Source organism: Tabrizicola sp. (assembly GCF_022842145.1).
GTDB lineage: Bacteria > Pseudomonadota > Alphaproteobacteria > Rhodobacterales > Rhodobacteraceae > Tabrizicola.
In genome coordinates this window covers 1-56,030 of record NZ_JALHQD010000009.1, presented here as the reverse complement: position 1 = coordinate 56,030, position 56,030 = coordinate 1, and the positions used below count along the sequence as shown (strand labels likewise).

Sequence of the window (56,030 nt, the reverse complement as noted above, 5' to 3'; positions counted from 1 at the left end):
CCGGCTGATCACTCGGCCGCGAGGTCGGATTTCGCCGGACCGACCGCAGGGGCATTGCCCGGTGTGGGTGCCTCGGCCGGGCCAAGGCGCGGAGTGGTCGGCACTGGCTGTTGCAAGAGAAGGCGCGACGCCTGCAGAGCTTCCATTGCACTCACCTCAACGGCCCGACGGAAGACGAGAACATTCTGGAAGGTGGTCTTGGTCCCGGTGAACCCGGACCGCTCTTCGCAGGGCAGCGAGTCGGCGCGGACATAGTCCCAGCCCTCGTCCCCGAGCTGATTCATCAGCGTGGTCAGCGCATAGGCAAAGCGGTCTTCGGTGGTCTTGACCCCCCGCGCCTTTTCGCCCCGCTTGGGGGCCGGAATGACTTTGAACTCGAAACGCTGCATCGGGTTGCTCCCAGGCACGAATTGCGGAAGTGATAGGAGATTCCGACGCATAGCGCAAATCACCAAGACTTTTGCCGGCAAAAGCGCGCCAGTTGAAAAACAGGTCGGGTCAAAATCCTTCGAAAGATCTTGCAGGACTTCTCGAAAAGTCTTGGCCCCCCGGAGTCAGAGTCCCAGTTTCGCCGCCACGAGCGCGTTGACCGTGGCAGGGTTGGCCTTGCCGCCCGAAGCCTTGATCACCTGGCCGGTAAACCAGCCCGCAAGCTTGGGGTTTGCCTTGGCTTTTTCCACCTGTTCCGGGTTCGCGGCGATGATCTCATCCACGGCCGCCTCGATGGCGCCGGTGTCGGTGACCTGCTTCATGCCCCGCGCCTCGGCAATCTGGGCCGGGTCGCCGCCTTCGGTATAGACGATCTCGAACAGGTCCTTGGCCATCTTGCCGCTGATCGTGCCAGCCGCAATCAGGTCGATGATCCCGCCCAGTTGCTCGGCCGAAACCGGACTTGCGGTGATGTCGTGGCCTTCCTTCTTCAGGCGGCCGAAAAGTTCATTGATGACCCAGTTCGCCGCCATCTTGCCGTCGCGGCCCTTGGCGACGTCGTCGAAGTAACGGCCACTATCAAGTTCGGCGGTCAGGACGTTGGCGTCATAGTCGGTCAGGCCGTAGTCGGCCATGAAGCGGGCCTTCTTGGCATCGGGAAGCTCGGGCATGCGGGCGTGGATGTCGTCGACCCAGGCCTGCTCGATTTCCAGCGGTAGAAGGTCGGGGTCGGGGAAGTAGCGGTAATCGTGGGCCTCTTCCTTGGACCGCATCGAGCGGGTCTCATTCTTGTCGGGATCGTAAAGCCGGGTTTCCTGCACGACCTTGCCGCCATCTTCCAGGATGGAGATCTGGCGGCGGGCCTCGTAGTCGATCGCCAGCTGGATGAAGCGCATTGAGTTCATGTTCTTGATCTCGCAGCGGGTGCCGAGATGCAAAAAGTCCTGCGTGGCCTGATACTTCTCGTACTGGCCCGGACGGCAGACCGAGACGTTCACGTCGGCGCGCAGGTTGCCGTTCTGCATGTTACCATCGCAGGTACCAAGATAGCGCAGGATCTGGCGGAGCTTGGTCACGTAGGCGGCCGCTTCCTCGGGTCCCCGGATGTCGGGGCGGGAGACGATCTCCATCAGCGCGACGCCGGTGCGGTTGAAGTCGACGAAGGACAGGGCCGGGTCCATGTCATGGATCGATTTCCCGGCATCCTGTTCCAGGTGGATGCGTTCGATCCGGACGAGGCGGGCGATGCCGGGAGCGAGTTCGACCAGCACTTCGCCCTCGCCCACGATGGGGTGGTAAAGCTGGGAAATCTGATAGCCCTGCGGCAGGTCCGGGTAAAAGTAGTTCTTCCGGTCGAAGGCGGAGGTCAGGTTGATCTGCGCCTTCAGCCCCAGCCCGGTGCGGACCGCCTGTTCGACGCAGAATTCGTTGATCACCGGCAGCATCCCCGGCATCGCGGCGTCGACGAAGGCGACGTTGGAGTTGGGTTCTGCGCCAAAGGTCGTCGAAGCGCCGGAGAAGAGCTTGGCATTCGAGGACACCTGGGCGTGGATCTCCATGCCGATGACCAGTTCCCAGTCATGCTTTGCCCCGGCAATCACCTTGGGTGTTGGCGCGGTATAGGTCAGGTCGAGCATGGAGTGCCTCCGAGTGGTCTTGAGGCGGTTTAGGCCGCAAGGACCGACAGGGCAAGGGGTCGGGTCGTCAGGTTCTGCGGACGAGAGTGCCGAGGCCGTCACCGCGCCGCACGATCCGCGCACCGCGTTTCAGGGCGGGCCCGAAGACTTCGGCCATCGCGAAAGCGAGGGCCTGGTTGCCGGTGTCCCAGCAGTCCAGCTGGATTTCGCGCAGACGGTTCCACAACACATCGGACAGCGCGGCGCGGGTCTTTGTCAGGTGCCAGGCGGCGGTGGGTCCTGCCTTGCGGAAGCCCATCGCCATGCCGGACAGAAGATGCGCCGCGACATTGGCCCGAACCTGGCAGCCCGTCGCGGACTGATAGTCGGCCAAAGCTTCGAAGAAGTACTCATGGTCAAGGGTCGGTGACAGGTCACCGAACGTCTCGATCGCGGCGATGTGGTAGATGGCGTAGGCGGACTTGCCGGTCAGGCCTTCGGTCAACCGGACCGCGCGGCGGGCCTCGCGTTCGAAAGCCGACAGCGAGCCGTACCAGCCCGGCAGCATGTTCACCGCATGCGCGGCGTGGACGGCTGCATCCTCGGGGTCAAGATCGACCCAGTCTTCGTACCATTCGCGGCAGACAGCGCCGCCATCCTCGATCCCCGGGACCAGAGCATAGCGGGTCGCGGCCAGAAGCGGCGACATCTCCTCGATGGGGTCGAAGAGGGTCACCAGGTCCTCAGCCGCCACAAAATGCGCCGCGGCCTCGGCCCAGGCGTCACGCGACAGCGAGGCCGCCGTCGGGTTGCGTTTGGCGTTGGCCAGATCGACATGGGCCTGTGCCAATACCTGTGCGGCACAGTAGTCCTCGGAATTGCGGTCGTAGACGTCTTCCAGCACCGCCAGTTCGGCCCGTGCGGCCACCCAGTCGCCATGCGAGATCGCGCTGGAAAGGCCCGCCCGCATCCCGTCGCTGATCAGGGGTGCCACGCGCCGCCCGCCCGAGGCCATCACCCGCTCCTGGTCGGTGTAGCGCAGGGCTTCCAGAAGGTCCGTCCATTCCCCCGCGGCGGCCATCGCGGCGTGATCGTCGCGGACGCATTGCCATTCGGTCTTTTCCGGTCCCGCGCGCATCACCGGCACATCGATCCGCGAAAGCACCTGATCGGCGGTCAATCCGTCCAGCATGTCCAGGGTCGAGCCAGCCTGAAGCCGCAAGAGGACGGCGTCTTCTTGCTGACTGCGGCCTGTGCGGGTTTTCACGTGCAACAACGACGGTGTAACTAGCATCGACTCGCCCCTCCGGGCTGGTTTCGCCCGTTCAAGGTTAAAAGTGACCAATGATCAGGGCGGAAAAATGGAAATGCAGTGATCTTCAGGTGACCTCGTAATGCTTCTGCGTGTGATTTTCGGTGTACTGGCAACTGCTTCGCTGGTCGGATGTGTCCAGACCAAACCCGATGAGGCGATGTCCTTCATCGCGCCTCCGATGCAGTGGGACCACCACCCCGAGGCCAATGAATGGACCGAATCAACGCTGACGGCGCTGTCAAGCAAGGATCAGGTTCTGTCCGAACGCGTGCCTGCCGACATCGAAACCTGGTGCCCCGGCTATGCCGAAGCCTCGGTCGAAGAGCGCCGCGCATTCTGGGCGGGCCTTCTGTCGGCCGTGGCCAAGTACGAAAGCACATGGAACGAACGCGCCTCGGGCGGCGGTGGGCGCTGGATCGGACTGATGCAGATCGACCCGCGTTCGGCAGCGAACTACGGCTGCGAGGCCACTTCGGTGAACGCGCTGAAGGACGGCGAGCAGAACCTGGAATGCGCGGTCGAGATCATGTCGACGCAAGTGGCCAAGGACGGGCTGGTGGCTGGTGGCGGCAACCGCGGCATCGGTCGCGACTGGGCACCCCTGCGGTCCAGCGAGAAGCGGTCGGCAATGGCCGAGTGGACCCGTCAGCAGCCCTATTGCAAGGCCTCGTAACGCCTGACTGATCCTTGAACGCCGGGCGATCCGGCGAGTCGATGCGCATCCTCACTGCTGGCCCCTTGGACATCAGCGGCGCGCAGCTTCCGTGCCGTGCTGCCAAGTCAGCCTGCCGACAGCATTCGCTCCACCATCTCACGAAGGTCGCCCGATAGATCGGGGACCGCCAGCATCCGTTCCAGTTCCTTCCTTGCGCGCTTGCGCCGCACCGCATCATAGCGGGGCCAGGTCTCGAACGCGGTGGAGACGCGGGCCGAGGTCTGCGGGTTCAGGGGATCAAGCTTCAATAGCCAGTCGGCAACGAACTGGTATCCTGAGCCCGAGCGGTGGTGGAAGGCGGCGTGGTTGGCAGCCAGCGCCCCGATGATCGTGCGGAAGCGGTTGGGGTTCTTCCAGTCGAAGCCGGGCGTCTGGATCAGTCGGGCAGCAACGGCGGCGGCGTCGCCGGGTTCGGCCGTGACGATCTGAAGCGCGTACCACTTGTCCATCACGTTCGGATCCCGGGCCCAGCGCGCGGCAAAGCTGGTCAGTTCCGGCTGGCCCTGATGGACATCAAGCAGGGCCGCCAGAGCACCGATCTCTTCGGTCATGCTGCGAGCGCGGGCAAAGGCCGAGGCGGCGAGCTTGCCACCGTCACGGCGCGTCAGAAGCTGGAGGGCTGCAATCTTCAAAGCCCGGCGGCCGGCCTGGGCGGCCGAGGGCGAGAAGGGCGCGTTGTCATCCAGCTCTTTGTAAAGCCTGGATACTCCGTCCCCAAGCCGGATCGACAGCGCCCCTGCCATCTCGCGCCGGGCGGCGTGGATCTTGGCGGGGTCCGGAATACGGCCCATCGCGTGGATGGTCTGGGCAATGTCATCTTCGCCCGGCAATCGCAGGCAAAGCGCGCGGAAGGCGGGATCAAGGGTGGCGTCGAAGGTGACGGCGGCAAGTGCATCCAGCCAGTCGGGCCGCACCGGCGTGCCTTTCAGCGCCATTTCGGCCATGACTTCCTTGGCCAGCGCCCGGCCTGCTTCCCACTTGTTGAACGGGTCGGTGTCGTGGGCCAGAAGAAAGGCGCGTTCCCCGGGCACAGGCTTGCGGTCCAGCACCACCGGTGCCGAGAACCCGCGGAGGATGGAGGGCACGGGCTTGGCCGCCAGCCCGTCAAAGCGGAAGGACTGCCTGGCGCGGGTCATCTCCAGCATGATCGTCGGCACGACTTCATCGCCATTGGGGTTCAGAAGGCCCACCTTGATCGGAATGACCTTGGGCTGCTTTTCCGGCTGGCCCGGCGTCGGCGGGTTTTTCTGGGTGAACGTCAGCGTATAGACGCCTTCGTCCCAGCCCTCCTCGACTTTCAGGCGGGGGGTGCCGGCTTCGGAATACCAGAGCTTGAACTGGGACAGGTCGCGGTCGGTCACATCCTCGAAGACCCTGAGCCAGTCCTCGATGGTGGCCGCATCCCCATCGTGGCGGTCGAAGTAAAGGTCGAGCGCGCGCTTGTAGGCGCCGTCGCCGACCAGCGACTTGAGCATCCCGATGACCTCGGCCCCCTTCTCGTAGACGGTGGCGGTGTAGAAGTTGTTGATCTCGATGAAGCTTTCGGGACGCACTGGGTGGGCCAGCGGACCGTCATCCTCGCGGAACTGGCGGCTGCGCAGGGTGACGACATCCTCGATCCGACGGACTGCCGCCGACCGCATGTCGCCGGAAAACTGGTGGTCGCGGAAGACGGTCAGGCCTTCCTTGAGGCACAGCTGGAACCAGTCGCGGCAGGTGATGCGGTTGCCGGTCCAGTTGTGGAAGTATTCATGGGCGATGATCGCCTCGATCCGATAATAGTCGTCGTCGGTGGCGGTTTCGGGCGAGGCGAGGACGTAGCGGGAGTTGAAGATGTTCAGCCCCTTGTTCTCCATCGCTCCCATGTTGAAGTCATCGACGGCGACGATGTTGAAGACGTCCAGATCGTACTCCCGGCCGTAAACCTGTTCATCCCAGCGCATCGAGCGGATCAGGCTGTCCATCGCATAGGCGCAGCGGTCCTCATCGCCCGGTCGGACCCAGATGTTCAGGTCGACCGGGCGACCCGAGGCCGTGGTGAACTTGGCGGAATGGGCACGCAGGTCGCCTGCCACGAGGGCGAAGAGGTAGGCGGGCTTCGGCCAGGGATCGTCCCACTCGGCCCAGCCTTTGCCCTGCCCGGTGGGATTGCCGTTGGACAAGAGGATCGGCAGGTCGGATTCGATCCGCACCTTGAAGCGGGACATGACGTCGGGGCGATCGGGGTAGTAGGTGATCTTGCGAAAGCCCTCGGCCTCGCACTGGGTGCAGTACATGCCCTTGGACATGTAAAGGCCTTCAAGGGCGGTGTTCGCCTCGGGTGCGATTTCGACTTCGGTTTCCAGCGTGAACGGGGCGTCGGGCAGGTCCTTGGCGGCGAGGGTCAGGGACTGGTCGTCCACCGTGGGCGTCACTGGTGCGCCGTTGACCGTGCAGGAGATCAGCGTCAGCCCCTCGCCATCCAGGCGCAGGTCATGGCGTCCGGGGCGCTGCGGGTTCGGGCGAAGCTGAAGCCGGGTCGACACACGCGTCGCCGAAGGAGCAAGCCGGAAGGTCAGGTCCACGCTTTCGAGCAGGTGGGTGAAGGGTTGGTAGTCGGAAAGATGGACGGTCTTCTGCTCGGTCATTGGGCGCTCCATTTGTTACAGAAGCTACGGGGAATGGCGCGCGGCGCAAGGGGGAGGCCGGTAACAGTCGTTTGCCGCTTTACGAATCCCCGCGGCTGACTACATCTATGTTCCATGAATGTTCTCGTCTGGCTCAAGCGCGACCTGCGCATCCACGACCATCCGGCGCTGACGCTGGCCGCAGAGCTGGGGTCGGTGCTGCCAGTCTATGTGGTCGAGCCTGACCTGTGGTTGCAGCCGGACGCCTCGGCCCGCCAGTGGGATCTGGTGGCGGAATCCCTGGTGGACCTGCGGGAAGCTTTGGGCGGCATCGGCGCGCCGCTGGTTGTGCGGGTGGGCGATGCGGTTCAGGTGCTGGCAGGTCTGTGCCAGCGGCACGGGATCACCCGCATCGTCAGCCATGAAGAGACCGGGAACCTCTGGACCTACGGCCGCGACCGGCGGGTTGCCGCTTGGGCCAAAGGCGCTGGGGTGGAGTGGGTGGAAGTCCCGCAGTCGGGCGTGGTGCGCCGCTTGCCGACGCGGGACATCTGGGCGGCCAGCCGGGACGGGTTCATGGCTCGGCCGGTGCTGCCCGTCCCTGCCCTTCGCGCGTTGGCGGGGGTGGAACCGGGGCTGATCCCGACGGCCCGCGCGTTGAAGCTGGCACCCGACCCCTGCCCGCACCGCCAGCTTGGCGGGCGCGCTCGCGGGCTGGAGTTGGTGGAGACCTTCCTCAGCCGCCGGGGCGAGCCTTACCGGGTGGCCATGTCCTCCCCCCTGTCGGCCGAGCGGGCCTGTTCGCGGCTGTCCCCGCATTTCGCTTTGGGGTCGCTCTCCATCCGCGAGGTGGTGCAGGCTACGGCGGCGCGGCAGGCGGAAAAGCCGGGTAGCAGGTGGGGCGGATCGCTGTCCAGCTTTCAGTCGCGGCTGGCCTGGCGGGACCACTTCATGCAAAAGCTGGAGGACCAGCCCTCCATCGAACTGCGTGACCTGCATCCCGTGGCGGTGACACGACCGCGCGAGACGGATGCGGCGCGTCTTGCGGCTTGGGAGAATGGCGAAACCGGGTTGCCGTTCTTGGATGCCTGCCTGCGCTATGTACGGGCGACGGGGTGGCTGAACTTCCGGATGCGGGCGATGGTGATTTCGGTCGCCTCCTATCACCTGTGGCTGGATTGGCGGGCGACCGGCGCGCATCTGGCGCGGATGTTCACCGATTACGAGCCCGGCATCCACTGGCCGCAGGTGCAGATGCAGTCTGGGACGACGGGGATCAACATCCCCCGGATCTACAACCCGGTGAAACAGGGGCTGGACCAGGACCCAACGGGCGCATTCACCCGGCGCTGGCTACCCGAACTGGCCGCGGTGCCGGACGCTTTCCTGCAGGAACCCTGGCTCTGGCCCGAGGCGCGGCGGCTGCTGGGTCACCGCTACCCAGAGCCGATTATCGACGTGGCCTCTGCCGCACGTGAGGCGCGGGACCTGATCTGGTCTGCCCGCAAGTCGGCAGGGTTTGCCGAAGTGGCCGGTCAGATCGTCCAGCGCCATGCCAGCCGATCCGGCAACCGCGAGGGGCGGCGACCGGTGAAGAAACCCCCGCAGGCCCAGCTGTCCCTGCCTTTCTGAACGCTTGACTCAAGGCGCGCCCCACTTACTGTACGGTCATTCAACAAGGGTGACCCGATGCCCCGCGACCCGCGCTATGACATCCTATTCGATGCCGTCCGCATCGGCCCCGTCACCGCCCCGAACCGCTTCTACCAGACCCCGCATGCCACCGGCTTTGGCTGGCAGCGCCCGCAATCCGGAGCGGCCTTGCGGGGCGTGAAGGCCGAGGGCGGTTGGGGGGTCGTTTGCACGGAATACTGCTCGATCCATCCAAGTTCGGATGACAGCCCCTATGCCTTCCTGACGCTTTGGGACGACGACGACATCGCACCGCTGGCCCTGACGGCGGATGCTATCCATGCGCATGGGTCATTGGCCGGGATCGAGCTTTGGCATGGCGGTGCCCATGCCTCGAACCGGATGACGCGGGTGCCGGGGATCGCGCCGGACGTGCAGCCCGCGCTTTACCACCTGCCCGCGACGGCGCGGGCGATGGACCTTTCGGACATCCGCGCCTTCCGGGGCTGGCAGCGGGATGCAGCCAAGCGGGCGAAGCGCGCGGGGTTCGACATCGTCTATGTCTATGCCGGACACGACTACCTGCCCTTCCAGTTCCTCTCGCGCCGCTCCAATCACCGGGGGGACGCCTATGGCGGGTCGCTGGAAAACCGGGTGCGCCTTCTGCGCGAGATGATCGAAGACACCAAGGACGCCGTCGGCGACACCTGCGCCGTGGCCGTTCGGCTTGCGGTGGACGAGTTGCACGGTCCGGAGGGGATCACCTCGGAAGGCGAGGGCCGGGAAGTCATTGAAATACTGGCAGAACTCCCCGACCTTTGGGATGTGAACGTGGCGGGGGCTTTGGGGAATGACTCGCGGTCGGCCCGGTTTTCGGCCGAGGGGTTTCAGGAGGAGAACGTCGCCTTCGTCAAAAGCCTGACGACCAAGCCGGTGGTGTCGGTGGGACGCTTCACCACGCCAGACCGGATGGTCAGCCAGATCCGGCGCGGGGTTCAGGATTTCATCGGCGCGGCACGGCCCTCCATCGCCGATCCATTTCTGCCTGCAAAGATCAGGGAGGGCCGAGAAGACGAGATCCGTGAGTGCATCGGCTGCAACATTTGCCGGGCGGCCAACAACGAAGGCGTTCCCTTGCGCTGCACGCAGAACCCGACGATGGGCGAGGAATGGCGGCGCGGCTGGCATCCGGAGCGGATCGCGGTGCATCCGAAGCGCGAGAAGGCGCTGGTGATCGGCGGCGGTCCGGCGGGACTCGAGGCTGCCTTGACGCTGGGACGGCGCGGGCTGGAGGTGACGCTGGCCGAGGCGTCGGATCAGTTCGGCGGGCGACTTCTGCGTGAAGCGACGCTGCCGGGGTTGCAGACCTGGATGCGGGTCCGGGACTGGCGGCTGCACATGATGGGAAAACTGCCGAACGTCGAGCTGTTCCCGGCGAGCCGGATGTCTGCGGCGGATGTGGCGGAGTTCGGGGCGGACCATGTGGTGCTGGCAACTGGCTCGCACTGGCGGCGCGATGGAGTTGGCGTTTACGCCATGCGACATGGCGCTTTTCCCAAGGCGCTGACGCCGGACGACGTGTTCGCGGGGGCGGCGGTCTTTGGTCCGGTCGTGATCTACGACGATGAACACTACGTCATGGCCGGCGCGCTGGCCGAAAAGCTGGCCGCCGCGGGGCATGAGGTCCACTACGTGACCACGGCTTCGGTCGCGTCTTCCTGGACGGTGATGACCAACGAGCAGGATTTCCTGCAGGCCCGGCTGATCGAGGCGGGGGTGCAGCTGCATCCGCTCAAGTCATTGAAAGGGCTGAATGGTGGGGAGATCACTCTGGCCTGCGTCTATACCGGCCGGGAAGAGCCCCTGCCCTGCGGGACGCTGATCCTCTGCACCGGGCGCGTGCCTGACGCTTCGCTCTACGACGCGTTGATTAGCCAGGGCATCACCGCCGCCCGTGTGGGTGATTGCCTGACGCCGTCCTCCATCGCCGATGCAGTCCATTCCGCCCACCGCCATGCGCGGCTCTTGGTCGAACCCGACCTGCCACCGCGCCGGGAACGTGCGCCGGAAAGGACCACCTGATGCGCCAGCGCCGTCCCGCCCGGACCCCGAACGCCATCCCGCAGCCCCCCTTCGGTCAGGTCCCGCGGGGCTATGAGCCGATCCGGGTCCTGTCCGACGACCAGGTAGAGGCGATCCACCAGGCGGCACTGACCTTGCTGGAAACGCAAGGCATGCGGGTGCTGAACGGGCGGGCGCTGGACCTGTTCCGCCAGTCCGGGGCGCGGGTCGAGGGAAACATGGTCTTTCCCGACGCCGGGTTGATCGAAGAGCGGCTGGCGACCGTGCCGCCCAGGTTTCGGATTGCAGCCCGGAACCGCGCCAAGGACCTGCGCTTCGGCGGCAACGACATGGTCTTCGCATCCGTTGGCGGACCGGCCTATGTGATGGACATCGACCGTGGGCGGCGCGACGGGACCTTGCAGGACATGCAGGATTTCCTGCGCCTGTGCCACAGCCTCAACATCGTCCAGCAGGAATCCGGCGGGCCGCTGGAGCCGATGGACCTGCCTGCCGCGACGCGCCACCTGGACCTTTACCTCAGCCAGATCACGCTTCTGGACAAAAGTTGGCAGCTGAACGCGCTGGGGCGCGAGCGGACGATGGACGGCATCAATATGGCGGCGCTGGCGATGGGCTGGTCGCTGGACGACCTCGCGCGGCAACCGATGATGATGGGCGTGATCAACACCAACTCGCCCCGGCAGCTGGACGACCCGATGAGCCAGGGACTGATCGCGCTGGCCGAACACGGGCAGGTGGCGATCGTGACACCCTTCACCTTGGCCGGCGCAATGGCACCCGTCAGTCTGGCGGGGGCGCTGGTGTTGCAGCACGCCGAGGCGATGTTTGGTGTTGTTCTGACCCAGATCGTCCGGCCAGGCGTGCCGGTGATGTATGGCGGGTTCACCTCGAACGTGGACATGAAGACCGGCGCGCCTGCCTTCGGCACGCCGGAATATGCCAAGGCCGCGCAGGCGTCGGGGCAACTTGCCCGCAGGATCGGGGTGCCCTTCCGGTCGTCGAACACCACCGCGGCCAATGCCTTGGATGCTCAGGCGGCCTACGAATCGATGATGTCGCTCTGGGGCTGCCTGATGGGCGGCGCGCATCTGGTGAACCACGGGGCGGGCTGGATGCACGGCGGCCTGACCGCAAGCTTCGAGAAGCTGATCCTCGACGCCGAGCTTCTGGGGATGATGCAGTCCTACTTCCGGCCCATCGCGGTCAACGACGAGGCGCTGTCACTGGAGGCCATCGCCGAGGCTGGCGTGGGCGGCCACTTCTTCGGCACCGCCCAGACGATGGCGCAGTACGAAACCGCCTTTCATGCGCCGATGCTATCGAACTGGGACAACTACCCGACCTGGCAGGCGCGGGGGTCAGAGGAGGCGCCGCAGCGGGCAAACCGGATCTGGAAGGACCTTTTGACCCATTACGAGGAACCCCCGCTGGACGAGGGCATTCGCGCGGCGCTGGAGGATTTCGTCGCCCGCCGCAAGGCCGAGGGCGGGGCCCCGACGAACTGATGGCGCGGTTCACCAGGCTTTCCAGCGGGGACCGCCGCGCTCAGCTGATGGATGTGGCTCTGGCCGGGCTGGCGAAGGGGGGCATCCAGGAATTCACCGTGGACAAGATCTGCGCCGCGGCCGGGGTGTCCCGCGGGTTGATCCTGCACCACTTCGGCTCGATGGCCGGGCTCTTGGCGGCGGTCTATGCCCGGCTTTACCGCGAGACGACGCCGGACCTATCCCCCCTTCCCGCCGAAACCCGGATCGACGTCCTGATCGACAGCAGCTTTGCCCCCAAGGCCTTCAACCGCGATACGCTGAATGCCTGGGTGGCGCTTTGGGGTCAGATTGCCAACACCCCTGCCCTGCGCGACGAGCACCGGCGGCAGTACGAGGCCTATCTGGCGCAGGTCACCGAGGCGATAGCCGCAGTTGCACAAGCAAGGGGGCGGACCGTTGATGCCCGCCACCTTGCCAGGTCCCTGATCTGCCTGATCGACGGGCTGTGCCTGCAGCACTGCCTTGATCCGGACGCGATGCCGCCCGCCGACGCGAAGGAGGCCTGTCGGACCTTCCTCGAGCCGCATCTGGGCTGATCACTCGGCCCCGACCGCCCGCGCCAGCTTGCCCAAGGTTTGCAAGCCAAGCTCCACCGCGCCGAAGCCCTTGGCGTCCTGATACTCCCTGGCGGTTGCCATCACCATGCCCAGCGTCACCTTCGTGGCACCGTCCACGTCCTCGAAACTGGCCCAGGCGTCGGCATGCTTCGGCCCGTTCTCGCCCCAGTGGAGCGTGTAGTCCAGCCGCGACCCTGGGATCACCGCGCCGTACTTGTGGTGGTTTGGAAAGACCGTCCCGTCCGGCGCGATCATGTCGAAGACCCATTCTCCCCCGGCCCGCAGATCGATGCGTGAGGTCTTGCACGAAAACCCGTCCGGCCCCCACCACTTCGGCAGGGACTCCGCGTTCATCCAGGCGCCCCAGACCACCGGGACCGGGGCCTTGATCACCCGTTGCAGCAGCATCGTCCGTTCAGCCACAGCGCTCAGGTTCGCGATGCCAGCGTCAAAGCCTTGCCGGTAGCCCGCCGCCATGTCGGCTGCCAGCGAGGCAAGCTGTACGGTCACAGTAATCCTGCTTCCGTCCCCGTCGCCCGCGAACTCGGCCGTGGACAAGGCGGCCGACAGGTTCTCGCCCTCGCGTGAGACGACCTCGTAGCCCACGGTCCGGGCTTCGGGCACTAGGTCCAGCCAACCGGCCTCGACCCGGATGTCCGGCTCTCCCGCCACCTTGCACAGCGAGACCTCGCGGCCCCCGACCCTGCTGTCGGCTTCGAGGAACTCCACCGTCACTGACGGCGCCGGGGAAGCCCAGACCGCACGGGCGGCGGGAGAGGTCCAGGCCGCATACAGCGTCGCCAAGGGGGCCGCGACCGTGCGCTGGAACGTCAGGGTGGCGAAGCGGTCGCCCACCTCATCGCGGCTCATGATTTCAGGCCCTGGGCGTATTCCTCAAGCTGGGTGACCACCGTGCCCCAGCCGTCGTAGAAGCCCATGTCCTTGTGCGCCTTCGCCGTGTCCGCGTTGCGATGCCGGGCGATGGCGGTGTACTTGGTGCGGCCGCCGCCGATGTCTTCGAAGGTCAGGATCGCGGTCATGAAAGGCTCGGGTGCGGGCTTCCAGCCTTCGGTATAAGCGTCGGTAAACACGAGCTTTTCGTTGGGCACGACTTCAAGATAGACGCCATTGTTCTGCATCTCGTTGCCCTCGACGTTGAATGTCGTGTTGCACTTGCCACCGACCCGCACGTCCAGCTCGCAAGAGGTCACCTTGTGCGGTTTTGGCACGAACCAGTGCACCAGATGCTCGGGCGTGGTCCAGCACATGTACAGGATCTCGCGCGGGGCGTTGACTTCGCGGGTCAGCACAAGGTCCAGCTCGGGGTTGAGGTTCGGGACGATATCAGGCGTCATTTCCGGGGTCATTTTTCGCGTTCCTTCATGAGTTTCGTCACATAGTCGTCCAGCCGATCCAGCCGCCCCTCCCAAAGCTTGCGCTGATCGTCCATCCAGTCGGTCATCGGCTGCAAAGCCTTTGGCTGGAAGGCGCAAGACCGGACCCGCCCGTCCTTCTGGGTCGAGACAAGCCCCGCCTCCTCCAGCACCGACAGGTGCCGAAGGATTGTCGGAAGCTTAAATCCCGATGGTCCGGCCAGTTCCGTCACCGGCGCCGGACCCTTGGCCAGACGGTTCAGCATCATGCGCCGGGTCGGATCCGAAAGCGCGTGGAACAGGAGGTCGAGGTGGGGATCATGCTTAGCCATGTCGCTAACTATACACCCTTTGCTGCGCCCCGAAAGGCAAAACTTAGCCAATCGGCAAAGTTTCGCATCTTCTGGAATTCGCGACAAGTGATTTGCGGGCCTCCTTGAAGATTCGGACCCTGCTTTCCTTGCTGAAACCCCGTCCGGTCGCCTATTGTGTGCCACAGCATACAAGCGCCCGAACGGGCAGTGGGGGACGTGCGATGACCAAGCGGATCGACCGGGCGGGGCTTCAGGTGGACGCAGTGCTTGCGCACTTTCTGGAGGACGAGGCGCTTCCGGGTTCGGGGATCAAGGCCGAGACGTTCTGGTCGGGCTTTGCCGGGCTGCTGGCCGACTTCGCACCGCAGAACCGGGCGCTTCTGGCAAAGCGGGACGCGCTGCAGGCCAAGATCGATGCGTGGCACGTTGCGCGTCGCGGTCAGCCGCATGACCACGCTGCCTACAAGGCGTTCCTGGCCGAGATTGGCTACCTCTTGCCCGAGGGTCCGACCTTCAGCATCGAGACGACCAACGTCGACCCGGAAGTCGCGAAGATTCCCGGTCCGCAGCTGGTCGTGCCGGTGACGAACGCCCGCTACGCCCTGAACGCCGCCAACGCCCGTTGGGGGAGCCTCTACGACTGCCTTTACGGAACGGATGCAATGGGCTCCCTGCCCCCGTCCGGTGGGTATGAGCGGGGCCGCGGCGCCCGCGTCGTCGCGCGCTCGCGGGTCTTTCTGGATGAGGCGTTTCCGATTGGAGGGGCCAGCCATGCCGACGTGCGGCGTTATGTGGTGAAGGACGGCGCGCTTCTGGTCGATGACCTGCCGCTGGTGGACCCGTCGAAGTTCGCAGGCTACCGGGGAAACCCGAAGGCCCCCGACGCGGTGCTGCTTCGGAACAACGGCTTGCATGTGGAGCTGGTCTTCGACCGGGCGCATTTCATCGGCTCGCGGGATCAGGCGCTGCTGGCCGACGTCCAGCTGGAAAGCGCGCTGACGGCGATCATGGACTGCGAGGATTCGGTCGCTTGCGTCGATGCCCAAGACAAGGTGGGTGCCTACCGGAACTGGCTGGGCCTGATGAAGGGCACGCTGTCGGAGGCCTTCGAGAAGGGAGGTCGCACGGTAGAGCGTCGGCTGGCGGCGGACCGGGAATACCTGGACCCTGCGGGCAGCCCCTTCACCCTGAAGGGCCGCGCGCTGATGTGGATCCGGAACGTGGGCCACCTGATGACCAACCCAGCGATCCTGTTGCCGGATGGGTCGGAGGTGCCCGAAGGGCTGATGGACGCGATGGTGACGGTGGCGATCGCGCTGCATGACCTGAAGAAGTCCGAGGGCATGCGGAACTCCGTCCTCGGGTCGGTCTACGTGGTGAAGCCGAAGATGCATGGGCCGGAGGAAGTGGCTTTCTCCGACGCCGTGATGGCGCGGGTGGAGGAGGTGTTGGGGCTGCCCGTCGCCACGGTCAAGCTGGGGATCATGGACGAGGAGCGGCGGACCTCGGTCAACCTCAAGGAATGCATCCGGGCGGCGAAGGGGCGGGTTGCCTTCATCAACACCGGTTTCCTGGACCGGACCGGGGATGAGATTCATACCTCGATGGAAGCCGGAGCCTTCAGCCGGAAGGATTTCATCAAGCGAAAGTCCTGGATCACGGCCTATGAGAACCTGAACGTCGATATCGGGCTGGAGTGCGGGCTGTCGGGTCGCGCGCAGATCGGCAAGGGGATGTGGGCGATGCCGGACCTGATGGCGGCGATGCTGGACGAGAAGATCGCCCATCCCCGCGCGGGGGCGAATACGGCCTGGGTGCCCTCGCCCACCGCCGCGACCCTCCATGCGCTTCACTACCACAAGGTCGACGTCTTCGCGGTGCAGGCGCGGCTGGCCAAGGGGGGGCGGCGGGCGCATGTGGACGGGATCCTGGACATCCCGCTGGCGAGCTTCCAGGCATGGAACCGGGCGCAGGTGCTGCGGGAGGTGGAGAACAACGCGCAGGGAATTCTGGGCTACGTGGTCCGCTGGATCGACCAGGGGGTCGGTTGTTCGAAGGTGCCGGACGTGAACGATGTCGGGCTGATGGAGGACCGGGCGACCTGCCGGATCTCGGCCCAGCATGTGGCGAACTGGCTCCATCACGGGGTGGTCAGCGAGGCCGAGGTGATGGAGGCGATGAAGAAGATGGCTGCCGTGGTGGACCGGCAGAATGCGGGCGATCCCCTGTATCGACCGCTGGCCCCGGCCTTCCAGGGGGCGGCCTTCCAGGCGGCCTGCGATCTGGTTTTCAAGGGGCGAGAGCAGCCTTCGGGGTACACCGAACCCCTCCTCCATGCCTGGCGGCTGCGGGTGAAGGCGGGGTGAGTGCCCGCGCGTGGGCAGCTTCGCGGGGCGTTTGATTTCAAGGGGTTGTCTGCGGGCGTTAGGAGTTTGTTAACGCGACCTCTTCAGTAATCGATTTCAAGCTGGCGACAGGTTTGCCATTGCCCAAGAAGCAGGAAGACGTAAGAAATTGGCGCATGGTGCGTCAAGGCGCATCCCTATCGCCAGTCATCTGCGTTTGTTGGAGAGGTTAATGGGCCAAAGCATTTCTCGGGTTCTGACGATTTCCTATCTTCTTGTTGGTCCGGCTCTTATTCTGGCATGGCTCGTCGGCAATTGGTCGTTTCTCGCGACGGCAGTGGGGCTGGTGGCCTGGATCGTCCTTGCCGTTGTGGGTGCGGTTGTGGCGTCCCAGTTGACGCCCAACATCTTCAGCAAGATGACGGATGACGAGCTCTTGCGTGCCCGGCGCTGCGTGGCGGAGACCGAGGCAAAGCGCCCGCTGCCTGCGGAAGATGCCGCGTGGCTGGAAGCCCTTTACCGGCGGTACGGCAAGAACCACACGGCCAAACAGCTTTATCCATCCCTGCGCCTTGCGGTGAAGGAGCGCCGCACGACGGCAAAGTCTCCCCCATCCGCCCCGGTATCTGCGCTGCCCGAGGCTTCGTCGTTGTCGAGGGGTCCGGCCTCAGGCCAACCGTCGCTGCATGATGGGTCAGCAATCGTGCTTGCGCGGGCCGCTCGCAGACCGGGCTTCGACGTGACGCGCGACGGCGAAAGCTGGTTCGGCGGACTACCTGCCTTGGGCGATGCGGTCTGGCCGCTGGACCAGGATGGCCAGCCCATGACGCCCCTGGCCCAGATCGCCCTGACGGGGCTAGCGGAAGCGGTAAAGGTTCCGGGCCTGCCACAGGATGGCAGCCTGGCGTTCTTTGCCGCACTTCCCGAAAGGGGGGACTGGATCGGTCGGGTGGTCCGCGTGGCGAAGCCCGGCCTGCCGACCCAACCTCCTGGCCCGCTGCCCCAGGTGATGAACCATAGCTTCGGTGGCCCTATTCGGCGCGGTGAGCCCGGCGATGATCAGCGCCTTTATCCCCGGATGGCCATGCAGCTTGTTCCGATCAGCGCCTCGGGCCGGACAGACCCGAAGGCGTTCAAGGCCGAGGTCGAAGCTGCGCTTGGCCCAGGCCGCCAGTACAACCTGAGCGCAAGCCTGTTCGAAGAGGCAATGCCAGACCCGAAGCGCCCGTGGAACCGGGATAGCTTGCTGCGCTTTCTGCGGGGAGCGCGGATCGCGCTTGGTTCGGGCGGGGCAGCGGAGAAGGAGTTGCGCAAGGTGCAGGCCAGTTATCCAAACCGCATCAAGAGCTTGACCGAAAAACTTGCGGGCGAGACCACGGAGCGTGAGGTCTTGCAAGCGCGGCTGGACAACACAAAAGCGGCGCTGAAGCGGCTGGACAGCATCCTTGCCGATTTTCCGGCCGCGACCCGGCAGCTGGTCGAGGAACTGGAGACGATGGACGCCTGGGCGCAAGGTGGGAACCGGTGGGCACCCCTGACCGAGGCCGAACAGGCGATGCTCGCGCCGTTGCTGGCGCCCTGGACCGCCTCACAAGGCCTTGGCAGCGCACATCTTGAGCGCACCCATCAGATCCATCGATATTTGAAGGACGGTGTCGACGAAACCCTTCTGGTGATGGCGGTGGCTGGGGACGATCTGTTCACGACACTGCCGGACGCCGTTCGCGAGGCGATCAATGGCCCCTGGCGGCAACCCTATGACCGGGGAAACCACCAGATGTTCGGTTGCCCGGACAGCGTTCAGGTCGCCGCAGAAGACAACGAAGACGCGCGGCTGCTGTTGCAGCTGCAATGCGACGATATCGCGGGCTTTTACTGGGGGGACGCGGGCGTGCTGCAGTTCTGGATCCGTCCCAAGGACCTGGAGGCCGGGCGCTGGGACCGGGCCTACATGACCTTCGAGGGGAACTGACGCGTCTACCCCTTTGGCGGTGCCTGGCCCATCAGCCCGACCTCGCGCGACCGCTTGGGACGCAGGTAAGCCCAGTTCAGCAGTGCCGCGGGGATGCCGATGACGACACCGGCGACGCCGGCCCAGAGGAAAGTGGAAAGCTCATACCGCCCGAAGGCGAGGCCCGCGATCACGACAGCACCGGCGACAGACGAGACCCAGATCACGACCAGCCAGATGCGAAGATGGGGGAACATGGCGCGACTCCTTTCATGGGAGATCGCTGGATCAACGACCCGGAACGGGTGCGGTTCCCTGCCGGGCGTTACCCGATGTCCAGCGCAATCGCGTGGATGCGCTGGTTGAGGTCGCCCAGCGCGGCCTGCACCGCGCGGTGGCGGGCGAGGCGGGACATCGGCGCGAAGGCCTCGGCCCGGATGGTGATGTGGAAGTGGCTGGCGCCCGAACCGTCGTCGCCCGCGTGGCCTGCGTGCTTGTGGCTTTCGTTTTCTACCCTTAGCACCGAGGGGTGGAAGGCGGCGGTCAGGCGGTCCTCGATTTCGTCTTTCACCGTCATGTCAGGCCAGCCCCCTTCTAACTTCTGGGAAAAGCCCTAAACTCATGCCCCCGAGTCGGAAAGGCCCAGTTCGCATGTCCAGTCGCCCACCATTCGAGTTCAACATCAGCGCCGCAGCTGACAAGAAGCGCAAGAAAACCGGGCGGCGCGGGATGTCGGGGGCGTTCGACACCGCGGACAAGGCCTGCGATTACCCCGGCTGCAAGGAGAAGGCGGCGTTCCGCGCGCCGAAATCGCCGGACCTGCTGGATGAGTTCTTCTGGTTCTGCAAGGACCACATCCGCGAGTACAATCTGAAATGGAACTTCTTCCAGGGCACCACGGACGATGAGTTCCAGAAGTTCCTGGACAAGGACCGGGTCTGGGAGCGGGAGACGAAGCCCTTCAGCCGGATCGGCGACGGCAATGCCTGGGCGCGGCTGGGGGTGAACGATCCGATGGCGCTTCTGGGCGAGAAGGCGACGCAGAATCCGGGGCGGCCCAGCTCGGCCGCGACGCGGAAGCTGCCGGCGACCGAGCGGAAGGCGGTCGAGATCCTGGACGCGCGCGACACGATGTCGAAGACCGAGATCCGCAAGGTCTACAAGGGCTTGATCAAGGTGCTGCACCCCGACATGAACGGCGGCGACCGCAGCCACGAGGAGCAGCTGCAGGAGGTCGTCTGGGCCTGGGAGCAGCTGAAGGACAGCCGGTATTTCCGGGACTAGGCGGTCCAGGACTTGGCGGGCCAGACTAGACGGGCCAGACTAGGCGAGTCTGAACGTCAGCGCCGCACCGTTCATGCAGTAGCGCAGGCCGGTGGGTGCGGGGCCGTCCTCGAACACATGGCCGAAGTGGCCTTCGCAGCGGCGGCAGTGGACTTCCGTCCTGGCACCGAAAATGCCGCCGTCCTCGCGCGTCGCGATGGCATCGGGCAGCGGCTTCCAGAACGAGGGCCAGCCGGTGCCGCTGTCGTATTTGGTGTCCGAGCTGAACGCCGCGAGATCGCAGCCGGCGCAGTGATAGGTGCCTTGGCGATTTTCCATGTTGAGCGGGCTGGTGTGGGGACGTTCCGTCTCTTCCTCGCGCAGGACGCGGTAGGAAAGGTCCGAAAGGCGCGCGCGCCATTCGGCGTCGCTGAGCGCGAAGGTTTCGGCGCGGGCCATCGGGGCGGCGAGGATCGTTGCAAGAAAAAGGCGGCGGTGCATCGGGGCGGCTCCTGGTTTGTGGCAGGGTATGACAGGGATACGCCGGCACGAAGTCGCAAGTTTCAGGATCACGCAAACGGGAAGCTTGCCCTTCCCCTTGAACCCCCCGGCGTTATGTTCCAAGGATGACCGGTGCGGTGCAATGGGGCGTCGCCGGCGAAAGATGGACCTACAGGATGCTGGATCAGGCGATGAAACCGACCGAGGAAATCTCGGTCCGCGATGTGTTCGGGATTGATACCGACATGCGTGTGAAGGGCTTCGCCGAGCGCACCGACCGCGTGCCGGCGATCGACCCGACCTACAAGTTCGACCCGGACACCACTTTGGCGATTCTGGCGGGCTTTGCCTATAACCGTCGGGTGATGATCCAGGGCTATCACGGTACGGGGAAGTCCACCCATATCGAGCAGGTCGCGGCGCGGCTGAACTGGCCTTGCGTGCGGGTCAACCTTGACAGCCACATCAGCCGGATCGACCTGATCGGCAAGGATGCGATCAAGCTGCGCGACGGCAAGCAGGTGACCGAGTTCCACGAGGGCATCCTGCCCTGGGCGCTGCGCAATGCGGTGGCCATCGTGTTCGACGAATACGACGCGGGCCGCGCGGACGTGATGTTCGTGATCCAGCGCGTGCTGGAGCATGACGGCAAGCTGACGCTTCTGGACCAGAACGAGATCATCACGCCGAACCCCTATTTCCGGCTGTTCGCGACGTCGAACACGGTGGGTCTGGGCGACACCACGGGGCTTTACCACGGCGTCCAGCAGATCAACCAGGCGCAGATGGACCGGTGGTCCCTGGTCGCGACGCTGAACTATCTGAGCCACGACGCGGAAACCGCGATCGTGCTGGCGAAGAACGCGCATTACAACACCGACAAGGGCCGCAAGGTCATCAGCCAGATGGTCACCGTCGCGGATCTGACCCGGACGGCCTTCATGAACGGCGATCTGTCGACGGTGATGTCGCCGCGAACGGTGCTGAACTGGGCGCAGAACGCCGAGATCTTCCGCAACGTGGGCTATGCCTTCCGGCTGACCTTCCTGAACAAGTGCGACGAGCTGGAACGCCAGACCGTGGCCGAGTTCTACCAGCGCTGCTTTGCCGAAGAGCTGCCGGAGTCGGCGGCCAGCATGGCGATGAAGTGATGCAGAAAGGGCGAGCCATCAGGTTCGCCCTTGGGTTGTGCGCCGCATTGCCGTCGGCAGTTTCGGCGGACCAGCTTGACTGGAACAGTGTTGGACTCAGGCAGAATGTCGTGCTTTGCGCCGCGCTGTTTCAGGTGCGCGGCGGATTGTGATCAATTTCGGCGGCGACGAGACTGAGGCGATGCAAGAGCTGAATGCCTCACTTCTCCTGCAGGACCTGTATCGAACTCGCACTTTCAGCTCTTTGCGAAAGCCCGATTCATCCGAAGATCGTCGGCGGTCGCCGGTCATTCGCGGTCCTTTGCCCACTACACCGTTCAATCTCGAAGAAGCGGTGCTTGGCGCGCGGAAGCGCGTGACAAACCTTTTTCTCGTGACAGGAGCGATGAACGCTCTGCCGCCAGCCTGCGAAGCAGACCAGACCTGCGCGTCCTGTGGGGATCTGCTGCGCGCGATCCGCGAACAGAAGTAGGCACCTTAGTTTTCTTTCTGCCTTGAAAAAGTGCGTTTCTACGTGCCCAATGCCCAAATGGCGCGCGGTTTGGAAACTTTTCTGGCCGTCTTCATGCTCGGGGCTGCGACTGCCCCCGGAGCGGCCGATCCCCTATTGCGCGAATTCGCGGTCTGCGCCGGGCGGTTGTCGGCGGTGATGGAAGACCAGTGGATGTTCGACGGGCCGGGGTCCGAGCGGACTGCAGAGGAGCTTGCCGCCGTTGTTTCACTGATCGACGCGTCGATGCCTGCTGGCGACGGCAGGAAGGTCATGGCCTGGCGGATCGACGCCAAGGTGGCGCAGCGGGGGCTTTTGCATCAGGGGCGGTTTGCGCGCGAGCCGCGTCTGGCCAGAACGGCAGCGGCCAGAGCCGAAGCTCTGGCCGCCGGTTGTCGTGACCTGCTGTTCGGTGCAGGAAGTTAGCGCGCGGCTTTGGTCGCGTTCGCCCACCAGATGACGTCATCCAGCATGGCCTTGGCCGACGGCGCGATCGAGCCTTCGATGTCGCCGAGGTTGCCCGAGCCACCGAAACCGGGGTGGACCTTGAAGAAGTCGCCGCCGCCGATGCGGATGTTGTTGCGGGTCGGAACCATCTGCAGTTCCACGCCGATGTTCTGCAGGTGACCCAGAGCGTTCGCGCCGCCCATCGAGCCGTAAGCCACGGCACCGAAGGGCTTTTTGGCCCATTCTACGTAGGCCTGGTCCAGCGCGTTCTTCAGCTCGCCCGTGACCGAGCGGTTGTATTCGGCGACGACGAAAATGTAGCCGTCGAACTCACCGATCTTCTTCTGCCATGCGACGGCAGCCGGGTCCTGGCTGGGCGCCCAGGCGTTCGAGGCAACCTCGGCGAAGAAGGGCAGCTTGTGGTCGCGCAGGTCAACCACTTCGACGTCGATGTCGCCGCGGGCTTCGGCCTGAGCCTTGATCCAGGCGGTCGGGATGTCGGCAAAGCGGGTCGGGCGGGTCGACGAAACGATGATCGCGATCTTCGGGTTGGCCATGTGTCAGGTTCCTTGCGGGGTTTGAATTCTATGCGCTCTTATCTGTGGTTGTTCCCCGTGGTGCCAACTCCTCAGGGCCGCGCCGGGTCTGTGCAGTGACGCACGTGAGGCGCATCCGGGATTGCCTTTCGGTGACGGGCGGGGCCTGTGCAGCCCCGGGGCTTTGGCCCGGTCGGCTTTTCCTGCCCATAGCCTTGCGGTCGGGCTTGCCGACGCCGGGGCGGGGTGCTTTATCTTCGATATGAACAAGCCCACCGACAATCCCGCCGATCCCTTCAAGAAGGCCCTCGCCGAGGCCACCCGCACGATGGCGGATGACCCGGAGATGACGGTGACCTATTCCGTCGATCCGGCCGGGATGAACAAGGAAGGCGTGCGCCTGCCGCAGGTTTCGCGCCGGATGACGCGGGACGAGGTGCTGCTTGCGCGCGGAACGGCGGACGCCTTCGCCTTGCGGCGCAAGTATCACGACGACGGGGTGGCCGCGCGCTATGCACCGACGGGGCCCTTGGCGCGGGACATCTACGACGCGATGGAGAACGCCCGCTGCGAGGCGGTGGGTGCGCGCGACATGCCGGGCACCGCGGGCAACATCGACGCGAAGATCGCCAATGAAGCGGACCGCAAGGGGTATGGCCAGGTGACGCAGGCCAGTGAGATCCCGCTGCCGGTCGCGGCGGGCTATCTGGTGCGACAGATGGCAACCGGGCGGGCCTTGCCGAAGTCGGCGGAACACGCGGCCGATCTCTGGCGCGGGTTCGTCGAGGATCAGGCGGGCGAGACGCTGTCGAATCTGGACCACGTGCTGGCCGACCAGGCTGCCTTTGCGCGACTGGCCCGGAAGGTCATCGCCGACCTTGGCTACGGTGACCAGCTGGGCGACGACCCCGACGCGCCCGAGGATGCGGGCGACGACCAGGCCGAAGAGGACCAGGATTCGCCCGATTCGGCAGGCGAGGAGCAGGAGGAGTCCGACGAGTCCGAGGCATCGCCCGAGCGGAGCCAGGAAGAACAGCAGGACCAGTCCCAGGCGCAAGTCACGATGGAAGACAGCGCCGACATGGAACAGGGCGACGAGGCTGAGCTGCCCGAAGGCGAAGCTCCGCTGGAGCCGCCGCCGCCGGCGCCCTATTCGGACGCGGACCCGAACTATTCGGTGTACACCACGGATTTCGATGAAGAAATCAAGGCCGAAGAACTGGCCGAGCCCGCCGAGCTGGAGCGGTTGCGCGCCTATCTGGACCAACAGCTGGAGCCGTTGAAGGGCGCGGTGTCGCGGCTGGCGAACAAGCTGCAGCGCCGCTTGCAGGCGCAGCAGAACCGGTCCTGGCTGTTCGATCTGGAGGAAGGCACGCTGGACGCGGGCCGGTTGGCGCGGGTGGTGGCAAACCCGACGACTCCGCTGAGCTTCAAGCAGGAGAAGGACACCGAGTTCCGCGATACCTGCGTGACGCTTCTTCTGGACAACTCCGGTTCCATGCGGGGGCGGCCGATCTCGATCGCGGCGATCTGTGCGGACGTGCTGGCGCGGACGCTGGAACGCTGTTCGGTGAAGGTGGAGATCCTGGGTTTCACCACGCGGGCCTGGAAGGGCGGGCAATCGCGCGAGCGGTGGCTGGCGCAGGGGCGGCCGCAGATGCCGGGGCGGCTGAACGACCTGCGGCACATCATCTACAAGTCGGCGGATGCGCCCTGGCGGCGGGTGCGGCCGAATCTGGGCCTGATGATGAAAGAGGGTCTGCTGAAAGAAAACATCGACGGCGAGGCGCTGGAATGGGCGCATCGGCGGATGCTGGCGCGACCCGAGGCGCGCAAGATCATGATGGTGATCAGCGACGGCGCCCCGGTCGACGACTCAACTCTGTCCGTCAACCCCGCGAATTATCTTGAGAAACACCTGCGCGACGTCATCGCGATGGTGGAGCGGCGGCGGGCGGTGGAGCTGATCGCGATCGGCATCGGGCATGACGTGACGCGCTACTATCAGCGGGCGGTGACGATCACCGACGTGGAGCAGTTGGCGGGCGCGATGACCGAACAGCTGGCGGGGCTGTTCGAGGTGGACCCCAAGAAGCGCGCCCGCGCGCTGGGGTCGCGGCGGGCGGGGTAAGGGGGCTGTCCGCCCCCTCGGAGCTTTCGCTCCTCACCCCCGAGGATATTTGGACAAAGATGAAAGGCCTGCGGGATGTTCCAGAGCTTCGAGAGCCATGCATCGCCCGATCAAGGCCCGCCGCGAATGACGGCTTTGCGAGCGAAGCTGGCGGCGATGGGGCTGGCCGGTTTCATCGTGCCGCGGTCGGATGTGCATCAGGGCGAGTATGTCGCGGCCCGGGATGAGCGGCTGCAATGGCTGACCGGCTTTACCGGGTCCGCAGGGTTCTGCATCGTGCTGCCGGACCTGGCGGGGGTGTTCATCGACGGGCGCTACCGGACGCAGGTGAAGGCTCAGGTCGATCTTGCGGCCTTTACTCCGGTGCACTGGCCAGAGGTGAAACCGGGCGACTGGATCAGGGAAAATCTGGCGGCGGGAGTCGTTGGTTTCGACCCTTGGCTGCATACCGCCGACGAAGTCGAGAAACTTGAGAAGGCACTTGAGGGAACGGGCGCAAGACTTTCGTCGGTAAAGGAAAATCCGGTTGATGCGACTTGGTCCTATCAGCCGGGCGCGCCTTGTGGCAAGGCCTTTGTGCACGCGGTGGAGTTGGCTGGGGAAAGCCATGCGGCAAAGCGGGCCCGGCTGGCCGAGGGCTTGCGGAAAGCGGGGCAGCGGGCCGCGGTGGTGACACTGCCCGATTCGCTGTGCTGGCTTTTGAACATCCGCGGTGCCGATGTGCCCAAGAATCCGGTCCTGCACGGCTTTGCGGTGCTGCACGACGACGGGCGTGTCGACCTGTTTGTCGATCCGGCAAAGCTGGACGATGCCGTCCGGGCGCATCTGGGCCCGGAGGTGGCGCTGCATCCGGTGGAGGGTTTCGCCGAGGCGCTGAAGCGGCTGACGGGACCGGTACGGGTGGACAAGGGGACGGCGCCTTTGGCGGTGTCGGGCATCCTGAAGGGCGCCGGGGTCGAGGTCTCATGGGGCGACGATCCCTGCCGACTGCCCAAGGCCTGCAAGAACCCCGCCGAGATCGCCGCGACGCGCGAGGCGCATCTGCGGGACGGTGCGGCGATGGTCGAATTCCTGCGCTGGCTGGACGAAGCCTCGCCCTCTGGCGGGCTGACGGAGATCTCGGTGGTGCAGGCGCTGGAAGGCTTTCGACGTGCGACCAACGCGCTTCACGACATCAGCTTTGACACCATCTGCGGCGCGGGTCCGAACGGCGCGATCATGCACTACCGGGTGACCGAGGAGACGAACCAACCGGTGCAGCAGAACGAGCTTCTGCTGGTCGATTCGGGGGCCCAGTATCTGGACGGGACCACGGACATCACCCGCACGGTGGCCGTCGGCGATCCCGGCGGGGAGGCGCGGGAGTGTTATACGCGGGTTTTGCAAGGGTTGATCGCGATCAGCAGAGTGCGGTTTCCGAAGGGTCTGCCGGGGCGGGATATCGACGCGCTGGCGCGGTTCAACCTGTGGGTCGCGGGTCAGGACTACGACCACGGCACCGGGCATGGCGTGGGGGCGTTCCTCAGCGTCCACGAGGGGCCGCAGCGGATCAGCCGTATCTCGGAAGTGCCGCTGGAAGTGGGCATGATCCTGTCGAACGAGCCGGGATACTACCGTGAAGGGGCGTTCGGCATCCGGCTGGAAAACCTGATCGTGGTCGGGGAGGCCCCTGCCCTGGGTGACAACCGCGCGCAGATGGCTTTCGAGACGCTGACCTTTGTCCCGTTCGACCGCAGATTGATCCTGACCGAAGAACTTTCTCCTGCAGAGCGTCGTTGGCTGGATGGCTACCACGCCGAAGTGCTGGAAAAGCTTGGCAACCGGGTTTCCGGTGCTACGCTTGCCTGGTTGAGGGACGCCTGCGCCCCTTTGTAGGAGGGTGCCCTTGGCCAACGACATCACGATCAGTCCCATCGATGGGCCCGTCACGGTAACGGCGGGGTCCACGGTGATCGGCCGCAGCAGCCGGGCGCTGGAGCTGAAGGAGGGCAGTTATCCCGCTGTCACCTATGTCCCGCGTGAGGACATCGACATGGACCGTCTGGTCCCGACCAGTCACGCGACCTCCTGCCCCTGGAAGGGCAAGGCCAGCTACTTTTCGGTCAAGGGAGATTTCGGTGTGCTGGCCAACGCGGTCTGGTCCTATGAGACACCGAAGGACGACGTGGCCGCGATTGCCGGGCACCTGGCCTTCTATCCCGACCGCGTGAAAGTCACGCGCGGCTAGCGGCTTCCTCGCGGATGCGCTGGACCATCGCGCGGACGCCGTTGGATCGCTGGCTGGAAAGATGTTCGTTCAACCCAAGCCGCCCAAGTTCGGCAGAGGCGTCGATCTTGCCGACCTCGGCCAGGGGGACGCCGGAATAAAGCGCATGCAGGACGGCGATCAGGCCGCGGACGATCATCGCATCGCTGTCGCCCTGGAAGTCGAAGGTGCCGCCGTCGGTGAGCGGTCGCAGCCAGACCTGGCTGGCACAGCCCTGAACCTTCAGCGCCGGGACCTTGAAGCTGTCATCGAGCGGCGGCATCGCTTTGCCCAGTTCGATGACATGGCGGTAGCGGTCTTCCCAGTCGTCCAGGAAGTCAAAGGTTTCAGCGATCTCTTCGAAGGCTTCGGTGGCCATGCGCAGCTCCTTGATGGGGATGAGGTAAGCCCGCCGAGCGCAAAGGTCCAGACCAGAGAACCGCTTTTCAAACGCGGTGCCATCGGCTACCCAAGAGGCAATCGTTCAGGAAGATGCCATGCCCGTTTCCCGCCGTCTTGTCGTTCTTGGCCTTGGCCTTGCCCTAGCGGGGTGCGGGGGTCTGAGGGACAGCCGGTTGAACCCGTTCAACTGGTTCCGCCGCTCCGAGCCGCGCGAGACGATCGTGTTGCCGGGGGAGGAGGCCGATACCCGGCCCTTGGTGGATACGGTGCTGTCGATGGCGGTCGAGCCGATCCCCGGCGGGGCCGTGGTGCGGGCGCGCGGCGTGACGCCGACCCAGGGCTGGTGGGAGGCTGAACTTGTGGCCCGTGACGTCGGGGATGACGGGGTTCTGGTCTACGAGTTCCGCCTGTTGCCGCCCAAGGGCCGGACCGACGTGAATACCCAAAGATCGCGCGAGATCGACGTGGCGATCTACATTTCGGACATCAAGCTGCAAAGCGTGCGCGAGATTGTCGTGCAGGGTGCCAGCAACGCCCGTTCGGCACAGCGCTAGCGGAAGGCTTCTCGTCACGACGCGGAGTGAAGAGGTTCACGACGCGCGATCAGAGGTGGACGACGCGGACCTCGTTGCCCTTGGCCGAAAGCGCAATCTCGCCCTTGCAGAGCCGGATCGCGTCGTCGCCGAACGCTTCGCGCCGCCAACCGGCCAGGGCCGGAACCTCGCGGTCGCCGGCGGCGATCTGGTCAAGCTCGGCCGATGAGGCGATCAGGCGGGGGGCGACGCCAAGGGATTCGGACTTGGCCTTCAGCAGCACGCGGAGAAGATCGGCCAGGGCCGGGTTGACCTGCATCTGTTCGCGCGAGGCGTCGATCTTCGGCATGTCCTCGGGCTTCATCTCCTGGCCCTCCTTCACCGCGGCGAGGATGCCGTCGGCGATCTCGGGCTTGCGCCCTTCGCGCAGAAGGAGGCGCGAGCGGCCCAGTTCCTCGACCGAGGTGGGCCGGGTCGAGGCAAGTTCCAGAAGCGCGTCGTCCTTCATCACCCGGCTGCGGGGCACGTTCTGTCCCTGCGCATAGGATTCGCGGAACTTGGCCAGCGCCTTCACCACGGCCAGGAAGCGGCCAGAGGTGGTGCGGGTCTTGATGCGCTGCCACGCCTCGTCAGGGTTGACGGTATAGGTGGCGGGATCGGTGAGCAGCGACAGTTCCTCGGCCACCCAGTCGGCGCGACCGTTCTTCTTCAACTGAGCCGCCAGGAATTCGTAGATCACCCGCAGATGGGTGACGTCGGCAATGGCATAGTCCTTTTGGGCGTCCGAGAGGGGCCGGCGCGACCAGTCGGTGAAGCGCGAGGTCTTGTCGAGGTTCGCCTTGGCGATGCGCTTGACCAGCGTCTCATAGCCCACCTGTTCGCCGAAGCCGCAGACCATCGCGGCGACCTGGGTGTCGAAAAGAGGGTTCGGGAAGACGCCGCCTTCGACGAAAAAGATTTCCAGATCCTGCCGGGCGGCGTGGAAGACCTTGACGGTCGCCTCATGCCGGAAGAGGTCGTAGAGCGGCTCCATCGACATCTTGTCGCCCGCGATCGGGTCGATCAGGACGGCCTCACCGGCGCCGGGCAGTGCCATCTGGATCAGGCAAAGCTTGGACCAGTAGGTGCGTTCACGCAGGAATTCGGTGTCGATGGTGACGAACGGCTGGGATTTGGCGAGGGCGCAGTAGTCGGCGAGGTCTTCGGTCGTCGTGATCGTGCGCATGTTGCCTCTCGCCCGCGGGGTCATCCCGCCCATTATTCAGGTGGTCATAGGCGGAACCGGGGGAAAAGGGAAGAGCGGCCTTGTGGCGGTCGGGCGGGCATGCCTTTGGTGGCGTTTTGCGGAGGGCGCGCGATGCGGGGGCTGTGGCTGGCGGGCGGCGGGCTTTTCCTGGGGCTGGGGCTTCTGGGCGTGGTGTTGCCGGTCCTGCCGACGACGCCGTTCCTGCTGTTGGCGGCGGCATGCTTTGCCCGGTCCTCGCCCCGGCTGCACCGCTGGCTGCTGGGCCATCCCGTCTTCGGGCCGCCGATCCGGAACTGGGAGGAGAACGGGGCGATTTCGCGTCGGGCCAAGCGGTTGGCCGTGGGAAGCATGGCGGCGGTGCTGCTGGTGTCGCTGGTGCTGGGTCTGGGCTGGAAGGTGCTGCTGGCGCAGTCGCTGCTGATCGCGGTGGGTTGCTGGTTCGTCCTGTCGCGGCCGGACGGCCCGTCAGTCTAAGAGGACCGGGGTGCGGTCGCCGGTCGCAAAGCGGCGCAGGACCTTTGGATAAAGCCGGTGCTCGAGAGTGAGGACGCGGGCCGCCAGCGCAGCCTCGGTATCCCCCGGCAGGACGGGGAGGCGCGCCTGGCCAAGGATGGGGCCGGCGTCCAGTTCGGCAGTGACTTCGTGGACGGCGCAGCCCGCCTCGGTGTCCCCCGCGGCAAGGGCACGGGCGTGGGTGTGCAGGCCGGGGTATTTCGGGAGGAGGGAGGGGTGGATGTTCAGCATCCTCCCCTCGTAGCGGCGGATGAAGCCGGGGGTCAGGATGCGCATGAAACCGGCAAGGCAAAGGATGTCGGGGCTGGCGGCATCGATCTTTTCGGCGAGCGCGGCTTCGAAAGCCTCGCGGTCGCGGCCAAAGGCGCGGTGATCGATGGCGGCAACCGGGATGCCAAGGGCCGCGGCCTTCTCCAATCCCGTCGCGGCGGGGTCGTTCGAGGCGACAAGCACGGGACGCGCGGGATGGTCGCCCGCCATGTCGCGCACCAATGCCAGCATGTTCGAGCCACCCCCGGAAATCAGGATGGCGACGCGTTTCACAGCAGGCGGCCCTGGTAGACGACCCCCTGCCCTTCAACGATCCGGCCCAGTTGGACGACGGTCTCGCCCTCGGCTTGCAGAAGCTCGGTCAGCGCCTCGGCGCGGTCATCGGCGACGACAAGGATCATGCCGATGCCACAGTTGAAGGTCTTGAGAAGCTCGGGCTCCGACATGTTGGCGGTCTGGGCCAGCCAGCGGAAAACGGGCGGCAGTTGCCATGCGCCAAGATCGATCTCGCAGGCCAGCCCTTCAGGCAACACGCGTGGCGGGTTCTCTGTCAGTCCGCCGCCGGTGATGTGGGCCAGGCCGTGCACGCCCCCCGCGCGGACGGCGGCGAGGGCTTGTTTGACGTAAAGGCGGGTCGGGGTCAGAAGCGCCTCGCCCAGTGATCCCGCGCTGAACGGCGAGGGCGCGTCCCAGCCAAGGCCGGATAGCTCCACCACCTTGCGGACGAAGCTGTAGCCGTTGGAATGAACGCCGCTGGAGGCGAGGCCCAGAAGCACGTCGCCCTGCTGGACATCGCGCGGCAGGTCCTGACCACGTTCCATCGCGCCGACGGCGAAACCGGCAAGGTCGAAGTCGCCCTTGTGGTACATGCCCGGCATCTCGGCCGTCTCGCCGCCGATCAGCGCGCAACCACTGTCGGCGCAGCCCTTGGCGATGCCGGTGATGATGCGGGTGGCCTCTTCAACCTCCAGCTTGCCGGTGGCGAAGTAGTCGAGGAAGAACAGAGGTTCAGCCCCTTGGCACACAAGGTCGTTGACGCACATGGCGACAAGGTCGATGCCGATGGTGTCGACGTGGCCGGTGTCGATGGCGATCCGGAGCTTGGTGCCAACCCCGTCGGTTGCCGCGACGAGGATCGGGTCCTGATAGCCTGCGGCCTTGAGGTCGAAAAGCGCACCAAACCCGCCAAGGCCGCCCATCACGCCGGAGCGGGTGGTCGACTTGGCGGCGGGCTTGATCCGGTCGACGAGGGCATTCCCGGCGTCGATATCCACGCCCGCATCGGCATAGGTCAGCCCGTTGTGGCCCTTGGTCATCTGACTGCCCTTTCGCGCGGAATCGATCTTGCGGCCCGCATAGACGATTGCCCGCAAGGGTGCAACGAGGCCCGCTTGACCCCTCGCCCGGTTCTGGTAGGCAAGGAGCCGCTACGGGCCTGTAGCTCAATTGGTTAGAGCAGGGCGCTCATAACGCCTTGGTTGGGGGTTCGAGTCCCTCCGGGCCTACCAGCTTTCAAAGCCCCGGATAGATCGGGAAGGTCTGGCACAGTGCTTCGACCTCGGCCTTGATTTTGGCTTCCACTGCACCGTTGCCGTCTTCGCCATTGGCTGCGAGGCCCTCGGTCACTTCGATGATCCAGCGGCCGATCTGGCGGAACTCGGGCTCACCGAAGCCACGCGTGGTGCCCGCGGGGGTGCCGAGGCGGACGCCGGAGGTGATCGTCGGCTTTTCGGTGTCGAAGGGGATGCCGTTCTTGTTGCAGGTGATGTGGGCGCGGCCCAGGGCTTTCTCGGTCGCGTTGCCCTTCACGCCCTTGGGGCGCAGGTCAACCAGCATCAGGTGGGTGTCGGTGCCGCCGGTGACGATGTCGAGGCCGCCCTTCATCAGCTCGTCGGCAAGGGCTTGGGCGTTCTTGATGACCTGGGCCTGGTAGGTCCTGAAGCCGGGGCGCAGGGCCTCGCCGAAGGCGACGGCTTTCGCGGCGATAACGTGCATCAGGGGGCCACCCTGGATGCCCGGGAAGATCGCCGAGTTGAACTTCTTGGCCAGCGCCTCGTCGTTGGTGAGGATCATGCCGCCACGCGGGCCGCGCAGGGTCTTGTGGGTGGTGGTGGTGGCGACATGGGCGTGCGGGAACGGGCTGGGGTAGAGGCCCGCGGCGACGAGGCCCGCGAAGTGGGCCATGTCGACGAGGAGGTAGGCGCCGACGCTGTCGGCGATCTCGCGCATTTTCGCGAAGTCGATGATGCGGGGGATGGCGGAGCCGCCGGCGATGATCATCTTCGGCTGGTGTTCGGTGGCGAGGGCCTGGACCTGGTCGTAGTCGAGGGTCAGGTCCTGCTTCCTCACGCCATACTGGACGGCATGGAACCACTTGCCCGACTGGTTCGGTGCGGCCCCGTGGGTGAGGTGGCCGCCGGCGTCCAGCGACATGCCGAGGATGGTGTCGCCGGGCTTCAGAAGCGCCTGGAACACGCCCTGGTTGGCTTGGCTGCCGGAGTTCGGCTGGACGTTGGCGAAGCTGCAGCCAAACAGCTGGCAGGCGCGGTCGATGGCGAGGTTCTCGGCGATATCAACGTATTGGCAGCCGCCGTAGTAGCGCTTGCCGGGATAGCCCTCGGCGTATTTGTTGGTCATCACCGAGCCCTGCGCTTCCATCACGGCGCGGGAGACGATGTTTTCGGACGCGATCAGCTCGATCTCGTGGCGCTGGCGGCCCAGTTCCTGGGTGACGGCCCCGAACAGCTCGGGGTCGCGCGAGGACAGGGGTTCGGTGAAGAAACCGGTGTCGCGGTGCGGGGCATTCATGGGGGAAACTCCTATGGGTCAGCCGGTCCAGCCGAGGCCGGAGGCGATGCAGGTCATCGATTGCATGAGGGGGACGGTGATGCCGCCGGTGCCCTGGCGGGACTGGCGGAGAAGGTCGATCTGGAGGTGGTTCAGCCGGTCCAGCTGCGGGCGGAGGTCCTGACAGCGGGCCTGCATCTTGGGGAATCGGTGGCCGAGGGGCGTGCCGGTGATGTCACGCAAGGAGGCCAGCGCGGCGGAATGTTCAGCCTGGATACGGCTCAGGATCGGGGCGCGGATGGCCTCGTCCTCGACCAGCGCCGCATAGGCCTCGGCGATGTCCATGTCGGTCAGCATGAGGGACTTTTCCACCTCGTCCACCATCAGGCGGAAGAGCGGGTGGCGGGCGAACATGTCGGCCATAAGGCGGTCGGCGGCGGGGCCGCGGACCTGGCGGAAGGCGCGCAGGGCCGAGCCAAAGCCGTACCAGCCGGTGATCATGTGCCGGTTCTGCGACCAGGCGAAGACCCAGGGGATCGCCCTGAGGTCGCCCAGGCTGCGCGCACCGAAGCGGCGGGCGGGGCGGGAGCCGATCTTGAGCATCGCCAGTTCCTCGACCGGGCTGGCCTGCTGGAAATAGTCCAGGAAACCGGGCTGGCCCAGAAGCGAGACGTAGGCGGTCTGCGAGAGGCCGGCGAGCGCCTCCAGCGCGTCGATATGTTCGGGGTCGGCGGCGGGCTGGACGCGGACCGGCAAGTGCGACAGGACCGACGAGGCCAGAAGCTCCAAGTTGCCGACGGCAGTGCCGCGGTTGGCGTATTTGGACGACACGACCTCGCCCTGTTCGGTCAGGCGGAGACGCCCCTGCACGGTGCCGACGGGCTGGGCGGCGATGGCGCGGCCGGTGGGCGCGCCGCCCCGGCTGACCGAGCCGCCGCGGCCGTGGAAGAACACGGGCCGCAGCCGGTGGCGGGCCAGGCTTTGGGTCAAGCGGCGCTGCGCCTTGTCAAGCTCCCAGGTGGAGCAGAGGAAGCCGCCGTCCTTGTTGCTGTCGGAATAGCCGAGCATGACCTCGACCGTCGCGTCGCGGGAGCGGAGGCTGCGTTCGGCCAGCGGGACCTTCAGGACTGCATCGAAGACTTCCGGTGCGTGGCGAAGGTCGTCAATGGTCTCGAACAGGGGGACGACTTGCAGGTCCAGTTTCTCGGCCCCGAACCCGGCGTGGCGGGTCAGGAGGTAGATGCCGAGGATATCGTCGGCGGTGCGGGTCATCGACAGGATGAAGGGGCCGATCGCCTCCGGGTCCTCGGACATGCGGGCCTGGCGCATGAGGGCGAGGAGGGCGAGGAGTTCGCATGCCTCGGGCGACAGGCGCGTGCGGTCGGCGTGGGTCAGGTCGGGACGCGAGAGGTCCTCGCGCAGGCGGCGGGACCAGTCGGCGGTGCCGTAGGTGGGGTTGGCGCCGGTCAGCGACCAAAGCTCGGCAATGACGGCGGTGGTGACGGTGGAGTTCTGCCGGATGTCGAGGGTGTGGGTGCGGAAGCCGAAGACCTCGGCCTGCCAACGCAAGGGGGTCAGGTAGCGGGCGGCAAGGCGGTCGGCGCCGATGGCCTTCAGGCCGTCTTCAAGGGTGCGGAGATCGGTCAGGAAATGGCTGACCGAGGTGTAGCCCCCTGCCCCGTCCAACGTCGCCTGCAAGCGGTCGGCCATCGCGGTCAGGGCCTGGCGGAAGAGTTCACCGGGGTTGCGGGCGATAAGGTCGGCGGCGCGGGGGCTGGCGGCGGTGATCCGGTCGATACGGGCGGAAAGGTCGGCCGGGACGGGCACGATGCGGGCGGTGATGCTGATGCGGGCGGCGGCTGTCGCGACCTCGGCGAGGTAGCGCGTCAGGATCGCCTGGCGCGAGCGTGCCAGCGCATCGCGGGTGGTTTCGGTGGTGACATTCGGGTTGCCGTCGCGGTCGCCGCCGATCCAGGAGTGGAAGCGGACACAGGGAGTGACGGCCATACCCTCACCGAAGCGCGCTGTGGTGGCGGTGGTGAAACGGTCGAAGACCTGCGGGACGGCGTCGTACAGCGCGTCGCGGAAGAATTGCAGGCCCCATTCGATCTCGTCCGCGAGGCGCGGGCGTTCGATGCGCAACTCTCCGGTCATCCAGAGAAGGTCGATTTCGGATTCGATGTCGGCGTGGATGTCGTCGCGTTCGCGGGGGGTCCAGCGCTGGGTTTCAAGCGAGACGAGAAGCCGGTAGATGCGGCGGTGGATTTCCAGGACGGTGACGCGCTTGGCCTCGGTCGGGTGGGCGGTCAGAGTGGGGCCAACCGAAAGCCGGGTGGAAAGCTGGGCGAAATCCTCGCGGCTGAGCGCGGGGTCGAGGGCGGAAAGTGCGGCGGCGAAGCTGCCTTCGACGGCTTCCGGGCCCAGAGCGGCCTCGACCATGCGGCGGGATCGCATGGCAGCGTTTTCGTCAACGATCTTGGTAAGTTGGAACCAGATGTTCACAGCCTGCATTAAGGCAATTGCCGTGTGGCCCGACGGAAAGGCAACGGTTGGGTCAAGCGCGGTCTGCAGGACCTGCGGCGCGCGGCGCTGGATGACATTGGACCACAAGCGGCGCAGGTCGGCGCGCAGGGCGGCGACATAGGCGTCGGTGTCGTCACCGACCGGTTCGGTCAACTGCGGTGCCGCGGGCATGTCACGCCACCCGGTCGCGAGGGGTACGGCCATCGAAGAAGGCGGCCAGGTTTTCCAGGACGCGGAAGCCCATCGCCTCACGCGTTTCGCGGGTGGCCGAGCCGAGGTGCGGCAGGAGGACAAGGTTGTCGGCATTGAGCAGGGCGTCGGGGACGGAGGGTTCGCGTTCGAAGACGTCGAGACCGGCGCCAGCGATGGTGCCGAACCAGAGGGACTGCGCGAGGGCGTGTTCGTCGATGACCTCGCCCCGGGCGGTGTTGATGAGGAAGGCCGAGGGCTTCATCAGGTCAAGACGGCGGGCGTTGATCAAGTGACGGTTCGCGGTGCCACCGGGACAATGGAGCGAGACGAAGTCGCAGTCGGGAAGAAGGTCCTCGATACTGGCGACCTGGGTCGCGTTGTAGCGGGCGAGGACGTCGGTCGGGACCGGTGAGCGGTTCTGGACGATGATCTTCATCCCGAAGCCGAAATGCGCACGTTGGGCCATCGCCTGGCCGATGCGGCCGAAGCCGATGATTCCGAGGGTGGCGCCAGAGACCTTGGTGCCGATCAGGTGAGTCGGACGCCAGCCGGTCCAGCGGCCTTCGCGAAGCTCGCGTTCCCCCTCGCCTGCCCTGCGGGCGACCATGAGGAGAAGCGTCATCGCGATATCGGCGGTGCATTCCGACAGGACGTCGGGCGTGTTGGTCACGGCAATGCCCCGGTCCTTGGCGGCCTGGGTGTCGATATGTGCGAAGCCGACGCCGTAGTTGGCAAGGATCTTGGTCCGGGGGCTGGCATCGAAGACAGCCGCCGGAAGCTTGTCGGTGACGGTGGGGAGGATGGCGTCGTAGCGGGTCATTGCCTGACGGAAGTCAGCCTCGGTCATGGGCTTGTCCGCGCTGTTCAGGTCGACGTCGAAGTTCGCGGCCATCTGCGCTTCGACAGCCTGCGGCCAGCGCCGCGTGACCAGGACCTTGGGCTTCGACATCATCCTCCCCTTCCCTTGCTTCAAGCGGCGCGCTTGGCCATGACCTTGGCGACCGTTTCGCCGATGACCGAGGGGTTCTCGGCAACGGTCACTCCGGCGGCGGTCAGGATTTCCACCTTCTCGGAGGCGCTTTCGCCGAAAGCAGAGATGATCGCGCCTGCGTGGCCCATCGTGCGGCCCTTGGGTGCGGTCAGGCCCGCGATATAGGCGATGACGGGCTTCGACATGTGGTTCTGGATGTATTCGGCGGCTTCGGCTTCCTGCGGCCCGCCGATTTCGCCGATCATGCAGACGATATGGGTGTCGGGGTCGGTCTCGAACCGTTCCAGGATGTCGCGGAACGACGAGCCGTTGATCGGGTCGCCGCCGATGCCGACCGAGGTCGAGATGCCGATGCCCCGGTCCTTCAGCTGCTGGGCGGCCTCATAGCCGAGGGTACCGGAGCGGCTGACGATGCCGACGTTGCCTTGCAGGTAGATGTGGCCCGGCATGATGCCAAGCAGGGCTTTGCCGGGGCTGATGGTGCCCGCGCAGTTCGGGCCTGTCAGGACCATGCGGCGTTCGCGGGGGTAGCGCATCATGTAGCGCTTCACCCGGATCATGTCCTGCGCCGGGATGCCATCGGTGATGCAGACGCAGTAGCGGATGCCCCCGTCGGCGGCTTCCATGATGCTGTCGGCAGCGAAGGGCGGCGGCACGAAGACGAGGGAGGTGTCGCAGCTGGTCGCCTCCACCGCTTCTTTCATCGTGTTGAAGACCGGGATGCCCATGACGGTTTCGCCGCCTTTGCCCGGGACCACGCCCGCGACGACCTGGGTGCCGTAGTCGAGCATTTCCTTGGTGTGGAACTGCGCCATGCGGCCGGTGATGCCTTGGACGACAACGCGGCTGGTACGGTCGAGAAAGATGCTCATCAGACGGCCCTCATCAGTTGCTTGCGGTCGTTCTTCCAGGCGATCACGGCCCGCTCGGCGGCCTCCATCAGCGTGTTGGCGCGGATGATCGGCAGGCCGGATTGCGCAAGGATCTTCTGGCCTTCCTCGACGTTGGTGCCCGAGAGGCGGACGATGACGGGGACGTCCACGGGTTCGGCGCGCAGGGCCTGGACGACGCCTTCGGCCACCCAGTCGCAGCGGTTGATGCCGGCGAAGATGTTGACCAACACCGCCTGCACGTTCTTGTCCGACATCACCAGGCGGAAGGCCTTGGCTACGCGTTCCGGCGTCGCGCCGCCGCCGATGTCGAGGAAGTTGGCGGGCTCACCACCGGCGAGCTTGATCGTGTCCATCGTCGCCATCGCCAACCCTGCGCCGTTCACGATGCAGCCGATGTTGCCCGACAGGCCGATGTAGGCCAAACCCCGGTCGGCGGCCCGGCTTTCGCGCGGGTCTTCCTGGGATTTGTCGCGCAGCTCGGCGATCTGCGGGTGGCGGAAGAGGGCGTTGGTGTCGAAGGTCATCTTCGCGTCCAAGGCGAGGATGCGATTGTCTGCGGTGATGACCAGCGGGTTGATTTCCACCATCGTCGCGTCAAGGTCGCGGAAGGCGCGGTAGCAGCCCTGCAGGGTGCGGACCATCTGCTGGGTCAGTGCAGCCGGGATGCCCAGCTTGTAGGCGATCTCGCGGGCCTGGAATTCCTGCAGGCCCACGGCGGGTTCTACCGTGGAGCGGACGATGGAGTCGGGGCGCGAGGCCGAGATTTCCTCGATCTCCATCCCGCCTTCCGAGGAGGCGACGATCATCACACGCTGCGAGGAACGGTCGAGGACGAAGCCCAGGTAGATCTCGCGGTTGAAGGCGACGGCGGCCTCGACGTAGACGCGGTAGATGCCCTTGCCTTCGGCGCCGGTCTGATGCGTCACGATCTTGCGGCCGAACATGCCTTCGGTCGCTTCGTGGATGTCGTGTTCGGAGTTGCAGAGCTTGACGCCACCCGCCTTGCCGCGGCCCCCGGCATGGACCTGGGCCTTGACGATCCAGCGGTCGCCCCCCAGTTCCCGCGCCCGGTAGGCGGCTTGTTCGGGGCTGTAGGCCAGCGCGCCCGCGGGCACGGCGACGCCGAATTTGGCAAGGATTTCCTTGGCCTGATATTCGTGGATGTCCATTGGTTCCTCCCGTTATTCGGCGGCCAGGGCGGCGGCATAGTGGGTTTCCAGCGCGGCAAGCGCCTGGCCCACGTCGACGTTTGCGCCCATCGCGTTCATCTCGGCGGCGAAGCGTGTCACGATCTCGGTGATCGCGGCTTCGCTGAGTTGGTTCAGGATGCCGATGCGGACCTGCACGGGCTCCGACAGGGTCGGCCAGATGCCAAAGCCCTTGGCACGGGCTGCAGCCACAAGTTCCTTTTCGCGGCCAGCAAGCGCGCCGGGCAGGTTCAGGACGACGAGGCTGGTCATATTGGACGTGACCTCGCAACCAAGCGCCTGCACGGCGGCACGCAAGGCGGCCTCGTGGTGGGCGTAGTCGGCAGCCTTTTGGGCCCGGCCGTGCTGGAGGTTGATGCGCAGCGCCTCGTGGAAGGCGGCGACGGCGTAGCCGGAATGGGTGCGGTGGTAGCTGCCCGCTGCGACGTCCTTGCCGTCGACGATGCCCCAGTGGCGGGCCTCGAAGATCGGGTTGTGGACGTAGGAGTAGCAGCCGTTTTCCCGCAGGTGGGCGATGTAGCGGTCGGTGAAGCTGACCGGGGCGTAGGTCAAGGGCAGGCAAAGGACGCCCTTTTGCGGGCAGGAGGCCCAGCCGACGACGCCGGGGAAGTCGTCGATGGCGAAGTCTTCGATCCCAAGCGAGGAGACGGCGTCGACAAGGCCCATCACGTTGTGCTTCAGGCAGGCCTCCGAGAAGCCCTGGATGTCGTTGATCCGGCCCGAACCGGTTTCCCAATGCGCCATCGTGGCCCAGGTCGGCTTGTGCTGGGCCAGGGCTTTTTCGATGATTTCAGCCGTGACCGACTGGCCGTGCGGGACCTGGATGACGGTGACGCTGGCGGGCTTGGGGTCGAGCGCGTTGGCCTTCAGATCCTCGCGCGTCGCGGCCCGGGTACGGACCGTAAGAGCGTCGATGCCGGAGAAGGTGCCGTTGACGAAGCAGACCACCGTGTCGCCCGGCAGGATGGCGGAGAAGAGGGCGTCAAGCCCGCTCCAACCGGTACCGGCGACGCCGAAGGTGTAGGTGTTCTTCGTGCCCCAGACCTGCCGCAGCATGTGCTTGCATTCGACCATGCCGCGCAGGACGTCGGCCTGCATGTGGTCGGCGAGGCCCGCGTTGGCGAAGCTTGCCAGAACCCTCGCGTCGGTGTTGCCAGGACCGGGGCCAGCGGCCAAAGTCTCGGGAATGACAAGTTGGGGGAAAAGTTCGGTATCGGTCATGCGGCGCCCCTCCCAAGGCCTGTGGCGTTTGGACCGTCGTCTGGGCGGGACCTGCGACGCTTCCGGGTGCAGCGGAAGAAAGTGTCACGGGGTCTGCCTGGACGTTGGTCCTTGACGCTTAGGAAAGCGGCAGTCGACAAATCCCGCAACAGTCGTATATCCTGCCAATGGATATCTATTTGGGTGGGGTTCAACCTACCCAATACGGTGGATATGCAGCGGTATACCGAAGTTACCTGCCCGAACGGGTAGGGTCAGGGGCGGCTAATGGCACTTTGGGATGACGATCAGAAGGTGGTAGCGGTAACGCTGATGCTGGCGGACGCGAACCCGCTGATGCTGGCCGCGATGTCCGAAATCTTCGAGAAGGACCGCCGATTCTCTCTGGTGGCGACGGCTGCCACCGCCGAGGGGTTCCTGGGCATGGCGATGCGCATGCCGGTGCAGGTGGGCGTGATCGACTGGAACCTGCCCGCCCTGGGCGGCGCGCGGCTGATCGATGTGCTGCGCACGCAGGCGAACGCACCGCGGATGGTGGTCTATGCCGAGGACACCGGTGACATCCCTAGGAAGGCGATGGCGGCGGGGGCGGCGGGGTTCGTCTCCCGCTCCGAATCGGTGGAACGGCTGCTGGAGACCTGCGCGGCGGTGGCGAAGGGGCAGATGGTGTTCCCCTTTCTGGACATACGCGGGCTGAAGCAGGACCCGATCGAGGCGCTGTCGCCACGGGAACGCACCCTGCTGGAAGCTTTGTCCAAGGGACTGACCAACCGGGAACTCGCGCGGGATCTGGAGATCAGCGCGAATACGGTGAAATTTCACCTGTCGAACCTGTTCGAGAAGCTGGCGGTGAAGAACCGCGCGCAGGCGATTGCGTTCTACTATTCCAACCGCGCGTCACGCGGCGAGATGTAGGCGTGCATTTTCCGGCTTGACGAAGTGGGCTCGCTTCGCCGATGCGTAAGGCGGGTGCAGCTCCTGACTTAGGAGCCCAACATGTCTTTCCACGTCATCACGCAGGCCCCCGCGCGCCTGAACCGCAGCGAGCTGGCCGTTCCGGGCAGCGCCCCCCAGATGTTCGAGAAGGCCGCCGCGTCGGATGCAGACGTGATCTTCTTGGACCTGGAAGACGCCGTCGCCCCGGACGACAAGGCGCAGGCGCGCAAGAACATCATCAAGGCGCTGAACGAGCTCGACTGGGGCAAGAAGACCATGTCGGTGCGGATCAACGGGCTTGATACCCATTTCATGTACCGCGACGTGGTGGATGTGGTCGAGCAGGCCGGGGAGCGGCTGGACCTGATCATGATCCCGAAGGTCGGGACGGCGGCGGATGTCTATGCGGTCGACATGATGGTCACGCAGATCGAGGACGCGAAGGGCTACAAGAAGCGGATCGGGTTCGAGCATATCATCGAGACGGCGTTGGGGATGCAGAACGTCACCGAGATCGCCGGGGCGTCGAAGCGGAATGAAAGCCTGCACTTCGGGGTGGCGGACTATGCGGCCTCGACCCGGGCGCGGACGACGATCATCGGCGGGGTGAACCCGGATTATTCGGTGCTGACCGACACGCTGGAGGATGGCAGCCGCGCGGTCCACTGGGGCGATATGTGGCACTATGCGCTGGCCCGGATGGTGGTGGCGGCGCGGGCAAACGGGCTGCGGCCGGTCGATGGGCCGTTCGGGGACTTCTCGGACCCCGACGGGTACCGGGCCGCGGCGAAGCGGGCGGCGGTTCTGGGCTGCGAGGGGAAGTGGGCGATCCATCCCAGCCAGATCGCGCTGGCCAACGAGGTGATGAGCCCGTCGGAGGCTGAGGTCACGCGGGCGCAGCGGATTCTGGAGGCGATGGAGAAGGCGGCGGCCGAGGGCAAGGGCGCGGTGTCGCTGGACGGGCGGCTGATCGATTATGCGTCGATCCGGCAGGCGGAGGTGCTGGTCCAGAAAGCCCGGCAGATCGCGGCGGGGTAGGCCTGCCCACGCGTGGTGCGTTTTGCGCCGGCAAGGATATCAAGAGGTTGGCTGCGGGCGTTTACCGTCGGTTAACCCGGCACAGCATGGGCCGGGGGAGCGATCCCTCGGCCTGATTGCATGCCCCTGACCTAGGTTCAGGCGCTGGCCGGGGGTGGCACGGTGCCCCCAATTGCCCATCCCCTCCGTACGACCGGAATGAGGGAGGCGCTACAGCCCAGGTGGTCCGGTCGGCTGCATCGGCGGCGGATGCCTCCGGCGGGGATATTTGGGCAAAGATGAAAGCGGGCCGGTGGGTGAGGGCTTCGGGCCGGCCGCAGCTATTCGACCGGGAGCAGCACCACCGCGACGCGGCGGCCTTCGCCTAGGAGGACGTTGTAGGTGCGGGCGGCGGTAGGGGAGGCCATGACCTCGACCCCGATGCCCTGCCCTTCCAGCGCCGCACGGAAGGCTTGCGGCACATGGGCGATGCTGGCACCGGTGCCGACGAAGAGAACGTCGATCTTGTCCACCAGGCTAAGCGGTGCCGCGGTATCCTCGTAGCCGCCCCAGGGGCCGGCGTCCCAGGGCGTGATCAGGCAAGGTCCGCGGAAGATGTGACCGGCCACGCGGAAGAAACCGGGGCCGTAGCCCTCGATCGCCTTGGCGGAGCCGTAGGTGACTTCGGTCAGGCGCATCAGGCCCCCTTACGCATCCACGTTGGCGAATTCGCCCGAGCCGGGCTTCTTCGTCTTGTCGCTGCGGTCCACGCCCAGCATCAGTACGATGTTCTTGGCCATGTAGAGCGTGGAGTAGGTGCCAAGCACAACGCCCAGGAGCATCGCGAAGACGAAGCCGCGGATCACGTCACCGCCGAAGATGAAGAGGACGGAGAGCGAGATGAAGGTTGTCGAGGCGGTCATGATCGTCCGCGAGAGTGTTTCGTTCGCGGTGAGGTTCATCATCTCTCGCAGGGGCATCTGCTTGTATTTGGCCAGGTTTTCACGCAGCCGGTCGAAGATGACCACGGTATCGTTGACCGAATAGCCCAAGATGGTGAGCAGCGCCGCGACGATGGTCAGGTCGAACTTGATCTGGAAGAGGGCGAAGATGCCCACCGTCACCAGCACGTCGTGGATCAGCGCCGCGACGGTGCCGACGGCGAACTGCCATTCGAAGCGGACCCAGACATAGGCCAGAATGCCGATCGCACCGGCCAGCACGGCCAGCAAGGCGGAAGTGATCAGCTCCTGGCTGACTTTCGGGCCGACCGATTCGACCGATGGGAAGGTGATGGCCGGGTCGATGGTCTGAAGCGCGGCTTCGACCTCGGCGATGACTTCGGGGGTCACCGATTCCTCGCCTTCGCGGGCTGAGAGGCGGATCATCGCGACATGCTGGTCCTCCCGGAAGGAGGGATCGAAGACCTGGGTGATAGAGACGTCTCCGGCGTCGATGCCGGAGAGCGCCTCGCGGTAGTCGGCGACGTCGACCGCAACGGTGGATTCCGTGCGGATCGTGGTGCCCCCCCGGAAGTCGATGCCGAAGTTCAGCCCCATCGTGAAGATCAGCACCAGCGAGGCGACCATCGCGAAGATCGACGAGCCGAAGGTCACCCACTGGATGGCGAAGAAGTTGATGTTGGTCGTTTCGGGAACCAGACGCAGACGCCAGGCCATATCGATATCCTCCGGTCAGACCACAAGCGTCTTGGGACGTTTCCAGTCGATGTATGTCTCGACGATCAGGCGGGTGACGTAGACGGCGGTGAACATCGAGGTGATGATCCCCAGACCCAGCGTCACTGCAAAGCCGCGCACCGGGCCGGAGCCGAGCCAGAACATGATCACGGCGGTCAGAAGCCCGGTCACGTTCGAGTCCATGATCGCCGAGAAGGCGCGGTCGAAGCCCTGCTCCATCGCGCGGCGGGCATTGGCCCCGGCCCGCAATTCCTCGCGCATGCGCTCGAAGATGAGAACGTTGGCGTCGACGGCCATCCCCATCGTCAGGACGATGCCGGCAATGCCGGGCAGCGTCAGGGTTGCCCCGATGGCCGACAGGATTGCCATGAGGAGGGCGATGTTGACCGCAAGAGCGATGTTGGCGAAGAGACCGAACATGCCGTAGCAGGCGATCATGTAGACGGCGACGGCGACCATGCCGATCAGCGCGGCGGTGCGACCGGCGTCGATCGAATCCTGGCCTAGTTCCGGGCCGATGGTGCGTTCTTCGAGGAAGGTCATCTCGGCCGGAAGGGCACCCGCGCGCAGAAGGACGGCAAGGCGGGTCGATTCCTCGACGTCGAAGTTGCCGGTGATGATGCCGGAGCCGCCCGGAATGTGGCTTTGGATCACCGGGGCCGAGATCACCTCGTCGTCCAGCACGATGGCGAAGGGCGCACCGATGTTGGCGGCGGTGTAGTCGCCGAAGGCGCGCGCGCCGGTCGTGTCGAAGCGGAAGCTGACCGCGGGCTGGCCGTTCTGGTCGAAGGAGGGCTGGGCATCCACCAGATCCTCGCCCGAGACGACGGGGGTCTGCTCGACGATGTAGTAGACACCCTCTTCGTCCATCGAGGGCAGGAGGACGTTGCGCGGACCGGGGCTCGCGCCTGCGTCGGTGGTGCGGCTGATCACGGCGTTGAAGGTCAGTTGTGCGGTCTGTCCGATCAGGGCCTTGAGTTCCTGCGCCGAGCCGATGCCGGGGACCTGGATCAGGATCCGGTCGGTGCCCTGGCGCTGGATCGTGGGTTCACGGGTCCCGGCCTCATCCACCCGGCGGCGGATGATTTCCAGCGACTGCTGGATCGTGCGCTGGTCGGTGGCCTGCTGTTCGGCCTCGGACAGCCGGACGACGATGTCATTGCCTTCCGAGGTGACGTCGATGGTGCTTTCGCCGACCCCGGTCAGGGTGACGACGCTGGAGCCAAGCGCGCGGACGGCTTCAAGCGCGGCGGGCATGCCCTCGGGGTTGGACAGGGTGACGCGGAGGACGTCATCGGGCGAAGGCGCGCGGCGGACGGCGCCGACCTGGTCGCGCAGATCGCGGAGGGCGTCGCGGACTTCGGGCCAGAGACCGTCCATGCGGGTCTTGTAGACGTCCTCGACCTGGACTTCGGCGAGAAGATGCGCCCCGCCCCGAAGGTCCAGGCCGAGGTTCATCAGGGCCGAGGGCAGGAAACCAGGCCATTCGGCCGCGGCGGTGGTCTGTTCGGGGGTCGCGGTGCCCCCGGCTGCCTCGATGGCGATGACGGCGTCGTTATGGCGTTCGACCTGCGCGTAGAAGAGGTTCGGGACCGCCGCCAGGACACCCCAGCCGCAGACCAACAGGATGAGAACGCGCTTCCAGAGCGCCATCGATTCCATGATCTGAGACCTAGTTCGCCGCTGGTTCGGTCTTGTTCAGGACGGTCGTGATGGTGTGCTTGAGGACCTTGACCCGGACGCCTTCGGCAATCTCGACTTCGACCATGCCGTCGTCCTGGACCTTGGAGACCTTGGCGACGATGCCGCCCGAGGTCACGACCTGATCCCCACGGCGGAGCGCGTCGACCATGGCGCGGTGTTCCTTCATCTTCTTCTGCTGCGGACGGATCAGCAGGAAGTAGAAGATCACGAAGATCAGGATGATCGGCAGGAACTGCGCGAAGACGGCGGCGCCGCCGGGCGCGGCTGCGGCGTCCTGGGCGAAAGCGGGAGTGACGAACATGGGCATCCTCTCTGGGCAGGGCCGGGTGGTCGGTCTTGCCGCCCCCGTTGCGATTGTCGGGTGATGTAAGGCCTTTCGCGGCACTTTGCCAGAGGGCGCGCGCGGTTACCGTATGGGGCGACGGCTTCCCCCCTGCCGCGATATCGGGCATAAGCGCCGGCGTACCAATCCACTGAGGTCTGCCATGCACGATATCCGCTTCATCCGCGAAAACCCGGCCGCGTTCGATGCGGCCCTGTCGCGTCGGGGATTGGCGCCGATGTCGGCGGAGCTTCTGGCGCTTGATGAAGGGCGGCGGATGGAAATTCGCGCCGCGGAGTCTGCCGCCGCTGAGCAGAATGCGGCGTCGAAGGCTGCTGGGATTGCAAAAGCGAAAGGTGACGAAACGGAGTTCAATCGCTTGCGTGACCTTGTTGCGCTGCGGAAGAATGACGCGATCCTGCTGACTGACAATGCAAACAAGCTTGATGCTTTGCTGCGTAAGAGACTTATGGAAATCGCCAACCTGCCCCTGGACGAAGTGCCGGACGGGCCGGACGAAAGCGGGAACGTGGAGATCCGGCGCTGGGGTTCGCCCCGCGTGATGGACTTCAAGCCGTTGGAGCATTTCGATATTCCCGCGGCGAAGGGTGGTCTGGACTTCCAGACGGCGGCCAAGCTTTCGGGCAGCCGCTTTGTCGTGCTGCGCGGTGCTGTGGCGCGGGTACACCGGGCCTTGGCGCAGTTCATGCTGGACCTGCACACCGACGAGCATGGTCTTTCTGAGACTTGGACTCCGGTGCTGGTCAAGGACGAGGCGATGTTCGGAACAAATCAGCTACCGAAATTCGCCGACGATTCCTTCTTGGGTGATTGGTACTCCGGTCGCGCCGATCGCCTCAGAAAGGCCCTTGGCTACAAGATGCCCGCCGATGTGCAGAGCATCTCTCAGGGGGAACCCCTTGAGGACGTGGTGGACCGGATTCTCGACCGAGCGCCGTTCTCTGAGGCCCTTTGGCTTATCCCAACCTCTGAGGTCACCCTGACAAACACTGTCGCAGGCGACATTCTTGACGAATCCGCGCTGCCTATTCGACTTACCGCTCATTCCCAATGCTTTCGCTCCGAAGCCGGTTCTGCAGGAAAAGACACTGCAGGCATGCTGCGGCAACACCAGTTCGAGAAGGTCGAGATGGTGACGATCTGCGCGCCGGAAACTGCGCTGGCCGAGCATGAGCGGATGACGAAATGCGCCGAAGCGGTGCTGGAGCGGCTGGGCCTGCCCTACCGCACCATCGTCCTTTGCACCGGCGACATGGGATTCGGCGCGCAGAAGACGCATGACCTGGAGGTCTGGCTGCCGGGGCAGAACACGTTCCGCGAGATCTCTTCCGTCTCGACCTGCGGCCAGTTCCAGGCGCGGCGGATGAATGCGCGCTACCGGCCTGCAGGTGGCAAGCCCGAGTTCGTGGCAACGCTGAACGGCTCGGGCCTGGCGGTGGGACGCTGCCTGATTGCGGTCCTGGAGAACGGGCAGGAAGCCGACGGCTCGGTCACCTTGCCGGCGGCGCTGTTGCCCTATCTTGGCGGCAAGACGCGGATCACGGCCGAGGGTGTGCTGATCTGACCAAGGAACCGGCCTTAGGGTGGCGGGTTCCCTCTACCCTGTTGTTTTTCTTGGAGGCCGGAATGTCCCGACCGCTTGCGCTGATCCTGTTCCTTGCCACCATCGCCTTTGCGGTGGCCCCCTTCATCACGCCGCCCTTCACCGGCTATCGACCCGGCCAGTTCCCGGTCGAGATCGTCCGCCCGGCGATCCAGCCGGCAGGCTATGCGTTTGCGATCTGGTCGGTGATCTATCTGTGGCTGATCCTGCACGCGGGCTACGGGCTGTGGAAGCGGTCGGACGATCCGGCCTGGGCGCGGGTGCGGCCGGCGTTGACGGTCGCGCTGGTGCTGGGCACGGTCTGGCTCGGGATTGCCGGGGCAAGTCCGATCTGGGCGACGGCGGTGATCCTGGTGATGGCGGCGGCGGCGATCCTGGCCTTCCTGCAGGCCCCGACCGCGCCGGACCGCTGGCTTCTGTCCGCGCCCTTGGCGATCTTCGCGGGGTGGCTGACAGCGGCCTCGCTGGTGTCCACGGGCATCCTCTTGGCCGGGTATGGCTACACCGGCAATGAGGAAGCGGCCTATGACATGCTGGCGGTCGTGCTGATCCTGACGCCGCTGATTCAGTCGCGGCGGCCACGGATGCCGATCTATACGTTGACGGTGGCCTGGGCGCTGGCAGGCGTCGCGGTGGCGAACTGGGGCACGGGGACCTACGTGGCCTGGGCCGCGCTTGGCATCGGCGCGGTGGTGCTGGCGGCGGCTGGCTGGCTCTGGCGCCGAGGGTGATGCGGGGGCCAAATTCCTTGAGTAAGGAATTTGACAAGAATTTTGCTTAAAATTCTTGGCCCCAGCACTACTGCCCGGTGTTCTTTTCCTTGTGCTTCCGAAGCCGCGAGGGCGTGTGGAACTTGCGGTCCTTCCACGGGTTCTCGTTGCCCTGTGAGCGCAGGAAAAGCCGGATCGGCGTGCCGGGCATGTCGAAGTGGTCGCGCAACCCGTTGACCAGATAGCGCTTGTAGCTTTCCGGCAGCTCGTCGGGGCGCGAGCACTTGATCATGAAGCCCGGCGGCCGGGTCTTGGCTTGCGTCATGTAGCGCAGCTTGATCCGGTGCCCGCCGGGGGCCGGCGGGGGGTGCGCTTCGGACATCGCACCGAGCCAGGTGTTCAGCTTGGCGGTCGCGATCCGGCGGTTCCAGACGTCATGCGCCTTGCGGATCGCGTCGTGGAGCCGGTCGAGGCCCCTGCCCGTCTTGGCGCTGACGGTGATCAGCGGCGCGCCACGCAGCTGCGGCAGAAGGCGGTCGAACATCTCTTTCAGCTCGGCCAGCTTTTCCTGCTTTTCGTCCTCGAGGTCCCACTTGTTGACGGCAACGACGACGGCGCGGCCTTCGGTCTCGGCAAAGTCGGCGATGCGGAGGTCTTGCACCTCGAACGGGATTTCGACGTCGAGAAGGACCACGACCACTTCGGCGAAGCGGACGGCGCGGATGCCGTCGGAGACGGAAAGCTTTTCAAGCTTCTCGGTGATCCGGGCCTTCTTGCGCATGCCAGCGGTGTCGAAGATACGGATCGGGGTGCCCTGCCATTCGGCGCGAACCGAGATCGAGTCGCGGGTGATCCCCGGTTCCGGCCCGGTCAGAAGGCGGTCGTAGCCGAGGATCTTGTTGATCAGGGTCGATTTTCCGGCATTCGGGCGGCCGATGACGGCGATCTGCAAGGGCTTTTTCGCCGTCGGATAGTGGGCGGTCTCATCCGCTTCAAGTTCGGCGTCGGCCTCCGATAGGTCGATGTCGACCTCGGGCGCGTTCTCGGCCTCACGCTCGGCGAATTCGCCTTCGAGGGGTTTCAACTCGCGGTAAAGGTCGTCCATCCCCTCGCCATGTTCGGCGGAGATGCGGATCGGTTCGCCAAGGCCAAGGGAATAGGCCTCGAGCGCGCCGGCGTCGCCGGCCTTGCCTTCGGCCTTGTTGACGGCCAGGAACACGCGGGCGTTCTTCTTGCGCAGGATGTCGGCGAAGACTTCATCCGTGGGGGTGACGCCCACGCGGCCGTCGATGACGAAGAGGCAGGCGTCGGCCATCTCGACCGCGCGCTCGGTCAGGCGGCGCATCCGGCCTTGCAGGCTGTCGTCGGTGACTTCCTCCAGCCCCGCGGTGTCGATCACAGTGAAACGCATGTCGAAGAGCCGCGCGTCGCCTTCACGCAGGTCGCGGGTCACGCCGGGCTGGTCGTCGACCAGCGCAAGCTTGCGGCCCACGAGGCGGTTGAAGAGCGTCGACTTGCCCACATTGGGGCGTCCCACGATGGCGAGGGTAAAGGTCATGGTCTTGGTCCGGCAATGGCGAAGCGGTTGCCATACACGGGATGGGCCTTAGCGGAAAGCGTGAAGTTGCCCGTTGCCGCCGACGACATAGAGCGTGCCGCCCGCGATGGCGGGTTGTGCTGCGGCCCCACCGGGGATTTCGGCGGTGTAGGCCAGCGTGCCATCCGTGGGGTCGAAGGCCCGCAGAAGGCCGTCGGAGGAGACGACCATGATGCGGCCCCCGGCGAGGACGGGCCCGTAATGGGCGAAGATGCCCTTGCGGCGCTTGACCTTGTCGTTGGTGAAGTAGGGCATCTCGACGGACCAGATCACCGCGCCGGTGGCGGCGTCGAGGCGGACGAGGCGGGCTTCGTCGTTGACGAGGAAGAGCGAGCCGCCCGCGACGGCGACGGGGCCGAGCGCGCCTTCGCCGGCGGACCAGATGCGTTCACCCGAGGCGGCGGACATGGCGACGGTGCGGCCGGCGCCGGAACCGGCGAAGAGGGTCTTGCCGGCGATCACGGCGTCTCCGGTGACGTCGGAGGTCAGGGCATAGGCGCGGCCGAGGCGCTTGCCGGCCAGCGAGGACTGCCAGACCTTGGTGCCGCCGCCGATCTTGAGGACGGCCATCAGGTCGCCCGCGGCAGAGGGGAAGATCACAGCGCGGTCGCCGACTGTCGGGGCGGCGGTACCGATGTAGGAGGTCTTGCCGGGGGTTCCGATGACCTGCCAGACGACCTTGCCATCGGCGGCGTTGACCGCCCAGGCCGAGCCATCACGGCCAGAGACGTAGACGGCTTCTCCGTCGGTGGCGGGGGCGCCACTGATCGGCGCGTCGACGCGCTGGCGCCAGACCACGGCGCCGGATGCGGCGTCGAGGGCGACAAGCTCGCCGTAGCCGGTGGTGGCGAAGACCCGGCCGCCTGCGGTGGCCAAGCCGCCGGCCGTGAGCCCGCCGCCCTTGTCGAAGCTGGCGGTGAGGTCGGTGGACCACAGGGCGCCGCCCGCGGTCGAGGTGGCGGTGACGGAGGTGCCGGAGTCGATGGTGAAGATGCGGCCATCGGCCACCACGGGGGCGGCGGAAATGCGGTTCTTGCGGCTGGAGCCGGAGCCGATGTTGGCCGACCAGACGCGCTGCGGCGTGGCCGACAGGGCGGCGTGCGGCATCAGGTGGCGGGCGTTCCCGGCGCGGTGGGTCCAGTCGCCGCCGGTCTGCGGACCCAGCGAGATGGCCACGCTTTGGTTTTCAGCAGCGGCAGGGGCGGTCGGCGCGGGCTGGCCTTCGACGGGAAGGCTGGCCTCAAGATCGGCGCGGATGGGGAAGCGTTCACCGGGAAGGATGACCTCGCGTTCGCCGCAGGCCGCCAGAAGCGCCAGGAGCCCCATGCCGGTGATCAGCTTGCCGCCCATTTGTCCGAACTTCATGCGTGCCACCTGAAAGGACCTTTCCGATCTTCCCATCACCCGCCTCAGCCGTTTGCGGTTTCGGGCAATGTTCCGCCAAGTGCGGTCACGACCTGGGCCAGACGTGCGCGGAGCGAGGCGGATGCCTCTTGATCCTGCATCAGCGCCGTGAGCGCAGCGATCGCCTCGTCGGTCTTGCCTTCCTCGATCAGCAGGTAGGCCAGCTGCTCTTCGGCAAGGGCGCGATAGGGGCGACCGGGTGCGGCGATGCCCTGCAGCGCGGTCCGACGGTCGGCCAGCGGCTGTTCGGCCCCGGCGACCAGCACCCGGCGCAGGACTGCAAGGTCGCGGTAGGCAACCGACAGCGCGGCGTCCGCGGCGACCTTGTCGAGAGCGGCCAGCGTGGTGGCCTTGTCCTCGTCGGGGTCTGACGCAAGGATCAGCTGCTGGATGGCGGTCTGTTCGGCGTCCGACGGCACCCCGGCCAGCGCCTCGCGGCGTTCCGCGGGCGTGCCTTGATCCAGAGCGTCGATCAGCGCGTCGCCGAAGGCTTCGGCCCGGGCCGCGTCGCGCGACTTGGACCATTCGGTCCAGGCCGTGCCACCGACGAGGCCGAGGATGATGAGGACACCGATCCAGCCATAGGTGCGGAACAGGCGGAACAGCCGGTCACGGCGCACCTCTTCGGTGACTTCTTCGATGAAGCTGTCGGGATTGCTCAACGCCGTTGCCTCTGCTGTCGTTTTCCCCGTCTTACAGGCAAAGGCCGCACATTGCCAAGCCCTGCCCCGCCCCGGTGGCGGTCAGAACTCTGTTGGCAGGCCCAGCGCCTTGCGGAAACCCGCTATCCAGTCCTCGTAACCCTGCGGCAGCGTGCCTGCGGCCTGCATCTCTTCGAGGATCGCCAGTGCTTCCTGGTTCTCGGCCGTGGGGTCCTGCAAGAGAACGGCGGTCTGGTCCAGCGCGCGCACGAGGTCGATGCGGTACCAGGGATCGTCCGGATAGGCGGCGGCGAGGTCGCGCATGATCCGCAGCGATTCCTCCTGGTGGGTGAGCGCGGTGTCAAAGTCCTCACGGTCGGAGAGTGCCGTGGCCACGCTGGCCCGGCTTAGCGCGAGATTGCGGTACCAGAGCGCGTTCGACGGGTCCTGGCTGACCAGCCAATCGCGCAGGGCCAGCGAATCCTGGTGGCTTTTCAGCGCGGCGGCCACATCGCCGGTGGTGCTTTGCGCAGTGCCAAGACGTTCCAATGCAAGGGCCAGATCATTGGCCCAGCCCGTGCTGTAGGGGTCTATGTCCAGAAGCTGGTTGCCCTGGTCGACCATCGCCAGAAAACTTTCGACCGCTGCCCGGTTGTCGCCCAGTGCAACCTGCGCGTCGCCCAGCCGGTTCAGGGTGACAAGGCGGTCATGCATGTGGTCGGGCACATCCGGCCCAAGCTGCAACAGCCGGTCGGCGGTTTCCAGCGAGGCCATCGCCACCGTCACCGCCTCGGAGTTGCGGCCAAGCTGCATCAGCGTCGAGGCGTGGATGTTCTGCGCGATCGAGAGGTCGCGCAGGACAAGGCTGTCGGCCGGGGCCGCGCCCGCCATCAGGGTCTGACGGGCCACGGCGTCGGCGATCAGCGGCTCGGCCGCGGCGGGGTCGCCTGCGGCAAGGTCCATCTCGGCCATCGCGGTGAGAGTGAGCGCGGCATCGCGCTGGAAGCGGGGGGCCGGATCGGCATCGGCAAGGGCAAGGCGGAGGGTAAGCGCGGACTGCAGGACCTCACGCGCGCCGGTGGTGTCGCCCATCGCGGTCTTGATGTCGGCGATCTTCTGCAGCGCAAGGCCGAGGTCCGCCTGCCGGATCGGCTCGTCGGGGTTTAGGGCGACGATGCCCTCGGCGATGCTGCGGGCGGTTTCCTGCGCCTCGAGTGCGGCGACGAAGTCGTTGCCGTCGAAGTGCAGATCGCCCATCCGGTCGAGGCTGACGAGCAGGTCCTGTTGCCAGACCATGTTGGTCGGATCGAGCGCAGCCAAGTTCTGGCGGATCGAGAGGGCTGCCTGATGGGCGAGAAGCGCCGAGTCGGTGTCGCCGATGAACCGCTGCGCATCGCCGATCCGGTCGAAGTTGATCGCAAGGTCACGCTGGCGCGGCTTGTTGCCGGGATCGAGTGCGGCCAGTTCCTCGCGGATCGCCAGGGCCTTGCCGTAGGTTTCCAGCGCGGCGGGATAGTCGCCTTCGTCGACCAGCATGTCGCCGATCCGTTCGTAGCTGACCGAAAGGTTGCGCCGGATCACCGTGTCGGTCGGGTATTCCGTCACCAGGGCTTCGGCGATCGCCAGGGCGGTCTGGAAGGCGGCTTTGGCACCCTCTTTGTCGCCAAGGTCAAGCTTGGCGTCGCCGATGCGTTCCTGGGTGTAGGAGATGTCCATCCGGTAGGTGATGTTCGTGGGATCGCTGTCGAGAAGGGTGTGGGCGATCCCCAGCGCCTCGACATGGGCATCCAGAGCGCCAGCGGCGTTGCGTCGGGTCAGGCGGATCGAGCCGACGCGGTTCACCGCCACCTGCCGGTCGCGCATCAGGTCGACGTCGTCGGGCCGCTGGTCGGCCTGCCACTCTGAGAATTCCAGCGCCGAGGAATAGGCGGTTTCGGCTTCCTTCAGGTAGCCCTGCTGCTGCAGGACGCCGCCAAGGTCATTCAGCGACCACACGAGTTCGCGCACCCATTCGACGTCGGTGGCGTCCGCCTCGACCCGGGCCTGCGCGAAGGTGGCGCGGGTGTTGTAGGCCGACCAGGCGGCTTCGGTATTGCCGGCGACGAGGTGCAACTCGCCCAGGGAGGTCAGCGTGGCGACGTAGGCGAACTGCGCCTCGCGGTCGATGTCACCGGCCACCTCGGCGTAAAGGGTTGCGGCTTTCTGGAGGTCGGAGATCGCCAGGTCGTAGCGCAGGTCGGTGCGGGCCGCGTTGGCGTTCAGCATGTGCGTCGCGGCTTCGGAGAGCGTGCGGGAGAGGTAGGTCGCCTTGATCGTGGTGCGGGCGGTGGCGTCGATTTCGGCGGCATCGGTCAGCAGGCCGCGGGCGGCATCGAAGGCACCGAGGGTGAGCTGTTCCTCGGCCTGGGCGCGCAAAGCGGCGACGCGGGGGTCGTCGGACTGGAACTTTTGTAGTTCGGACTGGAAGCTTTCATAGGATTGCGCGGCCTCGATCAGCATGGCGGCGCGTTCTTCGGGGGTCTGGGCGTCGAGGTCGGCAGAGAGAAGGGCCGCGTAAAGGGGCGCCAGTGGCAGGTTGCGGGCTGTCGCCAGGTATTCAACCTCGGCCCGGATGTCGGGGGTGAGGTTGGCCATCGCAATGAGGAGCTGGTCGCGTTCTGGCAGCACGCCCTGGCCGGAGATGAAGATAAGCTCGGGCAGGCCGGATTCGATGTAGGGCAGCTGCTTGCCGCGGCTGCGGTCGTAGACGTCCTGCTGGACGAGGGTGAGGGCGGTGCGCAGTTCGACGCCGGCGGTGGCGAAGTGGCGCACGAGGGCCGAGGTGAAGGGCGAGTTCTGGCCGTCGCCGTCCGAGGCGGTTTCACCGGGGGCGGCGGCGAAGGCGAAAAGGACACCGTCGGCGCGACCGATGCGGCCGAGGCCGGGCTTCGGCTTGGGCGCGGTGGGCGGGTCGTCTTCCAGGGCCGCGGCACCACGTCCCTCGGTCCCACCACCGGCAAAGGGGTCGTCGCGGCATGCGTCGAGGAGGATGATGGCAATCCTGGCGACCGACTGGATCGCCTCTTGCGCCTCGGACAGGGGGAGCGAGGTTTCGGCAAGCCGGGCCGCCGAGGAGGCGTCGGCGTCGGTGGGCAGAAGGTAGTTCACCCCGTCGATGGCGACCCCGTGGCCAGCGAAGAACAGAAGGGCGACGTCGGCCCCGGCGGCGTCTTCCTGGAAGTCCTCAAGCGCGCGGCGGGTGCGTTTCAGGTCGCGGTTGGTCTCGACGTAGACCTGGAAATCCAGCTGTTCCAGCACCGCTTCCAGCGCGCGGGCGTCGTTGGAAGGGTTCTCCAGCGGGCGGATGTTCCGGTAGTCGTCGGCGGCGATCAGGAGGGCGACGCGCTTTTCGGCCAGCGCGGCGGAGAGGCCGCAAAGCCAAAGGACCAGAACAAGACCGAGACGCCGGATGAGCATCGCCACTCCCAAAGGGTGGCGGCAGAATGGGGAAGCCTGACCGGATGGTCAAAGGAAAAAGCCTGTCATCTTGCAGGCTTCACGGGTCCGAGATCGGTCAGGACCCCGCGGCTACCCGTGCCGCCGGGGCCACGTCCTGAGGCAGGCCCAGAGCCGCGTCCTCGACCTCGATCTCGCCTTCCATCACCTGGCGCTGCCACATGGCATGGTAGACGCCGCCGAGGTCCAGAAGCGCGTCGTGAGTGCCGCGTTCGATCACCCGGCCTTCCTCCAGCACGAGGATCTGGTCGGCGTCGGCGATGGTGGACAGACGGTGCGCGATGGTGATGACGCTGCGGCCCTGCCCCATCTCGGCCAGGCTTTCCTGGATCGAGCGTTCGGTCTGGGTGTCGAGCGCGCTGGTCGCTTCGTCCAGGATCAGGATCGGCGGGTTCTTCAGCAGCGTCCGGGCGATGCCGACGCGCTGCTTTTCGCCACCCGAAAGCTTCAGGCCGCGTTCGCCGACCTTGGTCTCATAGCCTTCGGGCAGGCGCGTCACGAAGTCGTGGATGCGGGCGGCGCGGGCGGCGGCGACGATTTCGGCTTCGGTGGCGTTGGCTTTGCCATAGGCGATGTTGTAGCGGATGGTGTCGTTGAACAGGACAGTGTCCTGCGGGACCACGCCGATACTTGCGTGAAGCGAGGATTGCGTCACGGCGCGCAGGTCCTGGCCGTCGATCCGCACCGCGCCCGAGGTCACTTCATAGAAGCGGAAGAGAAGCCGCCCGATGGTGTGAATCGCCCCGGGTCTGTCGGAGACCGTCAACTTAAGCAAGGATGACGGGTATGACAAAGAGCAAAATGGCAAATCGCTACTCTCCTGAGGTCCGCGCGCGTGCGGTCCGGATGGTG

Annotated in this window: 50 protein-coding genes, 1 tRNA gene and 1 pseudogene (1 of these 52 running past the window's edge); 22 read left to right on the top strand and 30 right to left on the bottom strand. The window is 65.8% G+C overall.

From position 1 onward, the window contains the following. A protein-coding gene (locus tag Q0C42_RS18290) for a pyridoxal phosphate-dependent aminotransferase (protein ID WP_295079347.1) crosses the window boundary here: on the top strand, positions 1-8 show its 3' end. It extends 1,093 nt beyond the left edge of the window; 8 of the gene's 1,101 nt are visible here — the last part of the coding sequence; its start codon lies off the left edge, out of view; its stop codon occupies positions 6-8. Here Q0C42_RS18290 and Q0C42_RS18285 read toward each other — a convergent pair whose 3' ends face one another. From Q0C42_RS18285 to Q0C42_RS18275, 3 genes are all read right to left on the bottom strand, one after another. Then, complete coding sequence (locus Q0C42_RS18285) at positions 9-389, bottom strand: DUF4177 domain-containing protein (protein WP_295079344.1); 381 nt, start codon at positions 387-389, stop codon at positions 9-11. A gap of 165 nt (positions 390-554) precedes the next feature. Beyond that, entirely contained in the window at positions 555-2,066 is a 1,512-nt protein-coding gene (gatB, locus tag Q0C42_RS18280; protein WP_295079341.1) for an Asp-tRNA(Asn)/Glu-tRNA(Gln) amidotransferase subunit GatB, read from the bottom strand. Between the two features lie 67 nt (positions 2,067-2,133). Next, the gene (locus Q0C42_RS18275) at positions 2,134-3,339 is read right to left on the bottom strand and encodes a hypothetical protein (RefSeq protein WP_295079339.1); all 1,206 of its coding nucleotides are present in this window, start codon (positions 3,337-3,339) and stop codon (positions 2,134-2,136) included. A gap of 100 nt (positions 3,340-3,439) precedes the next feature. On the opposite strand from Q0C42_RS18275, the gene Q0C42_RS18270 reads away from it, so the two are divergent. Beyond that, entirely contained in the window at positions 3,440-4,033 is a 594-nt protein-coding gene (locus Q0C42_RS18270; protein WP_295079336.1) for a transglycosylase SLT domain-containing protein, read from the top strand. A gap of 107 nt (positions 4,034-4,140) precedes the next feature. Here the strand turns inward: Q0C42_RS18270 and pepN are convergent, their stop codons facing one another. Next, positions 4,141-6,702, bottom strand: coding sequence for an aminopeptidase N (pepN, locus tag Q0C42_RS18265; RefSeq protein ID WP_295079334.1), 2,562 nt, complete (start codon positions 6,700-6,702; stop codon positions 4,141-4,143). Positions 6,703-6,816: 114 nt separating this feature from the next. On the opposite strand from pepN, the gene Q0C42_RS18260 reads away from it, so the two are divergent. Genes Q0C42_RS18260 through Q0C42_RS18245 form a run of 4 tightly spaced genes read left to right on the top strand, consistent with a single transcriptional unit; the run spans position 6,817 to position 12,481 of the window. Further along, positions 6,817-8,313 carry an FAD-binding domain-containing protein gene (locus Q0C42_RS18260; protein WP_295079332.1) on the top strand — a complete coding sequence of 499 codons (1,497 nt, stop codon included), beginning with the start codon at positions 6,817-6,819 and terminating at the stop codon, positions 8,311-8,313. Positions 8,314-8,370: 57 nt separating this feature from the next. Then, positions 8,371-10,395 (top strand): FAD-dependent oxidoreductase, encoded by a 2,025-nt coding sequence (locus Q0C42_RS18255; RefSeq protein WP_295079329.1) that lies wholly within the window; start codon positions 8,371-8,373, stop codon positions 10,393-10,395. Beyond that, positions 10,395-11,903 (top strand): trimethylamine methyltransferase family protein, encoded by a 1,509-nt coding sequence (locus Q0C42_RS18250; protein WP_295079327.1) that lies wholly within the window; start codon positions 10,395-10,397, stop codon positions 11,901-11,903. Before Q0C42_RS18255 ends, Q0C42_RS18250 begins: the two co-directional genes overlap by 1 nt. Further along, positions 11,903-12,481 (top strand): TetR family transcriptional regulator C-terminal domain-containing protein, encoded by a 579-nt coding sequence (locus Q0C42_RS18245; RefSeq protein WP_295079324.1) that lies wholly within the window; start codon positions 11,903-11,905, stop codon positions 12,479-12,481. The genes Q0C42_RS18250 and Q0C42_RS18245 overlap by 1 nt, the downstream gene beginning before the upstream one ends. Here the strand turns inward: Q0C42_RS18245 and Q0C42_RS18240 are convergent, their stop codons facing one another. From Q0C42_RS18240 to Q0C42_RS18230, 3 genes are read right to left on the bottom strand one after another with little or no spacing between them, the layout of a single operon-like run. Beyond that, complete coding sequence (locus tag Q0C42_RS18240; RefSeq protein WP_295079321.1) at positions 12,482-13,372, bottom strand: SRPBCC domain-containing protein; 891 nt, start codon at positions 13,370-13,372, stop codon at positions 12,482-12,484. Then, positions 13,369-13,869 carry an SRPBCC family protein gene (locus Q0C42_RS18235; protein ID WP_295079319.1) on the bottom strand — a complete coding sequence of 167 codons (501 nt, stop codon included), beginning with the start codon at positions 13,867-13,869 and terminating at the stop codon, positions 13,369-13,371. The genes Q0C42_RS18240 and Q0C42_RS18235 overlap by 4 nt, the downstream gene beginning before the upstream one ends. After that, the gene (locus Q0C42_RS18230; protein WP_295079316.1) at positions 13,866-14,207 is read right to left on the bottom strand and encodes a helix-turn-helix transcriptional regulator; all 342 of its coding nucleotides are present in this window, start codon (positions 14,205-14,207) and stop codon (positions 13,866-13,868) included. Before Q0C42_RS18230 ends, Q0C42_RS18235 begins: the two co-directional genes overlap by 4 nt. A 203-nt stretch (positions 14,208-14,410) precedes the next feature. Here Q0C42_RS18230 and Q0C42_RS18225 point away from each other — a divergent pair, with 203 nt between their 5' ends. Continuing rightward, positions 14,411-16,555, top strand: a complete 2,145-nt coding sequence (locus Q0C42_RS18225; RefSeq protein ID WP_295079313.1) for a malate synthase G — start codon at positions 14,411-14,413, stop codon at positions 16,553-16,555. A gap of 211 nt (positions 16,556-16,766) precedes the next feature. Further along, entirely contained in the window at positions 16,767-18,506 is a 1,740-nt protein-coding gene (locus Q0C42_RS18220) for a DUF1963 domain-containing protein (protein WP_295079310.1), read from the top strand. 5 nt (positions 18,507-18,511) lie between these two features. On the opposite strand, the gene Q0C42_RS18215 is transcribed toward Q0C42_RS18220, so the two are convergent. Both Q0C42_RS18215 and Q0C42_RS18210 read right to left on the bottom strand, forming a co-directional pair. Next, positions 18,512-18,742, bottom strand: coding sequence for a hypothetical protein (locus tag Q0C42_RS18215; RefSeq protein ID WP_295079308.1), 231 nt, complete (start codon positions 18,740-18,742; stop codon positions 18,512-18,514). Positions 18,743-18,810: 68 nt separating this feature from the next. Further along, the gene (locus Q0C42_RS18210; protein WP_295079305.1) at positions 18,811-19,062 is read right to left on the bottom strand and encodes a BolA family transcriptional regulator; all 252 of its coding nucleotides are present in this window, start codon (positions 19,060-19,062) and stop codon (positions 18,811-18,813) included. Positions 19,063-19,136: 74 nt separating this feature from the next. Between Q0C42_RS18210 and Q0C42_RS18205 the strand changes: the two genes are divergently transcribed. Next, positions 19,137-19,769 (top strand): DnaJ domain-containing protein, encoded by a 633-nt coding sequence (locus Q0C42_RS18205; protein ID WP_295079302.1) that lies wholly within the window; start codon positions 19,137-19,139, stop codon positions 19,767-19,769. A gap of 39 nt (positions 19,770-19,808) precedes the next feature. Here Q0C42_RS18205 and msrB read toward each other — a convergent pair whose 3' ends face one another. Beyond that, entirely contained in the window at positions 19,809-20,249 is a 441-nt protein-coding gene (msrB, locus tag Q0C42_RS18200) for a peptide-methionine (R)-S-oxide reductase MsrB (RefSeq protein ID WP_295079299.1), read from the bottom strand. A gap of 176 nt (positions 20,250-20,425) precedes the next feature. On the opposite strand from msrB, the gene cobS reads away from it, so the two are divergent. The 3 genes from cobS (at position 20,426) to Q0C42_RS18185 (ending at position 22,316) form a co-directional block, all read left to right on the top strand. Then, positions 20,426-21,400, top strand: a complete 975-nt coding sequence (gene cobS / locus Q0C42_RS18195) for a cobaltochelatase subunit CobS (protein ID WP_295079678.1) — start codon at positions 20,426-20,428, stop codon at positions 21,398-21,400. A gap of 115 nt (positions 21,401-21,515) precedes the next feature. Next, complete coding sequence (locus tag Q0C42_RS18190; protein ID WP_295079297.1) at positions 21,516-21,872, top strand: hypothetical protein; 357 nt, start codon at positions 21,516-21,518, stop codon at positions 21,870-21,872. Positions 21,873-21,929: 57 nt separating this feature from the next. Further along, positions 21,930-22,316, top strand: coding sequence for a hypothetical protein (locus Q0C42_RS18185; protein ID WP_295079294.1), 387 nt, complete (start codon positions 21,930-21,932; stop codon positions 22,314-22,316). On the opposite strand, the gene Q0C42_RS18180 is transcribed toward Q0C42_RS18185, so the two are convergent. Further along, complete coding sequence (locus tag Q0C42_RS18180; protein ID WP_295079290.1) at positions 22,313-22,894, bottom strand: NADPH-dependent FMN reductase; 582 nt, start codon at positions 22,892-22,894, stop codon at positions 22,313-22,315. The genes Q0C42_RS18185 and Q0C42_RS18180 overlap by 4 nt on opposite strands. A 241-nt stretch (positions 22,895-23,135) precedes the next feature. Here Q0C42_RS18180 and cobT point away from each other — a divergent pair, with 241 nt between their 5' ends. From cobT to Q0C42_RS18165, 3 genes are all read left to right on the top strand, one after another. Next, positions 23,136-25,004 (top strand): cobaltochelatase subunit CobT, encoded by a 1,869-nt coding sequence (gene cobT / locus Q0C42_RS18175; protein WP_295079287.1) that lies wholly within the window; start codon positions 23,136-23,138, stop codon positions 25,002-25,004. Between the two features lie 75 nt (positions 25,005-25,079). After that, complete coding sequence (locus tag Q0C42_RS18170) at positions 25,080-26,879, top strand: aminopeptidase P family protein (protein WP_295079283.1); 1,800 nt, start codon at positions 25,080-25,082, stop codon at positions 26,877-26,879. Between the two features lie 10 nt (positions 26,880-26,889). Beyond that, complete coding sequence (locus tag Q0C42_RS18165; protein WP_295079280.1) at positions 26,890-27,231, top strand: DUF427 domain-containing protein; 342 nt, start codon at positions 26,890-26,892, stop codon at positions 27,229-27,231. On the opposite strand, the gene Q0C42_RS18160 is transcribed toward Q0C42_RS18165, so the two are convergent. After that, complete coding sequence (locus Q0C42_RS18160; protein ID WP_295079277.1) at positions 27,218-27,628, bottom strand: SufE family protein; 411 nt, start codon at positions 27,626-27,628, stop codon at positions 27,218-27,220. The genes Q0C42_RS18165 and Q0C42_RS18160 overlap by 14 nt on opposite strands. 118 nt (positions 27,629-27,746) lie before the next feature. Between Q0C42_RS18160 and Q0C42_RS18155 the strand changes: the two genes are divergently transcribed. Further along, complete coding sequence (locus Q0C42_RS18155) at positions 27,747-28,205, top strand: hypothetical protein (protein WP_295079273.1); 459 nt, start codon at positions 27,747-27,749, stop codon at positions 28,203-28,205. A 49-nt stretch (positions 28,206-28,254) separates the two neighbouring features. Here Q0C42_RS18155 and rnd read toward each other — a convergent pair whose 3' ends face one another. Further along, positions 28,255-29,409, bottom strand: a complete 1,155-nt coding sequence (gene rnd, locus Q0C42_RS18150; RefSeq protein WP_295079271.1) for a ribonuclease D — start codon at positions 29,407-29,409, stop codon at positions 28,255-28,257. A 132-nt stretch (positions 29,410-29,541) separates the two neighbouring features. Here rnd and Q0C42_RS18145 point away from each other — a divergent pair, with 132 nt between their 5' ends. Continuing rightward, positions 29,542-29,904 carry a YbaN family protein gene (locus tag Q0C42_RS18145; protein ID WP_295079268.1) on the top strand — a complete coding sequence of 121 codons (363 nt, stop codon included), beginning with the start codon at positions 29,542-29,544 and terminating at the stop codon, positions 29,902-29,904. On the opposite strand, the gene purN is transcribed toward Q0C42_RS18145, so the two are convergent. Continuing rightward, positions 29,896-30,486, bottom strand: a complete 591-nt coding sequence (gene purN / locus Q0C42_RS18140; RefSeq protein ID WP_295079265.1) for a phosphoribosylglycinamide formyltransferase — start codon at positions 30,484-30,486, stop codon at positions 29,896-29,898. The two genes, Q0C42_RS18145 and purN, sit on opposite strands and share 9 nt — an antisense overlap. Then, on the bottom strand, positions 30,483-31,529 hold the full coding sequence (gene purM / locus Q0C42_RS18135) for a phosphoribosylformylglycinamidine cyclo-ligase (protein ID WP_295079262.1): 1,047 nt from the start codon (positions 31,527-31,529) through the stop codon (positions 30,483-30,485). Before purM ends, purN begins: the two co-directional genes overlap by 4 nt. 115 nt (positions 31,530-31,644) lie before the next feature. Between purM and Q0C42_RS18130 the strand changes: the two genes are divergently transcribed. Beyond that, a tRNA-Ile gene (locus Q0C42_RS18130) sits at positions 31,645-31,721 on the top strand. A gap of 4 nt (positions 31,722-31,725) precedes the next feature. On the opposite strand, the gene glyA is transcribed toward Q0C42_RS18130, so the two are convergent. Genes glyA through Q0C42_RS18100 form a run of 6 tightly spaced genes read right to left on the bottom strand, consistent with a single transcriptional unit; the run spans position 31,726 to position 40,028 of the window. After that, positions 31,726-33,021, bottom strand: coding sequence for a serine hydroxymethyltransferase (gene glyA, locus Q0C42_RS18125; RefSeq protein ID WP_295079259.1), 1,296 nt, complete (start codon positions 33,019-33,021; stop codon positions 31,726-31,728). An 18-nt stretch (positions 33,022-33,039) separates the two neighbouring features. Continuing rightward, positions 33,040-35,694 carry a phosphoenolpyruvate carboxylase gene (locus Q0C42_RS18120; RefSeq protein WP_295079256.1) on the bottom strand — a complete coding sequence of 885 codons (2,655 nt, stop codon included), beginning with the start codon at positions 35,692-35,694 and terminating at the stop codon, positions 33,040-33,042. 1 nt (position 35,695) lies between these two features. Next, positions 35,696-36,664 carry a D-glycerate dehydrogenase gene (locus tag Q0C42_RS18115; RefSeq protein WP_295079253.1) on the bottom strand — a complete coding sequence of 323 codons (969 nt, stop codon included), beginning with the start codon at positions 36,662-36,664 and terminating at the stop codon, positions 35,696-35,698. 20 nt (positions 36,665-36,684) lie between these two features. Further along, the gene (gene sucD / locus Q0C42_RS18110; RefSeq protein ID WP_295079250.1) at positions 36,685-37,578 is read right to left on the bottom strand and encodes a succinate--CoA ligase subunit alpha; all 894 of its coding nucleotides are present in this window, start codon (positions 37,576-37,578) and stop codon (positions 36,685-36,687) included. After that, on the bottom strand, positions 37,578-38,768 hold the full coding sequence (locus Q0C42_RS18105; protein WP_295079247.1) for a malate--CoA ligase subunit beta: 1,191 nt from the start codon (positions 38,766-38,768) through the stop codon (positions 37,578-37,580). Before Q0C42_RS18105 ends, sucD begins: the two co-directional genes overlap by 1 nt. A gap of 12 nt (positions 38,769-38,780) precedes the next feature. Beyond that, positions 38,781-40,028, bottom strand: coding sequence for an aminotransferase (locus Q0C42_RS18100; RefSeq protein WP_295079245.1), 1,248 nt, complete (start codon positions 40,026-40,028; stop codon positions 38,781-38,783). Between the two features lie 312 nt (positions 40,029-40,340). On the opposite strand from Q0C42_RS18100, the gene Q0C42_RS18095 reads away from it, so the two are divergent. Together Q0C42_RS18095 and Q0C42_RS18090 are read left to right on the top strand one after the other, a co-directional pair. Next, positions 40,341-40,943: a response regulator transcription factor gene (locus tag Q0C42_RS18095; protein WP_295079675.1), complete on the top strand. Its 603-nt coding sequence runs from the start codon at positions 40,341-40,343 to the stop codon at positions 40,941-40,943. Between the two features lie 81 nt (positions 40,944-41,024). Next, a complete protein-coding gene (locus Q0C42_RS18090; protein WP_295079243.1) occupies positions 41,025-42,002 on the top strand; it encodes a CoA ester lyase in 978 nt (325 codons plus the stop codon). Positions 42,003-42,322: 320 nt separating this feature from the next. Here the strand turns inward: Q0C42_RS18090 and Q0C42_RS18085 are convergent, their stop codons facing one another. The 4 genes from Q0C42_RS18085 to yajC are packed head-to-tail and all read right to left on the bottom strand — an operon-like array spanning position 42,323 to position 45,686. Then, positions 42,323-42,679 (bottom strand): Mth938-like domain-containing protein, encoded by a 357-nt coding sequence (locus Q0C42_RS18085; RefSeq protein WP_295079242.1) that lies wholly within the window; start codon positions 42,677-42,679, stop codon positions 42,323-42,325. A 9-nt stretch (positions 42,680-42,688) separates the two neighbouring features. Next, positions 42,689-43,660 carry a protein translocase subunit SecF gene (secF, locus tag Q0C42_RS18080; RefSeq protein ID WP_295079240.1) on the bottom strand — a complete coding sequence of 324 codons (972 nt, stop codon included), beginning with the start codon at positions 43,658-43,660 and terminating at the stop codon, positions 42,689-42,691. Between the two features lie 15 nt (positions 43,661-43,675). Further along, positions 43,676-45,343 carry a protein translocase subunit SecD gene (gene secD, locus Q0C42_RS18075; protein ID WP_295079237.1) on the bottom strand — a complete coding sequence of 556 codons (1,668 nt, stop codon included), beginning with the start codon at positions 45,341-45,343 and terminating at the stop codon, positions 43,676-43,678. A 10-nt stretch (positions 45,344-45,353) separates the two neighbouring features. Beyond that, complete coding sequence (yajC, locus tag Q0C42_RS18070; protein ID WP_295079234.1) at positions 45,354-45,686, bottom strand: preprotein translocase subunit YajC; 333 nt, start codon at positions 45,684-45,686, stop codon at positions 45,354-45,356. A gap of 184 nt (positions 45,687-45,870) precedes the next feature. On the opposite strand from yajC, the gene Q0C42_RS18065 reads away from it, so the two are divergent. Both Q0C42_RS18065 and Q0C42_RS18060 read left to right on the top strand, forming a co-directional pair. Beyond that, a complete protein-coding gene (locus tag Q0C42_RS18065; protein ID WP_295079231.1) occupies positions 45,871-47,292 on the top strand; it encodes a serine--tRNA ligase in 1,422 nt (473 codons plus the stop codon). A 62-nt stretch (positions 47,293-47,354) separates the two neighbouring features. Then, entirely contained in the window at positions 47,355-48,062 is a 708-nt protein-coding gene (locus Q0C42_RS18060; protein WP_295079230.1) for a hypothetical protein, read from the top strand. 67 nt (positions 48,063-48,129) lie between these two features. On the opposite strand, the gene der is transcribed toward Q0C42_RS18060, so the two are convergent. From der to Q0C42_RS18035, 5 genes and pseudogenes are all read right to left on the bottom strand, one after another. Beyond that, positions 48,130-49,599: a ribosome biogenesis GTPase Der gene (gene der, locus Q0C42_RS18055; RefSeq protein ID WP_295079228.1), complete on the bottom strand. Its 1,470-nt coding sequence runs from the start codon at positions 49,597-49,599 to the stop codon at positions 48,130-48,132. A 48-nt stretch (positions 49,600-49,647) separates the two neighbouring features. After that, on the bottom strand, positions 49,648-51,003 hold the full coding sequence (locus tag Q0C42_RS18050; RefSeq protein WP_295079226.1) for a PQQ-binding-like beta-propeller repeat protein: 1,356 nt from the start codon (positions 51,001-51,003) through the stop codon (positions 49,648-49,650). Between the two features lie 44 nt (positions 51,004-51,047). Continuing rightward, on the bottom strand, positions 51,048-51,704 hold the full coding sequence (locus Q0C42_RS18045) for a hypothetical protein (protein WP_295079224.1): 657 nt from the start codon (positions 51,702-51,704) through the stop codon (positions 51,048-51,050). Positions 51,705-51,785: 81 nt separating this feature from the next. Then, positions 51,786-55,139, bottom strand: coding sequence for a caspase family protein (locus Q0C42_RS18040; RefSeq protein WP_295079222.1), 3,354 nt, complete (start codon positions 55,137-55,139; stop codon positions 51,786-51,788). Positions 55,140-55,236: 97 nt separating this feature from the next. Next, positions 55,237-55,911: pseudogene (locus Q0C42_RS18035) on the bottom strand (ATP-binding cassette domain-containing protein); the annotation flags it as partial. Between the last annotated feature and the right edge of the window lie 119 nt (positions 55,912-56,030).

Bases quoted from the DNA above. Each gene is read 5' to 3' on its own strand.
- Q0C42_RS18285 (WP_295079344.1), bottom strand. From the start codon at position 389: ATGCAGCGTTTCGAGTTCAAAGTCATTCCGGCCCCCAAGCGGGGCGAA.
- gatB (WP_295079341.1), bottom strand. From the start codon at position 2,066: ATGCTCGACCTGACCTATACCGCGCCAACACCCAAGGTGATTGCCGGG.
- Q0C42_RS18275 (WP_295079339.1), bottom strand. From the start codon at position 3,339: ATGCTAGTTACACCGTCGTTGTTGCACGTGAAAACCCGCACAGGCCGC.
- Q0C42_RS18270 (WP_295079336.1), top strand. From the start codon at position 3,440: ATGCTTCTGCGTGTGATTTTCGGTGTACTGGCAACTGCTTCGCTGGTC.
- pepN (WP_295079334.1), bottom strand. From the start codon at position 6,702: ATGACCGAGCAGAAGACCGTCCATCTTTCCGACTACCAACCCTTCACC.
- Q0C42_RS18260 (WP_295079332.1), top strand. From the start codon at position 6,817: ATGAATGTTCTCGTCTGGCTCAAGCGCGACCTGCGCATCCACGACCAT.
- Q0C42_RS18255 (WP_295079329.1), top strand. From the start codon at position 8,371: ATGCCCCGCGACCCGCGCTATGACATCCTATTCGATGCCGTCCGCATC.
- Q0C42_RS18250 (WP_295079327.1), top strand. From the start codon at position 10,395: ATGCGCCAGCGCCGTCCCGCCCGGACCCCGAACGCCATCCCGCAGCCC.
- Q0C42_RS18245 (WP_295079324.1), top strand. From the start codon at position 11,903: ATGGCGCGGTTCACCAGGCTTTCCAGCGGGGACCGCCGCGCTCAGCTG.
- Q0C42_RS18240 (WP_295079321.1), bottom strand. From the start codon at position 13,372: ATGAGCCGCGATGAGGTGGGCGACCGCTTCGCCACCCTGACGTTCCAG.
- Q0C42_RS18235 (WP_295079319.1), bottom strand. From the start codon at position 13,869: ATGACCCCGGAAATGACGCCTGATATCGTCCCGAACCTCAACCCCGAG.
- Q0C42_RS18230 (WP_295079316.1), bottom strand. From the start codon at position 14,207: ATGGCTAAGCATGATCCCCACCTCGACCTCCTGTTCCACGCGCTTTCG.
- Q0C42_RS18225 (WP_295079313.1), top strand. From the start codon at position 14,411: ATGACCAAGCGGATCGACCGGGCGGGGCTTCAGGTGGACGCAGTGCTT.
- Q0C42_RS18220 (WP_295079310.1), top strand. From the start codon at position 16,767: ATGGGCCAAAGCATTTCTCGGGTTCTGACGATTTCCTATCTTCTTGTT.
- Q0C42_RS18215 (WP_295079308.1), bottom strand. From the start codon at position 18,742: ATGTTCCCCCATCTTCGCATCTGGCTGGTCGTGATCTGGGTCTCGTCT.
- Q0C42_RS18210 (WP_295079305.1), bottom strand. From the start codon at position 19,062: ATGACGGTGAAAGACGAAATCGAGGACCGCCTGACCGCCGCCTTCCAC.
- Q0C42_RS18205 (WP_295079302.1), top strand. From the start codon at position 19,137: ATGTCCAGTCGCCCACCATTCGAGTTCAACATCAGCGCCGCAGCTGAC.
- msrB (WP_295079299.1), bottom strand. From the start codon at position 20,249: ATGCACCGCCGCCTTTTTCTTGCAACGATCCTCGCCGCCCCGATGGCC.
- cobS (WP_295079678.1), top strand. From the start codon at position 20,426: ATGCTGGATCAGGCGATGAAACCGACCGAGGAAATCTCGGTCCGCGAT.
- Q0C42_RS18185 (WP_295079294.1), top strand. From the start codon at position 21,930: ATGGCGCGCGGTTTGGAAACTTTTCTGGCCGTCTTCATGCTCGGGGCT.
- Q0C42_RS18180 (WP_295079290.1), bottom strand. From the start codon at position 22,894: ATGGCCAACCCGAAGATCGCGATCATCGTTTCGTCGACCCGCCCGACC.
- cobT (WP_295079287.1), top strand. From the start codon at position 23,136: ATGAACAAGCCCACCGACAATCCCGCCGATCCCTTCAAGAAGGCCCTC.
- Q0C42_RS18170 (WP_295079283.1), top strand. From the start codon at position 25,080: ATGTTCCAGAGCTTCGAGAGCCATGCATCGCCCGATCAAGGCCCGCCG.
- Q0C42_RS18160 (WP_295079277.1), bottom strand. From the start codon at position 27,628: ATGGCCACCGAAGCCTTCGAAGAGATCGCTGAAACCTTTGACTTCCTG.
- Q0C42_RS18155 (WP_295079273.1), top strand. From the start codon at position 27,747: ATGCCCGTTTCCCGCCGTCTTGTCGTTCTTGGCCTTGGCCTTGCCCTA.
- rnd (WP_295079271.1), bottom strand. From the start codon at position 29,409: ATGCGCACGATCACGACGACCGAAGACCTCGCCGACTACTGCGCCCTC.
- Q0C42_RS18145 (WP_295079268.1), top strand. From the start codon at position 29,542: ATGCGGGGGCTGTGGCTGGCGGGCGGCGGGCTTTTCCTGGGGCTGGGG.
- purM (WP_295079262.1), bottom strand. From the start codon at position 31,529: ATGACCAAGGGCCACAACGGGCTGACCTATGCCGATGCGGGCGTGGAT.
- glyA (WP_295079259.1), bottom strand. From the start codon at position 33,021: ATGAATGCCCCGCACCGCGACACCGGTTTCTTCACCGAACCCCTGTCC.
- Q0C42_RS18120 (WP_295079256.1), bottom strand. From the start codon at position 35,694: ATGCCCGCGGCACCGCAGTTGACCGAACCGGTCGGTGACGACACCGAC.
- Q0C42_RS18115 (WP_295079253.1), bottom strand. From the start codon at position 36,664: ATGTCGAAGCCCAAGGTCCTGGTCACGCGGCGCTGGCCGCAGGCTGTC.
- sucD (WP_295079250.1), bottom strand. From the start codon at position 37,578: ATGAGCATCTTTCTCGACCGTACCAGCCGCGTTGTCGTCCAAGGCATC.
- Q0C42_RS18105 (WP_295079247.1), bottom strand. From the start codon at position 38,768: ATGGACATCCACGAATATCAGGCCAAGGAAATCCTTGCCAAATTCGGC.
- Q0C42_RS18100 (WP_295079245.1), bottom strand. From the start codon at position 40,028: ATGACCGATACCGAACTTTTCCCCCAACTTGTCATTCCCGAGACTTTG.
- Q0C42_RS18095 (WP_295079675.1), top strand. From the start codon at position 40,341: ATGCTGGCGGACGCGAACCCGCTGATGCTGGCCGCGATGTCCGAAATC.
- Q0C42_RS18090 (WP_295079243.1), top strand. From the start codon at position 41,025: ATGTCTTTCCACGTCATCACGCAGGCCCCCGCGCGCCTGAACCGCAGC.
- Q0C42_RS18085 (WP_295079242.1), bottom strand. From the start codon at position 42,679: ATGCGCCTGACCGAAGTCACCTACGGCTCCGCCAAGGCGATCGAGGGC.
- secF (WP_295079240.1), bottom strand. From the start codon at position 43,660: ATGGCCTGGCGTCTGCGTCTGGTTCCCGAAACGACCAACATCAACTTC.
- secD (WP_295079237.1), bottom strand. From the start codon at position 45,343: ATGGAATCGATGGCGCTCTGGAAGCGCGTTCTCATCCTGTTGGTCTGC.
- yajC (WP_295079234.1), bottom strand. From the start codon at position 45,686: ATGTTCGTCACTCCCGCTTTCGCCCAGGACGCCGCAGCCGCGCCCGGC.
- Q0C42_RS18065 (WP_295079231.1), top strand. From the start codon at position 45,871: ATGCACGATATCCGCTTCATCCGCGAAAACCCGGCCGCGTTCGATGCG.
- Q0C42_RS18060 (WP_295079230.1), top strand. From the start codon at position 47,355: ATGTCCCGACCGCTTGCGCTGATCCTGTTCCTTGCCACCATCGCCTTT.
- der (WP_295079228.1), bottom strand. From the start codon at position 49,599: ATGACCTTTACCCTCGCCATCGTGGGACGCCCCAATGTGGGCAAGTCG.
- Q0C42_RS18050 (WP_295079226.1), bottom strand. From the start codon at position 51,003: ATGAAGTTCGGACAAATGGGCGGCAAGCTGATCACCGGCATGGGGCTC.
- Q0C42_RS18040 (WP_295079222.1), bottom strand. From the start codon at position 55,139: ATGCTCATCCGGCGTCTCGGTCTTGTTCTGGTCCTTTGGCTTTGCGGC.